The sequence below is a fragment of the Micromonospora sp. NPDC050980 genome (genome assembly GCF_040653835.1).
GTDB lineage: Bacteria > Actinomycetota > Actinomycetes > Mycobacteriales > Micromonosporaceae > Micromonospora.
The window spans coordinates 1-56,109 of record NZ_JBFAGS010000008.1 but is presented as its reverse complement, the minus strand read 5'-3'; the positions used below and the strand labels follow the sequence as shown (position 1 = coordinate 56,109).

The window sequence follows — 56,109 nt, the reverse complement described above, 5'->3', positions numbered from 1 at the left end:
TGAACAACGTGCAGGGCAGCACCGAGGTGCACCGCTACCACCTCAAGCGCCCGCTGCGCTGAGGTCCCGCGCCCCTGCCGATCGACCCGGTGGGCAGGGGCGCGGGCCGTCTCAGCCCAGCTCGACCTCGGGATAGAGCGGGAACGGGGTGAGCAGGTCGGCGGCCTGCTTGCCGACCGACTCGGCGACCGCCGGGTCGAGCACGTACTTCGCCTTCGACGGGGCGCCGTCGCCGCCGGTGCCGGCGGTGGTCTGGGTGAGCACGGTGTGCATCAGCTCGGCGGTGGCGTCCATCTCCGCCGCGCCCAGCCCCCGGGTGGTCAGCGCCGGCGTGCCGATCCGGATGCCCGAGGTGTACCACGCCCCGTTGGGGTCCTGCGGCACCGCGTTGCGGTTCGTCACGATGCCGGAGTCGAGCAGCGCCTGCTCGGCCTGCCGGCCGGTCAGGCCGTAGCCGGAGACGTCGATCAGCACCAGGTGGTTGTCGGTGCCGCCGGTGACCAGCTTCGCGCCCCGGCGCAGCAGCCCGTCGGCGAGGGCCTGCGCGTTGTCGACGATCCGCCGGGCGTAGTCGGCGAAGTCGGGCCGGCGGGCCTCGGCGAGCGCGACGGCCTTGGCGGCCATCACGTGCGGCAGCGGGCCACCGAGCACCATCGGGCAGCCCCGGTCCACCTGGTCGGCCAGCTCCGGGCCGCAGAGCACCATGCCGCCGCGCGGCCCGCGCAGCGACTTGTGCGTGGTGGTGGTGACGATGTGCGCGTGCGGCACCGGGTCGAAGTCGCCGGTGAAGACCTTCCCGGCGACCAGGCCGGCGAAGTGCGCCATGTCGACCATGAAGGTGGCGCCGACCGAGTCGGCGATCTCCCGCATGATCCGGAAGTTGACCTTCCGGGGGTACGCCGAGTAGCCGGCGACCAGGATCAGCGGCCGGAACTCGCGGGCCGCCTCGGCCACCCGGTCGTAGTCGATCAGGCCGGTGGCCGGGTCGGTGCCGTAGCTGCGCTGGTCGAACATCTTGCCGGAGATGTTGGGCCGGAAGCCGTGGGTGAGGTGACCGCCGGCATCCAGCGACATGCCGAGCATCCGCTGGTCGCCCAGCTCCCGGCGCAACGCGAACCAGTCCGCCTCGCTGAGGTCGTTGACCTGGCGCTTCTGCGCCTTGCGCAGCGCGGGCGCCTCGACCCGGTCGGCCAGGACCGCCCAGAAGGCGACCAGGTTGGCGTCGATGCCGGAGTGCGGCTGCACGTAGGCGTGGGTGGCCCCGAACAGCTCCCGGGCGTGCTCGGCGGCGAGCGCCTCGACGGTGTCGACGTTCTGGCAGCCGGCGTAGAAGCGGCGCCCGATCGTGCCCTCGGCGTACTTGTCGCTGAACCAGTTGCCCATGGCCAGCAGCGTGGCGGGGGAGGCGTAGTTCTCGCTGGCGATCAACTTCAGCGACTCGCGTTGGTCGGCCAGCTCCGCGGAGATGGCGTCCGCCACCCGCGGCTCGACGGCGCGGATCACGTCCAGCGCGCTGCGGAAGGCGGTGGACTCGGCGTTACGCGACATGCGACCTCCAGGTGACGTGCGGAAGGCCCAGGCGCTCGGCATGCGTCCTCATGACGAGGCCGCTCCCCGATGGTGCTCCATCTCCACGCGCCAGTCACGGCCCGCACCGATCCTACCGGTCGGCCGCGGGCCGGACCTGCGGGGATGACGGGCGGGCGCGCGGCCGTGGCCGGCTCGCCGGCGGACAAGCTCCGGACCTCAGCTGAGGATCTTCGTGAGGGCCGTCCGGAGTCGGGGGGCGAGGGTCGTCGTGTAGGTGCCGGTGAGATGGTTGTTGTCGCGGTAGACGAGCACCTTGCCGATGACCGCCGAGCAGGGGTCGGTCGGGCAGATGGCGTCGGTGAGGTCCACCAGGTGCACGTCGCGCTGCTTCGCCACCGCCAGCTTGTGCGCCGCGCCGCTGCCGACCCGCAACGCGTCCGCCCGCGGGTTGGCGCAGCGGGTCAGTTTCGTCCGGTTGGTCAGCACGCACTCGGGGGCGATCCGCTTCAACTGCGGGTTGTCGCGCAGCACGGCGACCGGCACACCCACCGCGGTGAGCTGCTGCCACGTGGCGCGCAGCGCGTCGGCCAGGACCTTGTTGGACGTTTCGGTCGGCTCCGGCGGCACATTGCCGTTCGGGTGGTAGAAGCCGTTGCCGACCAGGAGGAGGTCCGGCTTCACCACGTCGACCATCTCCTTGAGCACGCGGCGGTTCCAGTCCACGCACCGGGGCGCGGGCCACTCCCGCCAGGCCGCCACCCGCTCCATGTCGATGAGCGGGCAGCCGCCCAGGGTGTAGACCGTCAGCCGCCACCCCTCGACCTCCGCCACCGCCCGCAACGCGGGCAGCCACTGGGTGGCGTGCGAGTCCCCGGCGAGCGCGACGGTGATCGTGCCGTTCGGGTCCCCGTAGACGCACGGGATCATCCCCGCGTCCCCCTTCGGCTTGGCCCCGCACGCGTTGGGCCAGGTCTCGGGCCCGTCCAGCTTGGCCACCATCGGGTCGGGGGTGATCGAGGCGACCCGGTCGACCGCCTTGCCGGCCTCGTCGCCCCGCGGGTCGGCGGCGAGCACGGTGGCCCCCGGCGGGCCGGTGACGGTCAGGCTGCGGGCCGCCGCCGCGCTCCCGCTGGGCAGCGGCATGGTCACCGACGTCACCGGCGCCGACGGCGGCGGCCCGATCACGAGCTGGAACAACAGGCCCGCGGTGACGGCGGCGCCGGTGCAGACCGCGCCTACCCGCAGCGCCACGACCGGCTGCCACCGCAGCGTCTCGGACATCCGGACCGGGTTCTCCAGGAACCGGTAGGTCAGCGCGGCCGGCACGGCGGACAGCGCCACCACCCCGAGGGCGACCGCCGGGCTCAACTCGCCGAACCTCGCCTGCGCGGCGATCAGCAGGGGCCAGTGCCACAGGTAGAGCGAGTAGGACAGCGCTCCGACCGCGCGGATCGGCCGCAGCCCGAGCAGCCCGGCTGGCCCCCACCCGCCGGCCGCCGGCGCGCCGGCGATGACCGCCGCCGTGCCGAGCGTCGGCAGCAGTGCCTGATAGCCGGGGAAGGCCGCCTCGGGGTCGACGACGACGGCGGACGCCAGCACCGCGGCGACCCCGAGCCAGGCCAGCGGAGCCGCCAACGACCGTGGCATCCGGAGCGCGCGGGTACTTGCGACGGCGACGGCGCCGCCCAGGGCGAGTTCCCACAGCCGGGTGGTGGTGACGAAGTAGGCCGGTCCCGGGTCCGCCTGGCTCTGGTGCACCGACCAGGCGAAGGACGGCACGGCCACCAGCGCGACGCCGGCCATCAACGCGCCCCGGCGCAGCCGCCGGCGCCCGCCCAGGACGGCCAGGCCGAGCAGCAGCAGCGGCCAGAACAGGTAGAATTGCTCCTCGACGCCGAGCGACCAGAAGTGCTGGACGATGCTGGGGGCGTCCTCCCGGGCCCAGTAGTCGGTGGACTGGACGGCGAGCCGCCAGTTCAGGCCGTAACAGGCGCTGGCGACGATGTCCCAGGCGGTGGCGCGCCACCGGGTGGCGGGCAGCACCAGCCAGGTGAGCAGCAGGCTGGCCAGCAGCACGAGGACGGCGGCGGGCAGCAGCCGCTTCGCCCGGCGGGCATAGAACCCGGTCAGCGAGAGGCGTCCGGTGCGCTCCAACTCGCCGACGAGCAGCCCGGTGATGAGGAAACCGGAGATGACGAAGAAGACGTCCACCCCGACGAACCCGCCCGGCACCAGGTCCCGGGCCGCGTGACCGACGAGCACCATGAGCACGGCGAGGGCGCGCAGGCCCTCGATGTCCCCGCGGTACGTCGAGCGGGGGGCGCCCTCCGCCCCCAGGAGCGGCTGCCGGAGTTCCACCTGTGGTCGACCAACTGACACGTGTGCCCCATCTCGTCCCTGACCTGCGGTGCAACCTGCCCAACGGCCAGCGGCGGCGGAGGTTACCCGGCCGACGGGGGCGACCGGGACGCGGCGCGGGGCCCGGCCGTGGCCGGCCGGACCCCGCGCGGGTGACGCAACCGCTCAGGCGGCCACCGCGTCGACGGACTTCTTGACCGCCTTCGGCGCGGTGGGCGTGCGGGGCGCGTCGGCCCGCAGGTCGAGCATGCGTCGGCCGATCTCCTGGAGCTGGTTACGGCCGAGCGCGTCGCGCACCTTCGGGAACCACTCCTGCTCCTCCTCCTCGACGTGGTGCAGCACGTTCTCGATCAGCACCGTGGTCTTGGCGACGAAGCGCTCGTCGTCGGCGTCCATGGCGGACAGCTCGACGCAGAGCACGTCCGCGACGTGGTGCTCCTCGTACGATTCGAGGATGTCGTCCTCGACGTCGGGGACCAGCTTGCGGACCTCGGGGTACATCACCTCGTTCTCCAGGTAGGTGTGCACGGTGAGCGCCTCGAGGATCTGCGTGACGATCTTCCCGCGCCGACTCGCCGGGCCGTCCTCGGCATCCTGGAAGGCCTTGCACAGACGGCGGATCTCCTTGTGGTCCTCCTTGAGCAGGACGATCGCGTCGGTGGACACCGGTTACCTCCTAGGTCGGCTGTTGAGGGCCCCCTACCCTCGCCCGGTTCGGCACAAACCGCCCGGATCAGGGTAACCGCGCCGGGCCCACCGGCCATGTCCACGCCGGACCGGTGCGGCGGCCGGCGCCGGCCGCCGCACCGGTCCGCCGTCGACGGGGCGGCGGGGGCTTGCCCCGGTCCGGCAGAATGGCCGGCGGACCGGGGTGGTCCGTGGCGTGGAGGTGGGCATGTCGACGGTGGTCCGAGGGTTGCGCGAGGCGCTGGTGCTCTTCGTGATCGCGGTGGTGGTGATCGCGGCGGCGGTCGGCGTCTGGGTGACGGTGGGCGGGGGCGACTTCGTGCACCGGGTGGGGGTGGCGTTCATGCTGGTCGGCGGCCTGATCGGGATGACCGGCGACCTGACGTTGAGCCGGATCGGCATGCTGCCGGCCCGGTCCACGTTCGGCCTGGCGCCGGAGCGCGAGGACGGCGGCGGCGGCCGGGTGCTCACCGGCGTGGGCATCTTCCTCTTCGTCTCGATCCCGCTGATCGCGGTCGGGATCCTGCTGGTCGCCTGAGAGATGCCGGCGCGACGCCGGCCGGTGCCCTACCGTGTGGGACGTGGCGAGCGCGGCGGCCGAGGAGATCCGGGTGGGGGAGCGGCTGGTCCGCGTCTCCAGCCCCGACAAGCCCTACTTCCCGCAGCGGGGGCTGACCAAGCTGGACGTGGTGCGCTACTTCCTCGCCGTCGGCGACGGGATCCTGCGCGCCTTGCGGGACCGACCGACCATGCTGGAACGCTGGCCGCGCGGCGTGTTCGAGGGCGCGAAGGTGGCCACCCGGCAGACCAACAAGGGTGACGCGTTCTACCAGAAGCGCCTGCCGGCGGGTGCGCCCGACTGGGTGCGCACCGCACACATCACGTTCCCCAGCGGCCGGACCGCCGACGAGGTGGCCCCGAGCGAACTGGCGGTGGTGATCTGGGCGGCCAACCTGGGCACGCTGCGGTTCCACCCGTGGCCGGTGTCGAAGACCGACGTGGAGCGCCCCGATCAGCTTCGCATCGACCTCGACCCGATGCCGGGGGTGGAGTTCGCGCAGGTGGTGCCGGTGGCCCACGAGGTGCGGGCGTACCTGGCCGAGTTGGGCCTGGAGGGCTTCCCGAAGACCACCGGCGGGCGGGGCATCCACGTCTATCTTTCCATCGAGCCGCGGTGGAGCTTCGGCGAGTGCCGCCGGGCGGTGCTGGCGCTCGGCCTGGAGATGCAACGGCGCCTGCCGGACCTCGTCACCACCACCTGGTGGCGCGACAAGCGTGACCGGCCGGTCTTCGTCGACTACAACCAGATGGCCCGCGACCACACCATGACCTCGGCATACTCCATCCGGCCCACGCCGGCGGCGCTGGTCTCCGCGCCGCTGCACTGGGCCGAGCTGGACGACGCCCGGCCGGAGGACTTCGACGTGCGCAGCATGCCCGCCCGGTTCGCCGAGCGCGGCGATCCGCACGCCGGGCTGGACGGACGCCGGTATTCCCTGGAGCCGCTGCTCGCGCTGGCCGACTCCGAAGGGCTGGAGCCGCCGCCGGAGCGCTGAGGCTCAGGCCCAGGGGCTCTGCGTGCCGTCGAACTCCTCGAAGACCAGCCAGGTGCGGGTGGAGAGCACCCCGGCGATGCTCTGCACCCGGTCGAGCACCACGTCCCGCAGGGTGGCGTTGTCCGGCGCGCGGACCAGCGCCAGCACGTCGTGCTCGCCGCTGAGCAGCGCCGCGTGCTCGATGTAGCGCACCTGGGCCAGCTCGGCGGAGACCTCCCGCCAGGTGTTCTGCTCGATGGTCAGCGCGATGTACGCCGAGGTGCCCAGCCCGGCCGGCTCGGGGGCGACCCGCGCGGTGAAGCCGGTGAGCACCCCGTCGCGCAGCAGGCGCTCCACCCGGGCGTACGCGTTGGTGCGCGAGACGTGCACCCGGTCGGCGAGCGTGCGGATGGAGAGCCGGGCGTCGGCCACCAGCTCACCCAGGATCCGCCGGTCGACGTCGTCGAGCGGTCCGGCCGAACGTCCCGTTCCGCCCGCCGCGCCCGGTGTGGCGCCGGTCACCTGGCTCACTGCGGTCGCCTCCCTGTGCCAGTCGTCCCGCGTTACCTGCGGAAGTTGAGTCAATCATCCCCGAGCAGGAGCATAGGGCCACCACAAGTCCAGGAGGTCCCCGCCGTGACGACCACACCCCGGGCGGTCCGCAGGGCATCCCCGCGCACCCGCCGGGCGGCCACCCCGGCCGCCGTCGAACCCGGCCTGCTGCCGCAGCCCGAGCCGGTCCGGCTGCTCGACCCGGACGGCACCGCGCTGCCCCCGCGCGACGACTACCCCGAGCCGCCGATCGAGACGCTGCGCGAGATGTACCGCCGGATGGTCGTCGGCCGCCGGTTCGACACGCAGGCCACCGCGCTGACCAAGCAGGGCCGGCTCGCCGTCTACCCGTCCGCGCGCGGCCAGGAGGCCTGCCAGGTCGGCGGCGTGCTCGCGCTGCGCGACTCGGACTGGGTCTTCCCCACCTACCGGGAGTCGATGGCGCTGACCGCCCGCGGCCTCGACCCGGTCGAGGTGCTCACCCTCCTGCGCGGCGACTGGCACTGCGGGTACGACCCGGCGGTCACCCGCACCGCGCCGCAGTGCACCCCGCTCGCCACCCAGTGCGTGCACGCCGCCGGCCTGGCCTACGGCGAGTCCTACCAGGGGCGGGACACGGTCGCGCTCGCCTTCGTCGGCGACGGCGCGACCAGCGAGGGCGACTTCCACGAGGGCGTCAACTTCGCCGCCGTGTTCAAGGCGCCGGTCGTGTTCCTGGTGCAGAACAACAAGTACGCGATCAGCGTGCCGCTGTCCCGGCAGACCGCCGCGCCGAGCCTGGCCTACAAGGGCGTCGGCTACGGGGTGCCCAGTGAGCAGGTCGACGGCAACGACCCGGTGGCCGTGCTCGCGGTGCTGAACCGCGCGGTCGCGCACGCCCGCTCCGGCCGGGGCCCGTACCTGATCGAGGCGCACACCTACCGGATGGAGCCGCACACCAACGCCGACGACCAGACCCGCTACCGCGACGCCGGCGAGGTCGAGGCGTGGCGCGACCGCGATCCGATCGCCCGGCTGGAGGCGTACCTGCGGTCCCAAGGCGTGCTGGACGACGCCGCGGTCGCCGCGGTCGCCGAGGAGGCCGAGGCGTACGCCGCGACGCTGCGCCGCCGGATGGACACCCAGCCGACCGTCGACCCGATGAGCCTGTTCGACCACGTGTACGCCGAGCCGACGCCGCAACTGGTGGAGCAGCGCGAGATGGTCCGGGCCGAGCTGGCCGGCGACGAGGAGGGGGACGCCTGATGGCCACCGTGACCATGGCGAAGGCGCTCAACGCGGCGCTCGCCGACGCGATGCTCGACGACGAGCGGGTGGTCGTCTTCGGTGAGGACGTCGGCCAGCTCGGCGGCGTCTTCCGGATCACCGACGGGTTGCAGGCCCGCTTCGGCGACAAGCGCTGCTTCGACACCCCGCTCGCCGAGGCGGGCATCGTCGGCTTCGCGGTCGGCCTGGCCATGTCCGGCCTGCGGCCGGTGGTCGAGATGCAGTTCGACGCGTTCGCCTACCCGGCGTTCGAGCAGATCGCGTCGCACGTGGCGAAGCTGCGCAACCGCACCCGCGGCGCGCTCAGCGTGCCGATCGTCATCCGGGTGCCGTACGCCGGCGGCATCGGCGGCGTCGAGCACCACTGCGACTCGTCCGAGGCGTACTACGCGCACACCCCCGGGCTGAAGGTGGTCACGCCGGCCACCGTCGACGACGCGTACTCGCTGCTGCGGGCCGCGATCGACGACCCGGATCCGGTGGTGTTCCTGGAGCCGAAGAAGCTCTACTTCGCCAGCGGCGAGGCGGAGCTGCCGACGCGCACCGGCCCGATCGGCACGGCCGTGGTACGCCGGGCGGGCACCGACGCGACGCTCGTCGCGTACGGCCCGGCGGTGCCGGTGGCGCTCGCCGCGGCCGAGGCGGCCCGCGAGGAGGGCTGGGACCTGGAGGTGGTCGACGTGCGCAGCATCGTGCCGTTCGACGACGCCACGGTCACCGCGTCGGTCCGGCGCACCGGCCGGTGCGTGGTGATCCAGGAGGCGCAGGGCTTCGCCGGCGTCGGCGCCGAGATCGCCGCCCGGGTGCAGGAACGCTGCTTCCACGCGCTGCACGCCCCGGTGCTGCGGGTGTCCGGCCTGGACATCCCGTATCCGGCGCCGATGCTGGAGCACACCCACCTGCCCTCGGTGGACCGGGTGTTGGACACCGTGGCCCGGCTGCAGTGGGACGACCGGCCCGACACCAGGTGGGTAGCGGCATGAGCGAACGCACCGAGCGCAGCGCGACCGCCGCCGGGGGAGCGCGTGACTTCCTCCTGCCCGACCTGGGCGAGGGGCTGAGCGAGGCGGAGATCGTCGAGTGGCGGGTCGCCGTCGGCGACGTGGTCACCGTGGATCAGACCGTGGTCGAGGTGGAGACCGCGAAGGCCGTGGTCGACGTGCCCTGCCCGTACCCGGGCCGGGTCGTCGCGCTGCACGGGGCGGTGGGTGAGGTGCGCCCGGTCGGCCGGCCGCTGATCACCGTCGCCCCGCTCGACGTCGACGACGCCGCGGACCCGCACGCCACCTACCGCGAGGAGGAGCGGGCCGGCTCCGGCAACGTCCTGATCGGGTACGGCACCGGGCACGGCGGCCCGGGGCGGCGGCGCCGCCGCCCCCGCCTGTCGGTCGCCGCCGAGTCCGGCGCGCCGGCGCCGTCGGAACCGCCTGCTCCGCCGACGGCCGGTGCGCCGACGGCCGGTGCGACGGCGGACGGTGCGGCGGCGGACGGCGCGGCGGGGGCCACCGACCGGTCCGGGGCCACGGCGCCGCTGGTGATCTCGCCGATCGTGCGGCGGCTGGCCAGGGAACGCGGCGTCGACCTGGCGTCGCTGCGCGGCACCGGGCCCGGTGGCGTGATCCGCCGCGCCGACGTGGAGGCGGTGGCCGACGCGCCAGCGGCCCGGCTCGCCGCGGTGCCGGACGCGCCCGCCGGGCCGACCCCGCAGGCACACCACGGGACCGCACCTGACGCGCACGTCGGGCTCGCCGCGGCCGGCGACGGTGACGTGGTCGTGCCGCTGACCGGCATCCGCAAGGTGATCGCCGACAAGCTCTCGCGCAGCCGGCGGGAGATCCCCGAGGTGACCATCTGGGTCGACGTGGACGCCACCGGGCTGCTGGAGACCCGGGCCGCGATCAACGCCGCCACGCCGGACGCGCCGGTGAGCATCCTGGCCCTGCTGGCCCGGATCTGTCTCAGCGGGCTGCGGAGGTACCCGCAGCTCAACGCGCGGGTCGACACCGAGGGGCAGCGGATCGTCCAGTCCGCCGGGGTGCACCTGGGCATCGCGGCGCAGACCGACCGGGGGCTGGTGGTGCCGGTGCTGCGTGATGCCCAGCGGCTGACCACCGGCGAGTTGGCCGCCGCGCTGGCCGAGACCACCGCGTCGGCCCGGGCCGGCACGCTGCAACCGGCGCGGCTCAGCGGCGGCACGTTCACCCTCAACAACTACGGCGTCTTCGGGGTGGACGGCTCCACCCCGATCATCAACCATCCGGAGGCGGCGCTGCTCGGCGTCGGGCGGATCGTGGACAAGCCCTGGGTGGTCGACGGGCAACTCGCGGTCCGCAAGGTGACCCAGCTCAGCCTCACCTTCGACCACCGGGTGTGCGACGGCGGCGTGGCGGGTGGCTTCCTGCGCCACGTGGCCGACTGCGTCGAACGCCCCGCCCTGCTGATCGCGAACGTCTGACCCCGACGGCCGCAGCCCTCGTCAGCACGGGGCTGCGGCCCTCGAGGTGGCCGGACGGGGGCGAACCGGTCGTCGGGTGCGGGGCCGCGCAGCCCGGGACGAGTGGGTGAGCCGATTCCGCTCCGGGAGGCGGCGCCCCATTTCGCCGCAGGCGTTTTCCAGCAATTCCGCCGAAGGTGCCACCCCGTGCCGCCGGGCCTACAGAATGTGGGCGAGGGGGTTTCAAAAATGGGGGGCGAAATATGTTCTTGAGGCGGCGACTGACGCTTTTCGCGATGACCGTCGCGGCTGCGCCGCTCGCGGTCGGCGCATGCACCGCCGGCCCGAAGCCGGTGGCGAAGCAGGCCGAGGCGGCGCCGCCGTCGGTCACTGTGACCCCGGCCGACCGGGCCCGCGACGTGCCGATCAGCGCGGAGGTGGGCACGAAGGTCAGCAACGGCAGGGTGACCGGCGTGAAACTGACCGACGACAAGGGCCGCCCGGTGCCGGCGCGGGCCCGCGAGGACGGGTCCGGCTGGGTGCCGGACGCCCCGCTGGCCAATTCCCGGACGTACACCGCCGAGGTGACCGCGACCGGCGATTCCGGGAAGACCGCGACGCGACGGACGACGTTCACCACGATGGCCAAATCCACCAAACCGGCCGTCACCAGCGAATTGTATTTCCGGGACAACCAGACGTACGGGACGGCGATGCCGGTCGTGCTCGGGTTCGACCCGCCGATTCCGGAACAGGCCCGGTCGGACGTGCAGCGTCGACTGTTCGTCACCACGGATCCGCCCCAGCCGGGCACCTGGTCCTGGATGTCCGACGGCAAGCAGGCCGAGTACCGGGCGCCCGACCGCTGGAAGCCCGGCACCACGATCAGCGTGCGCAGCGCGCTGGAGGGGCTGCCCATCGGCACGGAGGCGATCGGCGACGTCGACCGGGTGGCGACCGCCAAGGTGGGCCGGCAGGTGTCGCTCGACATCGACAACGCCACCAAGCAGATGACCGTCTACCAGGACGGCAGGGTGCTCCGGAAGCTCCCGGTCAGCCTCGGCAAGCCCAGCACGCCGAGTTCCAGCGGCACCATGGTGATCATGGAGAAGCACGAGCACACCACCTTCGACACCCGGGGCGAGCCGGACGGCGGCTACGTGGTCGACGTGGACGACGCCCAGCGGCTGACCTGGGGCGGCGAGTTCATCCACTCCGCGCCGTGGTCGGAGGGGGAACAGGGCTTCAACAACACCTCGCACGGCTGCACGAACGTCTCCGCCAGCGGCGCCGACTGGCTGATGGGCGTCACCCAGGTCGGTGACCTGGTGACGGTCAAGGGCACCGAGGTGCAGCTCCAGCCGGGCAACGGCTTCACCGCCTGGAACGTCAGTTGGGACGAGTTCGCCAAGGGCAGCGCGCTGCCCGTACCGGCGGGGCTGAAGCCCACGCAGAGCCCGACGCCGCATCCGGGCGCGGTGGCCGGCGGGTCCGCGCCCGCCCCCACCCCGACCAGGAGCAACAGCGGCGGCTGATCCAGGGGAGGAACGGCCACGGGCCGGCCCGCGTCACGCGCGGGCCGGCCCGGCGCCGGTCTCAGTCCAGGTCGACCCGCGCCACGCCGGACGCGGTCAGGCTGCCCAACCAGAGCTGCCGGCCGTGCTGCCGCACGCCGGTCACCATCGGGTACGCGCCGCTCGGCCCGTGCAGCGTCCGCAGCACCCGCCCCGCGCCGTCGACCAGCGCGACCAGCCCGTATCGACGCGGCTGCGGCTGCACCGCGCCGGGCAGCAACGCGACGAGCTGGCGGACCCGGGGATGGGGCAGCAGCCGCTCCACCACCGGCAGCCGGGGGCTGGGCAGCGCGATCCAGTACGTCCCGTCGCCGACCGCGGAGACGTTGTCCGGGTACGCCGGCAGATCGGCAAGCACCGTGGCCCGCCCACCCGGCAGGTCCACCCGCAGCAGCCGGTGGGTGGCGGTCTCGACCAGCATGAGCGCCGACTCGTCCGGGGTGAGCGCCAGGCCGTTGGGGAAGTAGAGCCCGTCCGCCACCACGTCGGTGCGCCCGGTCCGCCGGTGGTACGCCAGCACCCGCCCGTTGGGCCGGTGCTCCAGCAGGTCCCGTTTCCAGTGCGACAGCGGGAACCGGTCGGACGAGTCGGTGAAGAAGACGGTGCCGTCGCCGGCGACCGCCGCGTTGTCGGCCAGGTGCACCGGCGGCGCGGTGCCGGTCAACTCGTGCACCACGCCGGCCGGGTCGATCCGCAGCAGCCCCCGGTAGGCGTCGCAGACCAGCAACCCGCCGTCGACCGGATCCAGCTCGATGCCGAGCGGCCGGCCACCGGTCTCGGCAAGGAGCGTGGGCCGGGTGCCGGGCGGGGCGTCCGCCGGCCACCACCACAGCCGGCCGTCCTCGTCACCGCTGATCGCCCGACCGTCGGCGTCGACGACCACGTCCTCCGGCCCGCGCCCGCCGTCGGGCAGCGGCAGCAGGTCCGCCCGGTCCAGCCGGGTGTCGTCGGGGGCCCAGGCCCCGGCCAGCGGGGGCGGCACCGTCGCCGGCTCGCGGACCGGACGGATCAGCAGGGGCACGCGCGGGCGGGGGACGGCCATCCGGTCATTGTGGGCCCGCCGGCGCTCCGGCGGGGAGTCCGTGCGGCGTGTCCCTGCCTCCGCCGCCGCCCGGTCGCGGACACGCCGGTGCGCGACGACCCTGAGGCGGCTCGGGGTCGACCCCGGGCACTACCCGGAACCCCTTGCCGAGCAGCCGGAACTGTCGGTGACCGGGAGTAGGTTTACCGGCATGACGGACAGCGGCGACCGCTTCGCGGTGGTGACGGAGGTGCTCGACCACGCGGTCGAGCTGCGCCCGGTCGGCGAGATCGACATCGCCACCGTGTCGGCGTTCCGGGCCGCGCTCTGGGCGGCGCCGGCGCGGCCGGTGGTGCGCGTCGACCTGTCCGGGGTGGCGCTGCTCTCCGCCGCCGGGGTGCGCGCGCTGGCCGCCGCCCACCTGCGGGTCCGGGCCCGCGGCGGCGAGCTGGTGCTGGTCGACCCGGCACCGGTGGTGGCCCGGGTGCTGCGGGTCACCGGCCTGCACCGGGTCGTTGCGGTGCGCGAGTCGGGCCGCGCGCGCGAGCTGGTGACCTGCCTCGCCGCGTGAGCCGGGCCGCACCGGGTCGCCGGCGTGCCGCCGGCGACCCGGTGACCGGCGGCGGGCTCAGCGCACGCCGAGCAGATCCACCACGAACACCAGCGTCTCGTTCGGCTTGATGACGCCACCGGCGCCCCGGGCGCCGTAGCCCAGGTGCGGCGGGATGGTGAGCCGGCGCCGGCCGCCCACCTTCATGCCGATCACGCCCTGGTCCCAACCGGCGATGACCTGACCGCCGCCGAGCGGGAACTCGAACGTCTCGCCCCGGTTCCACGAGGCGTCGAACTCGCGGCCGGTGGAGTGGGCCACGCCCACGTAGTGCACGCTGGCCAACTGGCCGGCGTGGGCCTCCGGGCCGTCGCCGACCGTGATGTCCTCGACGACGAGATCGGCGGGCGGCGCGCCCTCGATCGGGCCAACCTCGGGCTTGTCCATGAGCGGGTCTCCTCGGTGCTGACGGTGCGGTCACCGTCGATCCTGCCGGATCGCGACCGGCCGATACGCGCCGGTCCCCACCGGCGGGGCGCACGCCTGGGGCGGACGTCGCCTGCCGGCGACGCCCGCCCCAGGGGGAACTGCGCTCACTTCAGCCAGGGGAGGCGCTGAACCAGGGGGATCTTCGCCCAGGCCCGGCCGAGGCCGAGGGTGTTGCCGGCGCCGACCAGGGCCAGGCCGGCGAGCAGGCCCGCGTAGATGAGGTGGTCGTCCATGAAGGGGTTGTTCGCCGGGGGCAGCACCGCCGTCCACATCAGGACCAGCAGCAGCCCGCCGGCGACGGCGGCGATCCGGATGCCGACGCCGAGCAGCAGCGCCACGCCGATGCCGAGCAGGCCGAGCATGAACAGCCAGTCCGCCCAGGCCGCACCGGCGATGTCGTGGTAGACGTCCGCGAACGGGCCGGCCACGGCGTTGCCCAGGAAGCCCTTGGTCGGGCTGCCCCCGTTGATCCAGGCGTTCTTCGCCGGGGTCTCGTGCCCCAGGCCGAACATCTTGTCGAGGAAGGCCCAGAGGAAGACCCAGCCCAGGGCGATCCGCAGCCCGGCCCAGACGTAGCGGGTGGCCTTCTGGCGGGGGTTCTCGGCCGCCGGAGCGTTGGTGGCGGCGGGGGTCCGCTCGATTGTCGCGGTCATGGTCTCCACGTCCTTCCTGTGCCTGGCACCGCGCTTCGGTGGCAGCTCCATTCCACCGCCCGGCGCCGGCCCGGAGCAGGGCCGAGGGTGCCCTCCGACCGGGTCCTTGGTCCCGTCCGGACCCGGTCCGGTCGGCCCGTCCGGGAGCGGCCCGGAGCCCCTGCCCCGGGCGCCCGGCGACGGCCTAGCGTCGTGGGTGCAGGCACGTGGCGAGGAGGTCGTGATGAGGACATGGCAGGTGGCCGACGTGATGACCAGGGACGTCGCGGCCGTGAGCGCGGAGACGCCCTACCGGGACATCGTCGACGTGCTGGTCCGGGAGCGGGTCAGTGGGGTGCCGGTGGTGGACTCGTTCCGCCGGGTCCTCGGCGTGGTCTCCGAGGCGGACCTGCTGCACAAGGTGGAGCGGTCCGGCCGGCCCGAGGAACGCCGGGTGTTCTCCGGGCGGCGGCGGCGGACCGCCCGGGAGAAGGCGGGCGCGTTGGTGGCCGGGGACCTGATGACCGCACCGGCGGTCACCACGCACGGGCGGGCCACGCTCGCCGCGACGGCCCGGCTGATGGACCGGGAGGCGGTCAAACGGCTGCCGGTCCTCGACGACCTGGGCCGGCTGGTCGGCATCGTGACCCGCGGTGACCTGCTGCGGGTGCACCTGCGCACCGACGCGGAGATCCGCGAGGACGTGGTCCAGGAGGTGCTGCGCCGGGTGCTCGCGATCCGGGACGGACTGGTCACGGTGCAGGTCCGCGGCGGCGAGGTCACCCTGGACGGTCGGCTGGACCGCCGCAGCGCCGTCGACCTCGCCGCCCGGCTGGCCGGCCAGGTGGCCGGCGTGGTCGCGGTGCACGCCGCCATCTCCTACGACGTGGACGACACCACAGTGATGGAGTTGGACCCGGTGCACGCCACCCCGATCGCCTGACCCGGCTCGCTCGCGGCTCAGACCGGCGTGGCGAGCTGGGCGGCGAGCAACGCCGGCGCCTCGGCCAGCGACGGGCCGTACCAGGTGAGGTGCCGGCCGGAGACCAGCGCCGAGGGCACCGGGCCGAACGCCTCGGGCCCGTCGCCGGCGGTGAACCGGTACGGCTCGTCCGGCAACACCACCAGATCCGGCGCGCGTGCGCGCAGGTGGTCGAGCGTCGGGCGGGGGTAGCGTTCCGGGTCGGTGGCGTAAGCGTTGACCACGCCGAGCCGGCGCAGCACGTCCCCGGCGAAGGTGTCCCGGCCCAGCACCACCCAGGGCCGCCGCCACACCGGCACCACAGCGGTGCGCACGCGCGCCGGCGCGGGCGGCGCGGCCCAGGCCCGGCGGGCCGCCCGCAACCAGGGCGGCTCGACCGGCACGCCGAGCGCGGCGACGAGCCCGCCGAGCTGGTCGAGCGCCTCCGGCACGGTACGCGGGAAGGTGACCCGGACCCCGATCCCGGCCGCGCGCAGCGCCTGGGCGTCGGCCAGCCGGTTCTCCTCCTCGTTGAGCAGCACGAGGTCGGGCGCCAGCGCGAGGACGCGGTCCAGGTCGGGATACTTCGTCCCACCGACCCGGGGGACGTCCAACCCGGCCGGGTGGGTGCACCAGTCGGTCGCGCCGACCAGGACCTCCGGCCGGGTCGCCGCGACCGCCTCGGTCAGCGACGGCACCAACGACACCACCCGCACGGCCGTCCTCCCCTCGTACCGACCCATCCTCGCGCATCGACGGCGCTGTCCGGTGGCCGGTGGCGGCGTCCCGGCCGAGAATGAGCGGATGCCTCACCACCCGACCGGCCGGCCGGTCCCCGACTACGGCGTCCCGCCCGCCGAGGCGCTGCCCCGGGCCTGCGAGTTCGCCGACCAGATGGTCCGCCGCCGGACCGTACGCGACTTCAGCGACCGGCCGATCCCGCCGGGTGTGCTGGCTGAGGCGTTGCGGGCGGCGGCGTCGGCGCCCAGCGGGGCCAACCGGCAGCCCTGGCGGTTCGTCGTGCTGACCGATCCGGCGTTGAAGCGGCGGCTGCGGGTGGCGGCGGAGGCCGAGGAGCGGGTCTTCTACGAGCGCCGGGCGCCCGAGGAGTGGTTGGCCGCGCTGGCCCCGCTCGGCACCGATGCGAGCAAGCCGTTCCTGGAGACCGCGCCGGCGGTGATCGTGGTGTTCGAGGTGCACCGGGGCCCGCGTTCGCCCCGGCCCTACTACGTCAAGGAGTCGGTGGGGATAGCGGTCGGCTTCCTGCTCGCCGCGCTGCACCGGGCCGGGCTGGCCACGTTGACCCACACCCCGAGCCCGATGCGCTTCCTCAACGAGCTGCTCGACCGGCCGGCCGAGGAGCGGGGATACCTGATCATCCCGGTCGGCTACCCCGCGCCCGACGCCACCGTGCCGGACATCGACCGCAAGCCGTCGACCGAGGTGGTCGTCTGGCGTTGACCGGTCAGTGGACCCCCGCCGTGTCGACGGCCGGCTCCGGCGGCAGGCCCGCCACGGGCACCCCCTCGCGTACCGCCCACTGCACGGCCGCCCGCAGGTCCGCCGTCGGCAGCGGACGGCGGGCGGTCACCGCGACCGCCGCGTGCACCGAGTAGGCGACGAACGGGAACGAGCGGGCCAGCGCGCCGATCGCCTCGTGCAGCCGGCCCACCACGGCCAGCGCCTCCGGTTCGCCGAGCGCCGGCAGAATGAGCTGGAACTCGTTGTCGGCGACCCGGACCGCCCGATCGACCGGGCGCAGCACGCCGGTGACCGCGGCGAGCAGGGCCTGGCCCTCGCGGGCCGTGCTGCGCCGGCCGAAGCGTTCCGGCGAGCCGGCCGGTTCGTCCACCCGCAGACCGACCAGTGCCACCGGCAGGGTGCCGGAGGCGGTCACCCCGTCGACCCCGCTCCACCGGCGCAGGCCGGCGTCGTCGAGCATCCCGTCCGTCGTCTCGACCGTCGGAGCGCTGCGGTCACCGCGGCGGGCGAGCAGCCGCAGCGCCGACTCGGCGCGGGCCTCGCCCGGCCCGGCCGGAATGTCCCGCACCCGGGCGACCGCGTCGTCCAGCACCGTGCGGGCCCGGCCGGGCAGTCGCTCGGCCAGCCGCTCCCGCAGCCGGATCACCTCGTGCAGCGCGGCGTCCCGGCGGAAGCCCCAGCGGCCCTCGAAGAGCCGGCCGGCCTCCAGCGTCGGTGCCGGCGTGACCTCACCCCGGTCGTACGCCACGAGCGTGGCGCCGAAGCGGGGGGTCAGCGCGACCAGGCTCCACTCCCGGGCCAGCTCCTCCGTCTCGTCCAGTGCCACGCCGTGGATCCCGTCGGGCAGGTCCGGCGGGGGCCCACCGACCATGGCGACCACGGTGGCGGTCGCCCGGTCGGCGATGCGTCGGTAGACCGCGCGCTCCCGCTCGAAGTACGGCAGCCGCTGGAAGAGCGCGAACACGACCAGTGGGCCGTCCTCGGCCTCCGCCAGCGCGGCCCGCTCGATGGCATGGGACACGGCGACGAGACTGCGTTTGGTGAACCGTTCCGGGGTCAGTCCGCTGTGCACCCGCCGAGCCTAGATCGCCGGGCCCGGCGGCGCACCGCCCGTCGGGCGTCCGGATTCCACCGCACCGCCGAGGCGACCCCATGATCGACGCCCTACACTCGGACGTCGACGCATGCGACGGACGGACAGTGGCGAGATGACGAGCACCGGCAGCGTGGCCGCCTCCTGGCTGCGGCCGATCCCGTCCGGCGCCGCGCCGCGCCTGGTCCGTGGCGGCCACGTGGGATACGCCGACCGGCGGCTCGGCGAGCTGACGCAGGGGCGCCCGCCGGGGGTGACCGGCAGCCAGTGGAGCACCGCCGGTCGGGCTCGCCTCGACGTGGTGGTCTGCGCCGCGGACACGGGCGTGCCCCGGTTCGCCGCGTGCTTCGGCCCGCCCGCGCCCGACGGTTCGCCCGCCCGCCGGGCCGAACGGCTGACCGCCGCGGTGTGCGCCGCGGTGGGTCTGCCCCTGCTGCGGGTCGAGTCGTCCGTGCTCGGGGGCGTCGAGCACGTCCGCCGGTTCGTCGAGTACCTGCTCGACGCCCGCGCGTACGCCGGGGGCATCGACCTCGACGGCGGGGACACGGTGGGGTTCCGCGACATCGTGGGCCGGCTGCCGGACGGCCGGCGCGGTCCGGTCAACGATCTCGGCGCGCTGGCCCGGGCCGAGGTGGTCGAGGCGTACGTGGCGGGCCGGCTGGCCGACCCGATCGTGCGCGGCCTGCACGTGCGGTGGACGGACGGGCCGGCGGAGGGCTGGAGCTGGGTCGAGGTGCGGCCCGGGCGCTGCCTGCTGGAGCGGGTGCGGCTGACGTGCCGGGGTTTCTCCTGCGGGGTGGACCCGGGCCGACTCGCCGAGGACCTGGCGGCGGTGGCGCTGGGGGAGCGGCTGCGTGACCTCGACGCCGGCGCGACGTCTCTGGTGGACCGGGACGACCTGCGCGAGCAGGTGCGACGTCTCGCCGCCCGGCGGGACTCCTTCGACGGCGGCTTCACGTTCGACCATCTCTGCGCCGACTGATCCGTCCGTTCCGGCCGGGCTCTCGATTTTTCCGATCCCCGGTTGAACCTTCGCCGACGGCACCCCGTACCTAAGCGGGAATGGACGCAGATCCTCCGCCGCGCCCGGACGGCGCGGAGACGGTGCGGAGAGGGCATCGTCGGCCATTGACGCGCGACCACGGCGTCGCGGTGATCCCACCCCGAGGAATTTCCGCCGGGATCGCCAGTCAACTACCGGATCGAGAAGGAGAGCAATTCGATGCGCAGGTCCACACGGGCGCGCCGGTCATCCGGTAACGCGCGGAGCAAGCGGGTGCTGGCCGTGGTCGGCACGCTCGCCGTCTTCGGCGGCATCGTCGCCGTCACCCAGATCTCGTCCGCGCAGGACCAGCGGAGGACCACCCGTGCCGCCTCGGCGTCCTGTGTGGCGTCGAGCCCGGGCGCGACCGCTCCGGGTGGCCAGGGCAGCACCACCCGGACCTGGCAGAACGGCCGCTGGGTGCGCAACCACTGGGGTGACGGCCAAATGTCCGCAGCCGAGTGCCAGCAGACGAACGCGGGCGGCGCGGGCGCCGGCGCCCCGACCGTGGCCTGCCCGGACGTCAAGAGCAAGCTGCCGCAGGTGCCCGACCGGGCCCGCGCCGAGGTGGACCGGAACCTGGCGCTGCTGGAGAGCCAGATCGCCGAGGCGAACCGGCGGCTCGCGGCGGAGGGCCGCAACGGCGGCAACTTCATCGACAACGCCATCCTGCGTCCGCTCGCGGACAAGCGGACCGCCATCCTGAACCGGATCGCCACCGCCATCGGCCGCGGCGGCCAGCGCCCGCAGGGCCTGGACGAACTCGCCCAGTGCGCCCTCGCCGACAACGCGCAGAACGGCGGTGACAACGGTGGTGGTCAGAACGGTGGCAACAACAACGGTGGCAACAACAATGGCGGTGGCGGCAACGACAACGGTGGCAACAACGGGCTCGAGGTGTTGGCCAAGGACTGCACGGACAGCCGCCTGGCGGCGCACGACGGCTTCCAGAACGGCAACCGCTGCGTGAGCACCGCCTTCGGTGAGGTCGCCGCCGCGGCGAACAACCCGTCGCTGTTGATCACCCAGTTCCCGAACCGGGTGCGGCGCAACCAGCCGTTCACCCTGGGGGTCACCACCAAGAACCTGGTGCGGGACCGCTTCCTCGCCGCCGGGCAGGGCGGCTACTACCTGGAGAGTTCGCTGCTCAACGACCAGGGCCTGGTCCGCGGTCACTTCCACACCGCGTGCCGGATGCTCGGCAGCACCCGGCAGCCCCCGAATCCGCAGGACGTGCCCGCCTTCTTCGTCGCCACCGAGGACGGTAAGGGCGGGGGCCAGCCGGACGACGTGCTGATCCAGGTCCCGGGCCTGCCGGATTCGGGCCTGGCCCAGTGCTCGGTCTGGGCCGGTGACGGTTCGCACCGGATCCCGATGATGGAGCGGGCCAACCAGACCCCGGCCATCGACGTGGTGCGCATTCAGGTCAACTGAGGAGGACGACGACGGCGGGAGCCGCCCGGGACGACCCGGGCGGCTCCCGCCGGTCGGGCGTCAGGAAAGTTGGTGCCACCCTGACGCCGTGGCGCGAAAATTGTCGACCGGACAAACTCGACCGGGGCCACACCGATTTCTCGGCGTGGCCCCGGCGCCCGACGGTGAGCCGGAGGCTCAGCGGTTCTTGTACGCCTCCACCACGGAGACCGGGATGCGGCCCCGCTCGGAAATCTCGTAGCCGTTCTTGGTGGCCCATTCGCGGATGGCGCGGTTCTGCTCGCGGTCCATTCCCGAGGTGCTCGGCCGGGTCGGGCGCCGAGTCGTGCGACCGGCGTCGACCGGTCCGCGGCCGATGCGCCGGCCAGCACTGATGTAGGGGTCCAGGGCCTTGCGGAGGACGCCGGCGTTCTCGTCGGAGACGTCGATCGTGTACGCCACGCCGTCCAGGCTGAACTCGACGGTCCGATCGGCCTTTCCGCCGTCGAGGTCGTCGGTCAGAACGGTGATTACTTTCCTTGCCATCGCCATTACTCCCTGTGTCGGGCGGGGTGTGGCTAAGAGTTTGGCCTACCAGGTGGTAATTCCGCAACAATACCCGACCCGTTCCATTCGGCGGGTCGCGGGGAATCGGTGCCGGCGAAAAGGCCGGGGGAGCGTGGCGACGGACCGCGCTGCGGGTGTGTGCTGGGTCACAAGCTGGAACAAGGGGCATGGTTTGTTACTTGAGCCAGACACGCTCAACCAACGTGATGGCAGGTGTTCGATGGCAACTCTTCCGGTACTTCCCCTGACCGACGCCGTCCTGCTGCCCGGGATGGTCGTCCCGGTGACCCTCGACCCGACCACCCAGGCCGCGGTCGACGCGGCCCGCGCGACCGGCGACAGGAAGCTGCTGGCCGTACCCCGCATCGACGGCGAGTACGGCTCGGTCGGCGTGGTCGCCACCATCGAGAAGGTGGGCCGGCTGCCCAGCGGTGAGCCGGCGGCCGTGGTCCGCGGTCTCGCCCGGGCCCGCATCGGCTCCGGCGTGCCCGGCCCCGGCGCCGCCCTCTGGGTCGAGGCGACCGCCCTCGACGAGCCGGCCCCGGCCGGCCGTGCCCGGGAACTGGCCCGCGAGTACCGGGCGCTGATGACCTCGGTGCTCCAGCAGCGCGGCGCCTGGCAGGTCATCGACGCGATGGAGCGGATGACCGACCTCTCCGAGCTGGCCGACTCGGCCGGCTACGCGCCCTGGCTCAGCCTGACGCAGAAGACCGAGCTGCTCGCCGCGCCCGACGTCACCGCCCGGCTGGAGCTGCTGGTCGGCTGGGTGAAGGAGCACCTGGCCGAGCAGGAGGTCACCGAGCAGATCAACAGCGATGTCCGCGACGGACTGGAGAAGTCCCAACGCGAGTTCCTGCTCCGCCAGCAGCTCGCCGCGATCCGCAAGGAACTCGGCGAGGACGAGCCGGACGGCTCCGCCGACTACCGGGCCCGGGTCGAGGCCGCCGACCTGCCGGACAACGTCCGCGAGGCCGCGCTGCGCGAGGTCGGCAAGCTGGAACGGGCCAGCGACGCCTCACCCGAGGCGGGCTGGATCCGGACCTGGCTCGACACGGTCCTCGAAATGCCGTGGAACAGGCGTACCCAGGACCACACCGACCTGGCCGCGGCCCGGGCGGTGCTCGACGCCGACCACGCCGGCCTGGCCGACGTGAAGGACCGCATCCTGGAGTACCTCGCGGTCCGCAACCGCCGCGCGCAGCGCAACCTGGGGGTGGTCGGCGGGCGCGGCTCCGGCGCGGTGCTCGCCCTGGCCGGCCCGCCCGGCGTCGGCAAGACCAGCCTCGGCGAGTCGGTCGCCCGGGCGCTCGGGCGCGAGTTCGTCCGGGTCTCCCTCGGCGGCGTGCGCGACGAGGCGGAGATCCGGGGCCACCGGCGCACCTACGTGGGCGCGCTGCCCGGCCGGATCGTGCGGGCGCTGCGCGAGGCCGGCTCGATGAACCCGGTGGTGCTCCTCGACGAGGTCGACAAGCTGGCCGTCGGCTACGCCGGTGACCCGGCGGCGGCCCTGCTGGAGGTGCTCGACCCGGCGCAGAACCACACCTTCCGCGACCACTACCTCGAAGTCGACCTCGACCTGTCCGACGTGCTCTTCCTGGCCACCGCAAACGTGGTGGAGAACGTGCCCGGCCCGCTGCTGGACCGGATGGAGCTGGTCACGCTGGACGGCTACACCGAGGACGAGAAGGTGGCCATCGCCCGTGACCACCTGCTGCCCCGGCAGCGGGAACGGGCTGGGCTGACCACCGACGAGGTGACCGTCGCCGACGAGGCGCTCGCGCTGATCGCCGGCGAGTACACCCGGGAGGCCGGTGTCCGGCAGCTCGAACGGGCGCTCGCCAAGATTTTGCGCAAGGTGACCGTCGCGCTGGCCACCGAGCCCGCGCCGGTGCGGGTCGACGCCGGCAACCTGGCCCGTTACCTCGGCCGGCCGAAGTTCACCCCGGAGTCGGCCGAGCGCACCGCGGTGCCCGGCGTGGCGACCGGCCTGGCCGTCACCGGCGCCGGCGGTGACGTGCTCTTCATCGAGGCGACCTCGATGGAGGGCGAGCCGGGGCTGACCCTCACCGGCCAGCTCGGCGACGTCATGAAGGAGTCGGCACACATCGCCTGGTCGTACCTGCGCTCCAACGGGCGCCGGTACGGGTTGGACCCGAATGCCCTCGCCGGGCGGCGGATCCACCTGCACGTGCCCGCGGGGGCGGTGCCGAAGGACGGCCCGAGCGCCGGCATCACCATGGTGACCGCGTTGGCGTCCCTGGTCACCGGCCGGCCGGTCCGGCCCGAGTTCGGGATGACCGGCGAGGTGACCCTCTCCGGCCGGGTGCTGCCCATCGGCGGCGTGAAGCAGAAGCTGCTCGCCGCGCACCGGGCCGGCCTGACCGAGGTCATCATCCCGAAGCGCAACGAGCCGGACCTGGACGACCTGCCCGCCGAGGTGCGGCAGGCGCTGACCGTGCACACCCTCGCCGACGTCGCCGACGTGCTCGCGCTGGCGCTGCGCCCGGCCGAGGTCGACGCGCAGAGCCTCGGCGGCCAGCCGCTCACCACCGCCTGAGGCGCAAGGAGGGGCCCCCTGTTAACGCTTTCTGCATAACAGGGGGCCCCGCTTAACAACCGGGCCGCCGGGCCGGCAGCGCGCCCACCCTGGGCCTGCTGCCGGCCCGGTGGCCTTGGGCCGGGCGTTAACAGGGGGCCCGTGCTCTACCGCTGGCGTTAAGAGGGGGCCCCTCCTTACCGGCGGTCGCGGCGGTCGGCGTCGTCGCGGTCGCGGCGGACGGTTGCCTTGCGACCCTTGATGGTGCTGCCCCGCAGCCCGTGGATCACCTCGTCGGCCACCTCCTGCGGCACCTCCACCAGGGAGAACCGGTCGGCGATCTCGATCGAGCCGATGTCCCGCCCGCTGACCCGGGTCTCCCCGGTGATCGCGCCGACCAGGTCCTGCGGTCGCACCCCGGCCCGGCGGCCCAGCCCGATGAAGACCTGCGTGGTGCCCGCGCCGCGGGGGCGTGCGCCGCCTCGTCGGTCGCGGCTGTCGTACCCCGGCCTGGCCTCCCGGTTGGAGCGGACGGCGACCTGCGGGATCTCCTCCTCGTCGGCGGTGCCGGGCAGCGTGGCCTCGTGCGCCAGCCGGACCGCGGCGAGCGCGACCTCCATCAGGTCGAACTCGTCGGTAAGCGACTCGACGACCGCCCGGAACGGCTCCAGGTCGTCTTCGAGCAGGGCCTCCCGCACCGCGGCCTGGGTCAGCTCGAACCGTCGGGTCCGCAGGTCGGCGACCGTCGGGATCTTGTCGATCGCGATCCGCTGACCGGTGACCCGTTCGATCGTCTTGAGCATCCGGTGCTCGCGCGGCTCGGCGAGGGTGATCGCCACCCCCTCCCGCCCGGCCCGGCCCACCCGCCCGATCCGGTGCACGTACGCCTCCGGCGCGGACGGGACGTCGTAGTTCACCACGTGGGTGAGCTGCTCGACGTCCAGCCCGCGCGCCGCCACGTCGGTGGCGACCAGCAGGTCCGCGGTCCCGCTCCGCAGCCGGCCCATCACCCGGTCCCGCTGCTCCTGGCTCATCCCGCCGTGCAACGCCTCGGCCCGGTAGCCCCGGCCGTTCATCGTCTCGGTGAGCCGGTCCACCTCTTCCCGGCTGCGGCAGAACACGATCGCCGCGGTGGGTGACTCGACGTCCAGCACCCGGCCCAGCGCCGCCGGCTTGTGTGCCCGGGCCACCAGGTAGGCGCTCTGGCGCACCCGCGGCGCCGCTCCGGCCACCGGGCGTTCGCGCTCGATCCGGATCCGGACCGGGTCGTTCAGGTGCTGTCGCGCCAGGCCGTCGATCCGGCTAGGCATGGTGGCCGAGAAGAGCACCGTCTGCCGGCCGTCGGGGGCGTGCTCCAGGATCGCCTCGATGTCCTCGGCGAAGCCCATGTCGAGCATCTCGTCCGCCTCGTCCAGCACCACGGTGGCCAGCGATCCGAGTCGCAGCGTGCCCCGGGCGATGTGGTCGAGCGCACGCCCGGGGGTCGCCACCACCACGTCCACCCCGTGGTCGAGGGCGCGAAGCTGCCGGCCGATCGGCTGGCCCCCGTAGATCGGCAGGACCCGGGCCCCCAGATCCTTGCCGTAACGGTGGAACGCCTCGGAGACCTGCACGGCCAGTTCCCGCGTCGGCACCAGCACCAGTGACACCGGATCGCCGTCCGGGCGCGCGACCGGCATCCGCTGCAGCAGCGGCAGGGCGAACGCGGCGGTCTTGCCGGTGCCGGTCGCCGCCTGGCCCAGCAGGTCCCGGCCGGCCAGCAGCGGCGGGATGGCCTCGCTCTGGATCGGCGTCGGCTCCTCGTAGCCGAGGGTGGCCAGCGCCTTCAGCAGCTCGGCGCGCAGCCCGAGATCCGCGAAGGCGGTGGCGTCCTCGGCGTCGGCGGGAGTGGTGGGGTCGGTCGGGGTCGGTGCGGCGCTCATGCGGCAAGCCTTTCATCACCGCCGGACGCCGGTCGCGGCGACCGGCGCAAACGTTCGCCACGCCACCCGCGCCGTCGGACCGGACGGCCCCGGCTGTGCTCCGCGCCACGGCCCGGGGCCACGGGCCGGCCGGCCCGCAGCGTGGTGGTGCCGGACCACCGGTCGGCGCCCGGTGGCGGGTGCGCCGCTCCCGCCACCGGGCGTCCACCTGGCGGATCAGTAGTTGAGACTGCAGAACTCCGGGTGGCCGACCGCGGTGCCGGTGCACTCGACCCGGGCGTCGGTCGGGTAGACCTTGACCGTCATGGTCGAGGTGAAGTTGGCCGGCGTGAAGGTGAGCGATCCGCCGACGCCGAACGGCTGGCCGCTGACCGTGCCGGAGAAGTTCCGGCCCCAGGTGGCCGCCGTGCCCAGCGTGTACGGTCCACCGACGGCGGTCGGCGGGGTGCCGGACTTGGTGTAGCTCTTCCGTTCCAGGTTGGTGCTGACGCCGCCGCTGGTGCGGTCCGCATTGCTGGACACGATCTTGGCGTAGGTGACCGCGCTGCCGTTGGAGCACCACTCGACGTTCATGGTCATGAAGGCGGTGGTGGCGCTGATCGTGCCGGTGCTGCCGTTGCTGTAGACGACCGGCACGTTGAGCTCGTTGACCGGGATCTTCATCTGGAGCCGGTAGGCGCTTCCGGGCGCCTGCGCGCAGGTGCCCTGGAGATATCCGGTGTACGTCGCGGCGCTGGCGGGCGACCCATTGGCCGCGACCAGGCCGGCGGCACAACCGGCGGCCAGCAGTGCGCGCAGTGCTTTTCGGGTGACTCTCGACATGGCTATCCCTCTTTTCGATCGGCGTCGCGGGTTCCGATTCCGTCGCGTCCCGGCAATCTCGGTGCAGCGCATTGTCAACTCGCTCTTCGAGCCTTTGCGGCTGCTCGAAGCGCTTGTGGCGAGGTGCTGCCGGCGGGGCGAGGCGACGTGAGCAGCGGTCAGCGTCAATGCCGTACTCTCGTTTCCTATTCGTATCACGGGACGGCTCGACGCGCGAATCCGGAAAGGTGAATTGATTGTGGCGGGTGACGAAAGTTGATGCGGAAACTGTCTTAGCATTTTTCGGTCGGTGGTCGCCCGGCAGCCTGAGCAGCGGTGTCGCCCACGGCCCGCCCTCGGCGGCTAGCCTGAATCCGTGCGGACGGTCGAGCTGCTCTGTTCGCCGGAGCTGGATGCGGCGGTGCGGGCGGCCTGGCGCCGGCTCGCCGACGCCGGGTTGCCCAGCCTGGCCGGCAACACGCACCCCACGAACCGGCCACACCTGACACTCGCCGCGGTCGACGGGTTCCCGCCCGGCGCCGAACAGCGCCTGGCCGACCTCTGCGACGCCGCGCTGCCGCTGCCCGTCCGGCTGGACCGGATCGCGGTCCTCGACGGCAGCGCCCCGCTGGTCTGGCTGCTCCGCCCGACGCCGCAACTGGTCGCGCTGCACGGGGCGGTCTGGGACGTGCTCGCCGGCGCGCCCGGCCCGCACCCGTGGCATCTGCCGGGTCGCTGGGTGCCGCACCTGAGCCTGGCGCTGCGCATGCGGGGCGCGGACCGGCGCCGGGCGCGGGCGCTGGCCGGGGCGGACCGCCCGACCGGGGAGTTCGTGGCGGCCCGCAGCTACGACGGCGGCACCCGCACGGTGTGCGAGCTGACCACCGCCCGCATGCGCCCGGGCGCCTGATCCGGTCCCGGCGGCGGGCCGTCGATGCCGCCACCTCGCCGAACCGGCACGGGCCTCGACGTGGCCACCTGATCGGGCACGTTCGGGAGGATTGTTCCCGGTGACCCCCGCCCGTCCTATTACCTTTTGTGCAGGTTCGACTACGCCGTGTCCTGCCGAGAGGGGGCGGAGACCATGCGAGTGCCCAACCGCAGCCCAGGTCGCCAGCCCGGTCCCGCCGTCGCGTCCACCACTCCCACCCGCCGGCTGCCGTCGGGCGACCGGCCCGCCGAAGGCGCGCGGCCGGACCTGGCCGCCTACCGGTCCGCGGTGGCGGAGTTGCTGGTCGAGGTGGGGGCGCTGGCGGACACCCCGTCGACCACCGCCCGCCAGGTGCTGCTCGACCAGCGGCTGCGTGAGCCGGCCATCGCGGCCGTGCTCGACGCGACCCCGCAGGGGCTGGTCGGCGCCCGGGAGACGCTGCTGCTGGAGCTGGCCCGTCACCAGCCCGCCGCCGGCGCCTCGACGCCGGATCTGACCGCGCTGGTCCGGGTCCATCTGCTGTCCCGCGTCGACGCCCTGTGGTGGCGGGACACCCCGACCCTGCTCACCGACGAGCAGGTACGCACCAGCATCGACCTGGTCGACCTGGAATGGCTGCGCCGGCGGGGCCTGCTCGGCTTCCGCTACCGGGAGCAGCCCGCCACCACGCTCGGCCGTGGGTGGCGGACGGTCCGGCGTCTCGTGCGTCCGGGCGCCGCCCCGCCCACCGAGGGGCTGCTGATTCCCCGGGCCCGCCGCGAGATGATCGCCCTCCTCAACGACCTGGCCCGGGAGTTCGCCGCGGTCAGCCGCCCCGGCACGCCGCCGCTCTGGGTGACCAGCCTGACCCGCAGCGCGGAGCACCAGCACCGGCTGCGTCGGCGGGGCCACGCGGCCGTGGTGCCCAGCGGGCACAGTCAGGGCTGGGCGGCCGATGTGGAACTGGACTGGTACGGGCGGTTCGGCGCCCGCGCGGCTCTCGCCGGGCTGCTGTTGGCCCGGCAGGACACCGGCGAGATCAACCTGGTCGACGAGGGCCACGCCTGGCACCTCTGCCTCGCGCCCGGCGCCCGGCGCCGGTTCCGGCGGGCGTACGAGGCCGAGATGGGGGTGTGACGACGAGACGGCGCACCCCGCGGCTCGGCCGATTCCTCGATGGACACCGCACGCGGTCTCTTCTAGCGTCACGGGCATGCGGAGGACCCTCGTCGCCACCGGGCTCGCCCTGCTCCTGCTCGGCACCGCCTGCGGGGAGGGACGCACGCCGTCCGGCCCGCCCACGGCCGGCCCGCCCACCGCCTCCCGGCAGGACCCCGGCCAGGTCGAGCGGACGCTGGCCAGCCTGCGCAAGGTCGACGACCTGCCGCTGTACGAGATGACCTACGTCGGCGACTACGACCCGACCGCCGGCCTGGCCGGTGGCACCCCGCCGAGCCCGTTCGGCTGCTCCCTCTTCGCCGCTGTCGCCGACCGCGACCGTCCGCTGTTCGCCCGCAACTTCGACTGGGACCGGAACCCGGCGCTGGTGCTGCGCACCGACCCGCCGGACGGGCACGCGTCGATCTCCCTGGTCGACATCTCCTACCTGGGGGTCACCGCCGACCCGACCGGTGACCGGCGGTTGCTCGACGCGCCCCTGCTGCCGTTCGACGGCATGAACGAGCGGGGTCTCGCCGTGGGCCTGGCCGCCGACGACGGCGCCCGGGCCGAGCCGGTGCCCGGGCGGCCGACCGTCGGCTCGGTGCGTATCCTGCGCCTGGTGCTCGACTCGGCGGCCACCGTGGACGAGGCGGTCGCCGTGTTCGGCCGCTACAACCTGGACTTCGACGGCGGCCCGCCGCTGCACTACCTGCTGGCGGACGCCACCGGCACCTCTGCGGTCGTCGAGTTCGTCGACGGGACGCTGCGGGTGGACCGCCGGCGCGGGCCGTGGCAGGCGTTGACGAACGTGCCCGCGGTCGGGGTGGCCGAGAAGGACCTGCGCCGGGACCACCGGTACGGGGTGCTGGCGAAGGAACTGGACCGCGCCGGCGGGAAGGTCGACGCCGCCGGCGCGCTGCGGCTGCTCGACGCGGTGCGCCAGCCGCACACCCGCTGGTCGGTGACGTACGGGCTGCGCAGCGGCGAGGTGCGGGTGGTGACCGCCGGCGGCGGCGCGCGCGGCTACCGGCTGCCGGTGAGCTAGCCGATCGGGTGCCCGTGCCGGCGGGCGACTCGGGCAGGCCGGCGTCACGCAGCAGCGCGTGCCCCAGGATCCCGTGCCGGACATAGTTCGCCTCGTCGAACCGCCCGTCGGCGCCGTACAGGCGGTAGACGCCGATGTCGTGCAGCAGGCTGCCGGCCCGCACCAGGGCGCGGTCGAGCCCGCCGCCGTGCCGGTCGAGCAGCTCCTCCGCCATCTCGCAGACGATCCGGCAGTGCGTCCGGACGAGCCGGAACGCCTCCTCGGTGGGCGCGTACCGCTGGTGCGACGAGCGGATCCGCTCGTCCGTCGGCATTGCCGTCCGGTGGTCGATGGTCACCCGGGTGTCCGTTCGCTGTGCCGGGCCCGGCATGCCGTGGTGCGCCGGCCCCGGCCGGGCCGCGGGCGGGTCACCAGCTCAGGTAACCCGCCCGGGTTACGTCGAGCCCCTTCTGGATGTCGCTGGAGTAGATGTGACCGTTGTACCAGTAGGCCGACCAGGAGCCGCCGAGGGTGAGCTGGGCGTCGTTCCGCGGGCCGGCTCCGACCCGCGGCCCACCCCGTACGCTGGGTGACCGTGGACCGCCTGATCCTCGGCCGCCCGTTACGCGGCGTCGCGTTCGACGCCGCCGTGTCCGGGTTGGTCGCCCTCTTCGCCGTGCTGGGCCTCGTGGCCGAGCAGGGCGGCCTGCCGGCGTTCGCGGTCGGCGCGGCGATGGCGGCGGTGCTGTTCTTCCGGCGCACCCACCCCTCCGCGGTCGCCGTCGCGGTGGCCGCGCTGGCGCTGCTCCAGGTGATCGTCGGCTGGGGCCCGCTCGGCTACGACATCGGCGTGCTGATCGCGCTCTACAGCGTGGTCAAGTACGCCGACCGGTCGCGCGACGGCATCCTGGCCGGCATCGGCGCCGGCATCGGCGTGCTGCTCTCCGCGCTCTCCTGGCCCGGTCCGGCGCCCTGGTGGGCGGGCGCGCTCTACTACGGCCTGGTCACCGGCGCGGTGTGGCTGGTCGGCCTGAACGTGCGGACCCGCCGCCTCTACGTGCTCAGCCTGGAGGAGCGCGCCGCGACGGCGGACCGGGAGCGGGAGGCGGAGTCCCGTGCGGCGGTCGCCGAGGAACGCACCCGCATCGCCCGCGAACTGCACGACGTGGTCGCGCACAGCCTGGCCGTGATGATCGTGCAGGCGGACGGTGTGCGGTTCACGCTCGACCGGGATCCGGCGACCGCGCGGGAGGCGGCAAAGGTGGTGGCGGACACCGGCCGACAGGCGCTGGAGGAGATGCGGCGGCTGGTCGGCGTACTCCGGGAAACCAGCCGCCCGGAGCCGGCCGCGGTGGCGGACGAGCCCGCCGGCGAGCCGGCGCACCGGCGGCCCGCGCTGGTGGAACTGCCCGCGTTGCTCGACCGGTTCCGCGCGGCCGGGTTGCGCATCGACTGCGGCGGCGTCGGTACCCCGGTGGCGCTGCCGCCCGGCCTGGAACTGACCGTCTACCGGGTGGTGCAGGAGAGCCTGACCAACGCGCTCAAGCACGCCGGGGTCGGCGCGTCGGTCGAGGTGACGCTCGACTGGGGCGCGGACGCCGTCGCGGTCCGGGCCGTCGACGACGGCCGTGGCCGGCCGGTGGTCCGGCCGGCGCCGTCCGGCGGGCACGGTCTGGTCGGCATGCGGGAACGGGTCGGGGTGTACGACGGCAGCCTCGCCGCCGGTCCCACGCTGGCCGGCGGCTGGTGGGTCGAGGCGCGGCTGCCGCTGCCCGTGGCGGTCGGCCGGGAGGAAGGGAGCGCGGCGGCGTGACCGTACGAGTGATGATCGTCGACGACCAGGCGCTGGTGCGCGCCGGCTTCCGGATGGTGCTCGACTCGCAACCGGACCTGGTGGTGGTCGGCGAGGCGATCGACGGCGCGGACGCGCTGCGGGTGCTGGACCGGGTCGAGGTCGACGTGGTGGTGATGGACCTGCGGATGCCCACCATGGACGGGGTGGAGGCGACCCGGCGGATCTGCGCCCGGTCGACCGGCAGGGTCCCGCGGGTGCTGGTGCTGACCACGTTCGACACCGAGGCCGACGCGTTCGCCGCGCTGCGCGCCGGGGCGAGCGGCTTCCTGCTCAAGAACGTGCCGCCGGAGGAACTGCTCACCGCGATCCAGGTGGTCGCCGAGGGCGACTCCGTGGTGGCCCCGTCGATCACCCGACGGCTGCTCGACCGGTTCGCCGGGCAACTCGGCCCGGCGCCGACCGAGGACCCGCGGCTGGCTCAGCTCACCGAGCGGGAGCGGGAGGTGCTGCTGCTGGTGGCGCAGGGGCTGTCCAACGCCGAGATCGCCGCCCGGGCGCACGTCGCGGAGGCGACCGTGAAGACGCACGTCGGGCGGATCCTGGCCAAGCTCCGGCTCCGCGATCGCGTCCAGGCGGTCGTGCTGGCCTATGAGAGCGGGCTGGTCACCCCCGGCGGTTGATCAGGTGCCGGGGCGGCGGGGCCGGACCGGGTCCGATCGGTCAGGGGCGCAGGATCGGCTGACCGCCGGCGTCGCCGCCCGGATCACCGCCCCCGTCCCCTCCGCCGGCCGGGTCCGTCGTGGCGGTGGAGGTGGTCTCGGTCGGCGCGGTGGTCTGGGCCGGGGGCGGGCTGGTGGTCGGCGCGGTGCTCGGCGCGGTCGGGGCCGTCGACGGGATGTCCGACGGGCTCGGCTGCGCCGACCCGCTGGGCGAGGCGCTGGGCGACACCGACACCGAGGCCGAGGGCCGCCCACTCGAACCGGTCGGGCGCCAGGTGTCGGTGCTGCCGGTCGGCGGCTCACCGGTGACCGCGGTGTCGGCTACCGAGTTGCTCGGCGCCACCGCGGGCGCACTGGGATCGAGCTGGGTGGCCGGCGCCTCCGCGTCCCCGGCCGCGGCCAGCATCGCGCCCAGCGCGGTCACCGCCACCAGCACCGCGCCCGCCGCGCCGACCAGCGCACCGCGCCGGCCCGGGCGGCGGGGCGGCGCGGCGGCCACCGGCCGCACCACCGGCTGGTCGCCACGGGTCGGCGCCGGACCCGCCGCGCCGCGCAGCGCGGCCGGCACCGTCGCGGTGGGCGACACGCTCCGCGCGGCCCGGGCGGCCTCGGCCATCGCCGCGGCGCTGGGAAAGCGGTCGGCCGGGTCCTTCGCCAGCGCCCGGGCGACCAGCTCACGGACCGGCGCCGGGATCTCCGCCGGCAGCTCCGGCGGTTCGTCGTCGAGGTGACGCACCGCCACCTGGAGCGGGTTGTCGCCGGTGAACGGCGGGCTGCCGGTCAGGCAGCAGTAGGCGACCGCGCCGAGCGCGTACACGTCCGTGGCGCCCGAGACCGGTCGGCCGGCGGCCTGCTCGGGCGCCATGTAGAGGGCGGTGCCGGGCACCGCGTTCGTGCTGGTGATGCTGGTGACGTTCGTCGAGCGGGCCACCCCGAAGTCGACGAGCACCACGGTGCCGTCGTCCTGCACGAGCAGGTTGCTCGGCTTCACGTCGCGGTGGACGATGCCCCGGCCGTGCGCCCCGTGCAGCGCCTGCGCCACCTGGGCCACGATCGACATGGTCTCGGCGACCTCGAGCTGCCCGGCGTCCTCGATCCGGCGGGACAGCGGTTCGCCGGCGACGAACTCCATGACCAGGTAGTCGGCGCGGCTGCCGTCGGGCAGCTCGTCCTCGCCGCAGTCGAAGACCTGGACCACGCCGGGGTGGCGCAGCGACGCCATGATCCGGGCCTCGGAGCGGAACCGGGCGATGAAGTCGGGGTCGTTGACCAGTGCCGGAAGGAGCACCTTCACCGCCACCTGACGGCCGAGCACCAGGTCCTGGGCGCGCCAGACGTCGCCCATGCCGCCGGTGGCGACACGGTCATCAAGGCGGTACCGACCGCTGAGTACGACGTCGGAGGTGAGCATCCCCATACCGTACCCATAGCGGTCCCGGAGTATTTCCGGCGATCTCTCCGGTCGCGACCGGCGAGCGGCCGTGGGCCGGTCGGCCGAACGGCCGGGGGCGCGGCGGCGGGTGCGCTGACCGTGACCGGCCGGGTACGATCGGCCAGAAAACGCTGGACGTCCCCCTCTTCCGGCCGGATCCGCCCCATCCATCACCATGCGCAGCGTCGACGGGGTGATCTTCGTTACCCCGACACGCCGACGACGGCCTTAGACATTTCTCTCCCTTTTTCGCCGGTCCGTGCCTTGCCGGCCGCCCGTTCGCCCGTCGCGGGGCGGCCGGGCTCCCGGTCGCCCCGCGTCGCCGGTACGGTATGTCCCGCCCCGGCCGTGCCGGCGGCGTTGTCCAGCGCGCACCGGCGTCGAGTCGGGTGCCGATCAGCTCAACCGGGGGGCCGAGGTGCGGATGACGGTGTGGGCGCCCGCATCCGCGTACGCCCGCCCCGAGGCGCCCGCCCGGGCCGGGCGGCGACCGTGACCGGGAAGCTGACCGAGGCGGTCGCCGCGGCGCAGGCCGGTGACGAGGAGGCGTTCCGCTTCCTCTACCGCAGCCTCCAACCGGCCCTGCTGCGATACCTGACCACCCTGGTCGGCGGCGACGCCGAGGACGTGGCCTCGGAAGCCTGGTTGCAGATCTCCCGGGACCTGCCCTCGTTCGCCGGCGGCGAGTTCCGGGCCTGGGCGGTCACCATCGCCCGCAACCGGGCCATGGACCACCTGCGCCGGTTGCGGCGGCGACCCGTGGTCCCGGTGCCGGTGCAGGCCCTCAACGATCTGGCGGCGGACGCCGACACCGCCGACCGCGCCGGTGAGGCCATCGGCACCGCGAGCGCGCTGGCGCTGATCCGCACCCTGCCGCCGGCCGAGGCGGAAGCGGTGATGCTCCGGGCGGTCGTCGGCCTCGACGCGGAGACCGCCGGGCGGGTGCTCGGCCGGCGGGCCGGCGCGGTGCGCACGGCGGCGCACCGGGGGCTGCGCCGGTTGGCGGCGATGCTGGAACGCGCCGGGGAGGGTGCGCCGGACAACGCGGGCGCCACGGTCCCGCACGGCGCGGGGGAGGCACTGCTGCCCCGTCCCCGCACCGACCGCCCGGCGCCGCACGCGCCCGAGGCCGAGCCGGCGGAGGGCTGACGTGAGGGGAAACGGCATGAACTCTCCCGGGCCCGCCGACCGGGCGGAGTCCGACCGGCGTCTCGACGCCGCGCGCGCCGCGCCGCCACCCGGGGACGCCGACCCGCTGGCCCGACTGCTCGCCGCCGCGGCCGCTCCGACCGGCGGCAACGAGATGGACGGTGAGGAGCAGGCGCTCGCCGCCTTCCGGGCGGCCCGCGCGGCGCCCACGGCCCGGGCGCCCCGCCCGCGTCGCCGGCTCCGGATCGCCGCCGCCCTGTCCGGCCTCGCCGCCACCGCGGTCGCCGGGGTGGCCTTCGCCGCCGTGCGGCTGGACCGGAGCCCGGCGCCGGTGATCCCGCCGACGTCGACCACGGCCGGCACCGGGCCGGGCGGCGCCGGGCCGTCGCGCCCGGCGCCCAGCGGCCCCGCCGGTGAGGCGTCCGGGGCGTCGCCGTCGCCGACGTCGCCCACGTCGCCGGCCCCCGTCACGCCGCCGCCCGGGGGCCGCCCGGCCCCGCCGCCGCCGGACGGCGACCTGGCCGGTCAGTGCCGCGCCTACCTGGCCAAGTCGGAACGGCAACGGGCCAAGGCGCTGACCACACCGGGCTTCGCCGGCCTGGTGGCCGCCGCCGGTGGCGCCGACCGGGTGGAGAGCTACTGCCGGGCGACGGACCCGACCTCGGCGGTGCCGAAGCCGAAGCCGAAGCCGAAGCCGAAGCCGAAGAAATCGTCGGACGGCGGGGACGACGGCTGAGCCGTCCGGCCCGATCAGATTCGGTACAAAAATTCATCTTTCCGGGCGCGCGGGTTTCGTCTGCTAGACAGAAGATGGTGGGACGCGCGAACCGGCCCGTCCCGGCCGGGTCCAGGGCGACGTCGTGGTCGCCCCTCCCCGCGAGAGGAGCCGTCACGTGGTGATGTCGCCGGAACTGGACCGGGCCACCGTCCTGGCCGACGAGACCGCCGCCCGCGGGCACCTGGCCCGGATCTGCTTCAAGACCGGTCCACCCACCCTCACCGGCGTCGAACTGGAATGGACCGTGCACGACGCCGCGGACCCGACCCGTCCGGTCGGCCGCGAGCGACTGCGCGAGGCGCTGGGACGGCACAGCCCCGTCACCCTCGACCCCACCGCTCCCGCCGACGAGCTCCGGCACGGCGCCGCCGTGACCGTGGAGCCCGGCGGGCAGGTGGAGATATCCGCCCCGCCGCAACCGTCGATCGCCGCGCTCGTCCTCGCCACCGAGGCCGACGTCGCCGAGCTGCGGGCCCTGCTGGACGCCGCCGGCCTCGTGCTGGGCGGCACCGGGATGGACCCGTGGCGGTCACCGCGTCCGGTCGTCGACACCCCCCGCTATCGCGCCATGCGCGGCGTCTTCGACAGGCGCGGTCCGGCCGGCCGGACGATGATGTACAGCACCGCCGGGCTGCAGGTCTGCCTGGACGCGGGCGAGCCGGAGCAACTGGCGCGGCGGTGGGCCGCCGCGCACGCGGTCGGCCCGCCGCTGCTGGCCGCCTTCGCCACCGCCGACCGGCACGCGGGCCGCCCTACCGGGTGGGCGTCCGCTCGGATGGCCGCCTGGCTGGCGATCGACCCGGCGCGCACCCGCCCGGTCTGGTCACCGGCGGACGCCGAGCACGACCCGGTGGCCGCCTGGACCGAATACGTGCTCGCCGCGCCGCTGCTCTGCGTCCGCGGCGACCGCCCCGACTGGAGCCCGCCGGCGGGCGTGACCTTCGCCGACTGGGTGGCCGGGGCGCTGCCCCGCCCGCCCACCACCGACGACCTGGAATACCACGTCAGCACACTCTTCCCACCTGTGCGCCCCCGTGGCTACCTGGAACTGCGCTATCTGGACGCCCAGCCCGCCCGGGAGTGGACCGTGCCGTTGGTGGTGCTGGCCGCGCTCTTCGCCGACCCGTCGACCACCCGCGACGCGCTCGCGGCGGCCGGCCCGGTCGCCGACCGCTGGCACGCGGCGGCCCGGCGCGGGCTGGCCGAGCGTCCGCTGGCGGTCGCCGCGGCGACGCTGTTCGACCTCGCGCTGACCGCCCTGCCCGGGCTGGACCTGCCGGCCGGGCTCCACGACGAGACCCGACGAGCGATCCGGCGGCGTCGTGCCGCCGCGGAGAGGGGACACCGGTGACCACCACCGAGCGGCCGGGAACGGACACCGAGCAACTGCGCGCCCGCATCGCCGCGGAGCTGGAGCGCACCCGAGCCCGCACCGCGTCGCTGACCGACGCGGTGGACGACGACGAGCTGGTCCGGCAGCACTCCACCCTGATGTCGCCGCTGGTCTGGGACCTGGCGCACGTCGGCAACCAGGAGGAACTGTGGCTGGTGCGCGACGTCGGCGGGCGCGAGCCGGTGCGCCGCGACATCGACGATCTCTACGACGCGTTCAAGCAGCCCCGCAAGGATCGGCCGTCGCTGCCGCTGCTGCCGCCGGCCGAGGCGCGGGCGTACGTGCGCACGGTGCGGGACAAGGTGCACGACCTGCTGGACGGCATCCGGTTCACCGACCGGCGGCTGGTCGAGGACGGCTTCGCGTTCGGCATGATCGTGCAGCACGAGCAGCAGCACGACGAGACGATGCTCGCCACCCACCAGCTGCGCGCCGGCGTCCCGGTGCTGGACGCCGCACCTCCGCCCGAGCCCCGGGCGTCCGTCGCCGGTGAGGTGCTGGTGCCGGCCGGACCGTTCACCATGGGCACCTCCACCGACCCGTGGGCACTGGACAACGAACGCCCGGCGCACACCGTGGACCTGCCCGCCTACCTGATCGACGCCGCGCCGGTGACGAACGGCGACTACCGCGCGTTCATCGCCGACGGCGGCTACCAGGAGTCGCGCTGGTGGAGCGAGGCCGGCTGGCGGCACCGGGTCGAGGCCGACCTGAGCGCGCCGCTGCACTGGCGGCGCGACGGCGACGGGTGGGCGTACCGCCGGTTCGGCCGCTGGTCGGCGGTGCGCGACGACGAGCCGGTGGTGCACGTCTGCTGGTACGAGGCGCAGGCGTACGCGGCCTGGGCTGGCAAGCGGCTGCCCACCGAGGCGGAGTGGGAGAAGGCGGCGCGGTGGGACCCGGCGACCGGGCGCTCCCGCCGCTACCCCTGGGGCGACGAGGACCCGGACGCCGCGCACGCCAACCTGGGGCAGCGTCACCTGTGGCCGGCGCCGGTGGGCGCGTACCCGGAGGGCGTCTCGCCGCTGGGCGTGCACCAGTTGATCGGCGACGTGTGGGAGTGGACCGCCGACACGTTCCACGGGCATCCGGGCTTCACCGCGTTCCCCTACCGCGAATACTCGGAGGTCTTCTTCGGCGACGAGCACCGGGTGCTGCGCGGCGGCTCGTTCGGCACCGACCGGTCGGCCTGCCGGGGCACGTTCCGCAACTGGGACTACCCGATCCGGCGGCAGATCTTCAGCGGTTTCCGCTGCGCCCGCGAGGCCGGGGAGTGAACCGGGCCGATGTGCCGTCACCTCGCCTATCTCGGTCCACCGGTCACCCTGCGGAGCCTGCTGCACGACCCGCCGTACGGGCTGCTGCGGCAGTCCTGGGCGCCGCGCGACATGCGTGGCGGCGGCACCATAAACGCTGACGGATTCGGGGTCGGCTGGTATCCCGACGGCGCCGATCCGGTCCGCTACCGGCGGGCCCAGCCGATGTGGAGCGACACGACGCTGCCCGAGTTGGCCGCCGTGACGTCCGCCGGAGCGGTGCTGGCCGCGGTCCGCTCCGCGACGGTGGGCATGCCGCTGCACGAGACCGCCGCCGCGCCGTTCGCCGAGGGGCGTTGGCTGTTCAGCCACAACGGCGTGGTGCGGGGCTGGCCGGACACCCTGGTCCCGCTCGCCGCCGGGTTGCCGGTGCGGGACCTGCTCACCCTGGAGGTGCCGACCGACTCGGCGGTGCTCTGGGCGCTGGTCCGGCACCGGCTGCGCGCCGGCGCGGGGCTCGGCGAGGCGGTGGCCGACACGGTCGCGCAGGTCGCCGCCGCCGCCCCCGGCTCGCGGCTGAACCTGCTGCTCACCGACGGCTCGACGGTGGCGGCGAGCGTGTCCGGGCACGCGCTGTCGGTGCGGCGCGGCCCCGGCTCGGTGGTGCTGGCCTCCGAGCCGTTCGACGACGACCCCGGTTGGCAGGCGGTGCCGGACGACCGGCTGGTGCTGGCCCGCGCCGACGGGCTGGACGTCCGTGAGCTGACCACCGCCTGACCATGGCCATCCACCTGTAGCAGAGAGGACAGTCGATGAGCGCGGAGCCGCTGGAGATCCACCTGGAGGAGCGGGACCTCGACCGTGCGCTGCGGGAGGACGTGCGGGTCGGGTTGACCGCGTCGCCGAAGTGGCTGCCGCCGAAGTGGTTCTACGACGCCCGGGGCAGCGAGCTGTTCGAGGAGATCACCAGACTGCCGGAGTACTACCCGACCCGGGCCGAGCGGGCGGTGCTGGCCGCGCACGCGGACGACGTGGCGGCGATGACCGGCGCGAAGACGCTGATCGAGCTGGGCTCGGGCTCGTCGGAGAAGACCCGGCTGCTCCTGGACGCGTTCACCCGCCACGGCGACCTGGGCACGTTCGTGCCGCTGGACGTCTCGGTCAGCGCGTTGCGCTCCTCCACCGAGCAGATCGCCGCCGCGTACCCGGGGTTGCGAGTGCGGGGCATCGTGGGCGACTTCACCCGCCACCTGGACCGGCTGCCTACCGGCGGCCGGCGGCTGGTGGCGTTCCTCGGCGGCACGATCGGCAACCTGCTGCCGGCGGAGCGGACCGGGTTCCTGGCCGCCACCCGCGCGGCGTTGGAGGCCGGCGACTGGCTGTTGATCGGCACCGACCTGGTGAAGGACCCGGGCGTGGTCGTCCCCGCCTACGACGACGCGGCCGGCGTGACCGCCGAGTTCAACCGTAACGTGCTGCGGGTGGTCAACCGGGAGTTGGGCGCGGACTTCGACGTCGAGGCGTTCCGCCACGTGGCGGTCTGGGACCCGGCCCGGGAGTGGATCGAGATGCGGCTGCGTGCCGAGCGTCCGGCCCGGGTGCGGGTGGCGGCGTTGGACCTGGACGTGGCGTTCGCGGCCGGGGAGGAGCTGCGGACCGAGGTCTCGGCGAAGTTCCGGCCGGCCGGGATCGCCGACGAGCTGGCCGCGGCCGGGTTCGCCCGCCGGGCGTTCTGGACCGACCCGGACGGGCTGTTCGGGGTGAGCCTGGCCCGGGCCGACTGAGGCCCGTGGCGCCGGCCACACCCGCCGGGCGGGCCCGACGGTGATCGGCTAGGCTGGTCGGCGCGAAGGGGAGTAGCCCGCAATGTCGTGGTCGACACACTGGTGCGTTCCGCATCCGGCCACGCGGCCCCGGTCTCCGGGGCGGGCGAGACCTTCGACTCAGGCTGTCGCAGCCGGGTCGAGGGCGTCCCCGTCTCTCCTCCCGGCTTGATCGGGAAGGTTCACATGGAGGGTTTCCTCGTCGCGCTGGTGATCAGCTTCGGCGTCATCTTCGTCGCCGAGCTGGGCGACAAGTCCCAGCTCATGGCGCTGACGTTCGCCACCCGTTTCCGGCCGGTGCCGGTGCTCATCGGCATCACGGTCGCCACCGCGCTCGTCCACCTGGCCTCGGTGGCCATCGGTGTCGGCCTCAACGCCGCCCTGCCCACGGGCTGGATCTCGCTGATCGCCGGTCTGGCGTTCCTCGGCTTCGGCGCCTGGACGTTGCGGGGCGACAAGCTGACCGAGGAGGAGAAGCGCAAGGCGGAGAAGACCGGCAAGTCGGCGATCGTCGCGGTCGGTGTCGCGTTCTTCCTGGCCGAGCTGGGCGACAAGACCATGCTCGCGACCATCACGCTGGCCACCAAGTACGGCTGGTTCGGCACCTGGCTCGGCTCGACGTTGGGCATGGTCGCCGCCGACGCGCTGGCGATCCTGGTGGGCCGGATGCTGGGCCGGCACCTGCCGGAGCGGACCATCCGCTACGGCGCGGCCGTGCTGTTCGCCATCTGTGGCCTGTGGCTGATCTTCGAGGCGGTGCGGGAGCTGAGCTGAGCCGGCCTGCGGGTGATCAGGAAACGGCGGGCTGGGTAAGTAGCGGAGGTGACGCCGTGGCGGTGGTCGAACGCCGCCCGGCACACCACCGAATCGGACGACCGGGAGGTTCCGCGCATGAGCAGGCACGACGAGCCCAACGAGTACGGCTTCGCCGGGGGCGCCACGGCGCCGGAGCCGCCGGCCGGCGGTCGCGCCGACGAGCAGGATCGCGACGAGCGCGTCGCGGTGCCGGGTGACGACCTCACCGCCCCGTTCGCCGACGCGCTGCAGGAGACGGAGGACGAGGGCGCCGACCGGCGTGCCGAGGAAACCCGCTGATCGCCGTGCGCCCGTCGCCGCCCGACCGGGCGGCGACGGGCGCGTCCGGTTCAGGCGTGCCGTTCCTGGTAGACGTCCGGGATGCCGTCACCGTCGTCGTCCCGGCTCTCCCGCTCGCTGATGCGTCGGTAGACCTTGTTGCGGCGCATCAGCACGGCGGCGGCCAGGCCGGCGGAGATCAGCGAGCCGGCCAGCACGGCGGCCTTGACCCGGGCGTCCTCCGGGCTGCCCGGCGCGAACGCCAGCTCGCCGATGAGCAGCGACACCGTGAAGCCGATGCCGGCCAGCAGCGCGAGACCGGCCAGGTCCGCCCAGGTGATCTCCTCGTCGAGTTCGGCGCGGGTGAACCGGGCGAGCAGGAACGCCGAGCCGAGCACCCCGATCACCTTGCCGATCACCAGGCCGCCGGCCACCCCGAGCACCACCGGGTCGCGCACGATCTCACCCAGGTCGACGTCGACGAGCGACACCCCGGCGGCGAAGAACGCGAAGACCGGCACGGCGAGGCCGGCGGAGATCGGCCGCCAGCGGTGCTCCAGCCGTTCGGCCAGCCCGGGCTCGCCGTTGCGGCCGGTCAGCACCGGCACGGTGAAGCCGAGCAGCACCCCGGCCACCGTGGCGTGCACCCCGGACGCGTGCACCAGCACCCAGGCGGTCGCGGCGAGCGGGAGCAACGCCCACCACCAGGTGCGCCGCCGCTGCACCAGCAGCGCGAAGCCGGCGATCGGCAGCAGCGCGCCGAGCAGCGGCAGCGGGTGGAAGTCGGAGGTGTAGAACACCGCGATGACGGTGATCGCCAGCAGGTCGTCGACCACCGCGAGGGTGAGCAGGAACGCCCGCAGCCCCGACGGCAGGTGGGAGCCGATCACCGCGAGCACGGCGAGCGCGAAGGCGATGTCGGTGGCGGTGGGGATCGCCCAGCCGCGCAGCCCGGTGCCACCGGCGCTCGCCGTCACCGCCAGGTAGAACAGCGCCGGCACCACCATGCCGCCGACGGCGGCGACCACCGGCAACGCGGCCCGCCGGGGGTCGCGCAGGTCACCGGCGACGAACTCGCGCTTGAGTTCCAGCCCGACCACGAAGAAGAAGATCGCCAGCAGCCCGTCGGCGGCCCAGGTGTTGAGGCTCAGATCGAGGTGCAGGTCGGCGCCGCCGGGCCACGGCACCCACCGGCCCAGCGCGGTGTACGCCGCGCGCCACGGGGAGTTGGCCCAGACCAGGGCGAGGGCGGCGCCGAGCAGCAGCAGCCCGCCGCCGACCGTCTCGGTGCGCAGCACGTCGGCCAGGAAGCGGGCCTCCGGCCAGGAACGACGGGCCAGCAGGCGGGTGGAGTGGGTAGGGCGTTCAGGCACAGAGTGTCCGTTCGGGAAAGAGGGGTCGGCTGATCACGTCGCCGACCAGGCTTCCCGGCACACCGTGGTCAACCCTAGCGCCGCCGGCGGCCGGGCGGCGAGTCGAACCGGTGCGGGCGCCGCCGAGACGGCGCCCGCACCGGCGGGTGGCTCAGCGCTGCCCGGGCAACGCCGGCAGGGCCGAGCCGACCGTCTCGCAGAAGGCTGCCATCCGCTTGATCAGCTCGTCCGGGTCGGCGTACGGGTCCAGCCCGCGCACCTCGTCCGGGTCGAGCGGGGGCACCGGCACGTGGGAGATCAACGGGTGCAGCGGACGGGCGTCCGACTCGTCGGCGCCGAAGAGGTGCTCGTGCAGCTTCTCGCCGGTGCGCAGCCCGGTGTAGACGATGTCCACCGGGTGGTCCGCCTCGGCGGCCAGCCGGCGTGCCACGTCGGCGATCCGCACCGGCTCGCCCATGTCGAGCACCAGCGCCTCGCCGCCGCGGCCGATCGTGGCGGCCTGCAGGACCAGGTGCACGGCCTCCTGCACGGTCATGAAGTAGCGGGTCACGTCGGGGTGGGTGACCGTGATCGGGACGCCGGCCCGGATCTGCGACTGGAACGCGGTCAGCACCGAGCCCCGGCTGCTGAGCACGTTGCCGAACCGGACGCTCAGGTAGGCGCCGCCCCGTTGCTGGGCCTGGTGGGCGGTGAGTCGTTCGGTGATCCGCTTGGAGTAGCCGAGGACGCTCGTCGGGTTGGCCGCCTTGTCGGTGGAGATGTTGACGAACTGGGCGACGTCCCGGCACGCCTCCAGCACGTTGAGGGTGCCCCAGATGTTGGTCATGATCGCCTCGCCGGGGTGCCGCTGGAGCATGGTCAGGTGCTTCAGCGCGGCCGCGTGGAAGACCACGTCGGGTTGCCGGTCGGCGATCACCCGGGCGATGCCCTCCGCGTCGCGGATGTCGGCCAGGATCAGTTCGGGGCCGTCCAGCAGCGCCCGGCCGTGCAGGGACATCTGGAGCGCGTGCAACGCCGACTCGTCGCGGTCGAGCATCATCAGCTCGTCCGGCTCGCACCGGGCGATCTGCCGGCACAGCTCGGAGCCGATCGAGCCGCCGGCGCCGGTGACCAGCACCCGGCGGCCGGCGAGCCCGCCGCGTTCGACGGTCAGCTCGGCCACCCGCTGCGCGCGACCGAGCAGGTCGGTGAGCTGGAGGTCGCGGACGTCGGTGGCGGCGACCGGCCGGTCGAGCAGGTCCCGTACCGGGGGCAGGACCTTGAACGCGGCGCCGGCCTCCAGCGTGCGGGCGCGCACGTCACGCAGCAGTTCCGCGTCGGCGCAGCTCATCGAGAAGATGACGGTGCGGGCCTGGGTGCCGCGGATGACGGCGCCGACCTGCTCCCGTCCGCCGAGCACGCGCAGTCCCTCCAGCCGGAGCCCGCGGCTGTCCGGGGCGTCGTCGAGCAGGCCGACCGGCCGGTAGTTGCTGTCCGGGTCGTCCAGGAGCACCCGCACCAGCCGTTCGCTGGCCGCGTCCACCCCGTACACCAGGCAGCGTTCGGCGTGTCCGGCGCTGCGGGGCCGGTGGCGGTCGGCGTGGGCGCGCCACAGCCCGCGCCCGGCCGCCATCAGCACCAGCGCGACGGTGCCGCCGACCAGCGGGGTGGCCGCCGGGACCGGACGGTCGGCCCAGGACAGCACGCCGCCGAGCGTGACGACGGCGGCGATCCCGACGGTGACCGCGAGACCGCGGGCGTCCCCGGCGCTGCCGATCGGGTAGCGGCCGTAGAGCCGGGACCGGGCGAACGTGAGGAGCGCGTAGAGCGCGGCGCAGGCGAGCGCCACGCCGAGCGCCCGGGCGCCTCTGGCCGCGGTCAGCTCGAACTCGTACCGGGTCCAGGCGGCGCCGAGAAACCCTGCGCACCACGCGGCCGTGTCCAGCGTTAACAGGGAGACGGTGGCGGCGCGGTGGGTGATGCGGCTGGGGGATCGCACGGCGTCCTCGGCGGTGATGGCTTCACGATCCATGGGCTGTCATGTCCTATCCAGAATAAGAAGATTCAGGTCATGCGGGGCTGTTGAGTCGTTTAGATTCGTCTACGCGCCTAACGTGTTGAATGGGCGTTTCGATCCTGGCATGACGACTGGCGGTTTTAGGGGGCTTTTGTGCAGTTTCATCGGCAGACCGGCGTGTCGCGAGGGGGAGCCTGATGGACGTTCTGGGCTATCTGCGCCTGGTCCGACGGCACTGGTGGATCGTGCTGATCACGGTGATGCTCGCCGTGGGTGCCGCCGCGCTGGTGACGGTCCGGACCCCGCCGCGTTACCAGGCCACGGTGACCTTCTTCGTCACCACGCCCAGCCAGGGCGTCACCGACGCCTTCCAGGGCAGCCTCTTCCTGCAGCAGCGGGTGAAGTCCTACGCCGACCTGCTCACCAGTGACCGGCTGGCGCAGAGCGTGGTCGCCGACGCCCCGCTCGGGCTCACCGCCGACCAGGTGCGCGGCCGGATCACCACCGCCACCCGGCCCGAGACGGTGCTGCTCAGCGTCACGTTCACCGACACCGACCAGACGCGGGCGTTGAAGACCACCGAGGCGCTCGCGGTCAAGTTCACCGAGCTGGTCCGCAAGGTGGAGACACCGGCCGACGGTCAGGCGTCGCCGATCAAGGTCGAGGTGGTGAGCGGCCCGCGGGTGACCCCCAGCCCGGTCTCACCGCGGCCGGTACGCAACCTGATCGTGGGCGCGCTGCTCGGCCTGCTGGCCGGCGTCGGCCTGGCCGTGCTGCGGGGCCTGGCCGACGTGCGGATGCGTGACGCCGCCGCGCTGCAACGGGTGACCGGCAGCCCGCTGCTGGGGGAGATCCCGTTCGAGCCGGCAGCGAAGATGGCCCCGCTGATCGTCGGCGACGCGGCCACCTCGGCCCGCGCCGAGGCGGTGCGCAAGCTCCGCACCAACCTGCGTTTCGTGGACGTGCACGAGCCGGCCCGGGTCATCGCGGTCACCAGCGCCCTGCAGGGCGAGGGGAAGACGACGATGGCCTGCAACACCGCCATCGCGCTGGCCGAGGCGGGCTGGCGGGTGCTGCTCATCGACGCCGACCTGCGCCGCCCGAAGGCGGCCGACTACCTCGGCCTCGACGGCGGGGTCGGGCTCACCGACGTGCTCGTGGGCGATGTCCAGGTCGGCGACGTGGTGCAGCGCTGGGGCGAGAAGTCGTTGCTGGTGCTGCCCAGTGGCGCCGCCCCGCCGAACCCGAGCGAGCTGCTCGGGTCCAAGGCGATGGCGGATCTGCTGGTGGCGCTGCGCGAGTCCGCCGACATCGTGATCATCGACACCGCGCCGCTGCTGGCGGTCACCGACGGCGTGGTGGTGGCCGTGCAGGCCGACGGCGCGCTCCTGGTCACCCAGCAGGGGCGGACCTCGCGCAGCCAGGTGGCCGCGGCGGCCCGCGCGCTCAGCTCGGTCTCGGTGCGCCTGCTCGGTTGTGTGCTCAACATGGCGAAGGTGGACCGGGCGGACTCCTACCAGTACGAGACGTACAAGGTGGTCGTGCCGCCGGTCGCGACGTCGGTGCCCGCGGACCGGGCCGAGGCGGCCCGGCGTGGCGCACCGGCCCCCGACGGGAACCGCACGCAGGAACTCACCCGGCTGTCGCGATGAGCGCACACACGGACCGGATCGACCGCTCGATCTCCTCGGCACAACGGCGGAAGTCGGCCGGGGAACCCCCGATCGGGTCCCACAGGTCGTCCGCGCCGGGGGCGGCGGGTTGCATCCGCCCCCGGGCGCGGACGACCGCGGCCACCGCGGCCCGGACCGGGGTGTCCCCCTTCGCCTCCGCGGGCGCCGCCGCGCCGGCGAGCCGGGCGAACTGGTGCAGCGTGAAGGTGCGGCCCAGCGCGCTCGGCGCCAGCGCGGTGCAGGTGGAGCGTTGCCGCCGGGTCGCGGTCAGCACCAGGTCGGCCGCGGTCAGGTGCTCCGGCCGCAACCGGCGGGTGCGGAAGGTCGTGACGTCCGCGTCGGTCGCGGCGACCACCTCGACGGCGTACGGGTGCATGACGGCGCCGTCGACCGCCTCGGTTCCGGCGCTGGTCGCCGCGACCGGCAGGTCGGCGAACAACCGGCGGGCGATGAACTCGGCCATCGGAGACCGGCACATGTTGGCCTGGCAGACGAAGAGCACCCCGTCGAGCATCCGCACCCCTCCGGTCGGCGCGGCGACGCCGGGCGGCACCGCGACGGTGTACGTCGGCCGGGCTCGGCCGGTCGTGGAGGGGTTGCCCGCATCGTACGCGGCGTCGGCGCCGGTGGGCCGGCCGGCCGCGCCGGGAGCGTGAGCATGAGAATCGGCATCCTCTCCTACCACTTCCCGCCGGAACCGGCGTTCATCCCGGGCAGCCTGGCCGAGGAGTTGACCGCCCGCGGCCACGAGGTGCGGGTGCTCACCGGCTTCCCGGACTACCCCGGCGGTCAGGTCTATCCGGGCTGGCGGCAGCGGTGGCGGCACCAGACGCACAGCGAGCGGTTGACCGTGCGCCGGGTGCCCCGGTATGCCGGCGGCGACGGTTCGGCCCGGGCCCGCACCGCCAACTGGCTCTCCTTCGCCGGCAGCGCCGCGCTGGCGAGCCGCCGCTACTTCCGGGACCTGGACGCGCTCTACGTCTTCCAGCTCCCGGCGGCGACCTTCGCCGCCGCCGGCGTGCTCCGGCTGCTCGGCCGGGTGCCGACGGTGCTGCACGTGCAGGACCTGTGGACGCCGGAGGACCCGGCGCGGCCGGGGGAGTCGCGCCGGTGGGCGGCGCGGTCGGACGCCGGCCTGCGCCGGTTGTACCGGCAGGCGGACGTGGTCGTGGTCGGCGCGCCGTCCATGCGCGAGCTGGTGCTCGCCGGCGGGGCCGCGCCGCAGCGGGTGCGTACGGTGCTCAACTGGACCGACGAGCGCCTGTTCCGGCCGGCTGAGCCCGGCCCCGCGGCGCGCGGGCTGGTGCGTCGGGGCGACCGCTGTGTGGTGATGCACGCCGGCACGATCGGCGTACGGCAGGGCCTGGAGACGGCGGTGCGGGCGGCGGCCGCGTTGGGTGACCGGATGGACCTGGTCCTGGTCGGCTCGGGGAGCGAGGAACGGCGGGTGCGCGGGCTCGCGGCCGAGCTGCGCGCGGACAACGTCCGGTTCGTCGAGCGACGCTCGCCGGCGGACATGCCGCAGCTGTACGCCGCCGCCGACTACCAGCTGATCATGCAGCGCGACCTGCCGGAGCTGCGCGCGAGCGTCCCCGGCAAGGTGCCGGCGGTGCTCTCCTGCGGCGCGCCGGTGGTGGCCTCGGCCGGCGGTGACACCGCGGAGCTGGTGGAGCGGGCCCGGGCCGGGCTGTCGTGTCCGCCCGAGGACTGGGCCGCGCTGGCCGACCGGTTCTGGCTGGCCGCGGCGATCCCTCCGGACGCCCGGGCCGACATGGGCCGCCGGGGCCGGGACGCCTACCTGAGGCAGATGTCGCTGCGGGCCGGCGTCGACCGGATCGAGGACCTGCTGCGGACAGTGACGGCCGACCGGGCGAAAAGCCCAGCGACGGCGTGACGCCCCCGATCCGCGCAAAGAAGCCGGAGCCCGAAAATTCGACGGCGAATTGTGATACAAACTGGCATTAAGTCCCATTATCAACCGAGGAGAGTGGTGTGACGCAACGCGATGCTCCGCATCGTCGGCGCCGACGCTCGCGGCGGCGCACCCGCGCCCGCGTGCGCCGGGTCCTGCTCGTCGGGCTGGTCGTCGTCTCGATGCTGCTGACCGCCGGTGGCTGGGTGACGTTGCGGGGCTGGCAGGCCCGCTCGCACCTGGTGAACGCCGCCGGACTCGCCAAGGACCTCAGTGCCCAGGTGCTCGACGGGGACGTCGCCCGGGCGCAGCGGACCCTGGCCGCGTTGCAGGAGCAGGCCAGCGCGGCCCGAGGGGCCACCGGAGACCCGGTCTGGTGGCTCGGCCAGCGGAGCCCGTACGTCGGGGACGACCTGTCCGCGGTCCGGCAGATCTCGGTGGCGGTGGACGACCTGGCCCGGCTCGCCTTTCCCACCCTGCTCCGGGTCGACCTCGCCTCGCTGGTGCCGACCCAGGGGCGGCTGGACGTGAACCGCCTCCGTGCGGTCTCGGCGGAGGTGTCGCGCGCCGACCAGGCGGTGCGGCGCACCTCCGAGCGGCTGCGGGCGGTGCCGACCGGTGGCCTGGTGACGCAGGTGCGCGACGCGGTCACCGCCCTGACCGCGGAACTGGACCAGTTGGGCGAGCTCACCTCGGCCGCCGACCGGGGCGCCCGCCTGCTGCCACCCCTGCTCGGGGCCGATGGACCCCGCACCTTTCTGATCGTCTCGCAGAACCCGGCCGAGCTGCGCGCGACCGGCGGCATGTTCGGCGCCTACGCCGTGCTGCGGGCGGACGGCGGCCGGCTCCGGCTGGCCGGGCAGGGCGACGCCAGCCAACTGCGGCACTTCGATCCGCCGCTCAAGGTCGATCCGGAGTCGCGCCGGCTCTGGTCCGACCTGCCCGGCAGGTATCCGGCGGACGTGAACCTCAGCCCGGATTTCCCGGCCGCCGCCGGGCTCTACCGCGAGATGGTGCGCCGACGCACCGGAACCACCGTCGACGGTGTCCTCGCGGTGGACCCGGTGGTGCTGTCGTACCTCCTCGGCGTCATCGGCCCGGTCGCCGTGCCGGACGGGCCCCCGCTCACCGGCAGCACCGTGGTACGGACGCTGCTCAGCGACTCGTACCGGGACCTGGACACGGAGGCGCAGGACACCTACTTCGCCCGGGCCGCCGCGAAGGTGTTCGAGGCACTGTTCACCAAGACGGTGGACGCAAAGGCGCTTTTGACGGTTATGAGGCGCTCAATAGAGGAACGTCGGATATTGTTCTGGAGTGTCCGATCTGAGGAGCAGCGCGCGCTGGCCGGCACCCGGCTGTCCGGGCAGCTCCCGGAGAAGGACACGGTGCCGACGGTCGGCGTGTTCCTCAACGACGGCAGCGGCGCGAAGCTCGGCTACTACCTCAGGTTCTCGGCCACCCTGACGGTCGGCGCGTGCCAGCCGGACGGGCGCCGGGAACTGCGGCTGCGGGTCACGGTGCGCTCCACCGCCCCGCGGTCGGGCCTCACCGAGTCGGTCACCGGCCTGGCCCTGTCCGGCGACAAGTACACCGCCCGCACCTTCGTCTCGGTGCACACACCGAGCGGCGGCGCCGTCCTCACCGGCCGGCTCGACGGGCGCGGCACCGCGCTGGGCGGCGGGACCGACGGTCGCCGCCAGGTGGCGGTGGCGAACGTGGAGGTCGGACCGGGTCGGACCCGGACGCTCGACGTCACGCTGCTCACCGGCCAGAACGGCGCAGGCACGGCCGACCTGGTGCTCACCCCCACCGTCACCCCGTGGACCACCCAGATAGTCACCGCACCCAGATGTGAACAGTAGGAGGGAATCCATCATGCGGCTATCCCGCATCATCATGGCGCTCACGGTGGGCCTGGCCGTCGCGGCCGCGCCGACCGCGGCCGGCGCGGCGCAGCCGCAGCCACCGGTCTACCCGCCGCCCGTCGTCTCGCTGACCCTGGACGACCCGACCATCTTCCTCGGGGAGACCTTCACCCTGCGGGGCACGGGCTTCGGGCCGAACGAGACGGTGTCGATCGACGTCGCCATCTCCGCGCTCCCGGTCGCCGCTCCGGCGGAGGGGAGCGCACGGCGCAGCGACGGCAGCACGGTGGCGATGACCGCGGTGGCGTACACGCCCGGCCGGGCCGCACCGCAGCCCGCGCCGACGCACTTCACCGTGCAGGCGGACGCCAACGGCAACTTCACCGTCACCTACCGCCCGACCCGCACCGGTCGCTACACGTTCACCGCGACCGGTCAGACGACCGGCCGGACCGCCAGCACGACCGGCACGGTGCTGCCCAAGCGGCCGCCCCACCCGCCGCGCCCGACGCACCACGGTCACCTGCCCGTCACCGGTGGCAGCATCGGCACACCGCTGAAGCTCGGTGGCGGCCTGGCCGGCGCCGGCGCGGTGCTGCTGCTGGCCTCCCTGGCCTGGCGCCGCCGTCGCCTCGGCTGAGCCGAGGCACGCCGGGGGCGACCCGGCACACCGTGAGTGCCCGCCGGACGGAGTCCGGCGGGCACCCGCGCGTCCACGACCCGCCGCAGAATGGCGGGATGCGACCGACGACGCCGTGGACGGATCCGGCTGGCCTGCTCACCCTGCCCGGCGGCGCCACCGTGCGCGGCCGGCGCATCGGCGCACCGGCCCCGCCCGCCGACTTCGCGCTGGTGCTCGCGCCCGGCCCCGACCCGAGCTGGCCGGCCCGCCGCATCCGCTGGCCCGACTTCTGGCTCCCGACGGACCGCGCCGACGCGGTCGACGCGCTGCGCGAGGCGTGGCGGCGGGCCTACGCGGGCCAGCGGGTCGAGGCCGCCTGCCGCGGCGGCGTCGGCCGGACCGGCACCGCGCTGGCCGCCCTCGCCGTCCTCGACGGGCTGGCCCCCGGACCGGCGGTGGCCTGGGTGCGTGCGCACTACCACCCGCGGGCGGTGGAGACGCCGTGGCAGCGGTGGTGGCTGCGCGGCGTGCGGTGACGGCGCTCGCGTCGACCACGGGGCGGGACGGCCGGATCGGCGCAGCGTCACCGACCCGGTGAGCCCCGCCGGCCCGGACCCCGCGCTCGGTAGGGTGCCTCCCCATGAGAGCCCGGGTCCTGGCCGCCGCCACCGTCGTCGCGCTGCTCGCCGCCGGGGCGCCCGTCCCGGCCGCCGGCACGCCGCCGGCTCCCGGCGCCGCCGTGCCCTGCCCGCGCCTGCCGGCCCCGAAGGTCACCCGACCGCCGCGCCCCACCCCACCGGCGCCGGTGCCCGAACAGCAGGTGGTGGGCGGTGCGGCGCTGGCCGCCGCGGGCCTCGTCACCCCACCCGGCAGCGCCCCGCCGCCGGCGGTCACCGCCACCACCTGGCTGGTCGCCGACCTGGACAGCGGCGCAGTGCTGGGCGCCTGCGGGCCACACCGGTACGGCACGCCGGCGAGCACCCAGAAGCTGCTGCTGGCCGCCACCTTGCTGAACCGCCTCGACCCGAAGCAGGTGGCCGTCGCCACCCGGGACGACCTGGACATCGAACCGGGCAGCTCGGCCGTGGGCCTGCTGGTCGGCGGTCGCTACCAGGTCGAGACGCTCTGGCTGGGGCTGCTGCTCCAGTCCGGCAACGACGCGGCGAACATGCTGGCACGACTGGGCGCCGGCAGCGCCCGGGCCGGGGTCGCCGAGATGAACGCCGAGGCGCGCCGGCTCGGCGCGTTGCAGACCCACGCCGTCACGCCGTCCGGCCTGGACGGCCCGGGACAGTTCACCAGCGCGTACGACCTGGCGCTGATCGCCCGGGCCTGCTTCGCCGACCCCCGCTTCGGCCGCTACGCGCTGACCGAGCGGGCCCAGATCCCGGCCCAGCCCGCGCTGAAGAAGAGCGGGTTCCAGATCCAGAACGAGAACCAGCTGATCTACCGGTACCCGGGGGCGCTCGGCGGCAAGACCGGCTTCACCGAACTGGCCCGGCACAGCTACGTCGGCGCCGCCCAGCGTGGCGGGCGCCGGCTGGTGGTCACGCTGCTCGGCGCCGAGGCCCGGCCGGTACGCGGCTGGCAGCAGGGCGCGCAGTTGCTCGACTGGGGCTTCGCGCTGCCCCGGGACGCCTCGGTCGGCAACCTCGTCACACCGGGCGAGTTGGACGCCGTCGAGGACGAGCCGGCGCGCGAGGCCCCGGTGGCCACGCCGACCGCCCGCACCGAGCCGGCCCCGTGGCGGGGGCCGGGCGGCACCGCGCTGCGCCGGATGGCCGACGGGGACTGGCAGATCATCGTGCCCGCCGCCGGGCTCCTGGCGCTCGCCGTCGGCGCGGCGGCGGTGCTGGCCGCCCGCCGGGGCCGGTCCCGCCGCAACGGCCGTCGCCGCGCCTGACCGCCGGCCGCCGCGCGCGTGCCCGGCCGCGCGCGCGGGGCGTCGCCGCCCCTGAGCGCGGGCCCGGCGCTGCCACCGCTCGTGCCCGTCGTGCGCGCGACCACACCGCCGGGCCGGCCGCGGGACGCCGCCGGTGCGGGTGTGCGCGGCGCGGCACCTTACGCCGCGGCACCGGTTGCGGGGCGCGAATCCCGGAGCCGGCTACCCGTTCGGGTCGGCGTGGCTAGCCTCCGGTCATGAGGACCTGGGGACCGTCCGTGGTGCTGGCCGCTGCCCTGCTCCTGCCCCTGTCCACGCCCGCCGTGGCGGGGACGCGGATTGGTGTGGTGCCGGCCCGCCGGCTACCGGGCGGCGCGCCGCCCTGCCCGAACGTGCCGGCCCCGGCGACCCGTCCACCGCAGCCCCCACCGCCGCCCGAGCCCGCCGACCGGTCGGTGGGCGGCGCCGCACTGGACACCACGGGCCTCGTCGTCCCACCCACGGCGACCGCGCCGCCACCGGTGACCGCGACCTCGTGGCTGGTCGCGGACCTGGACACCGGCGCGGTCCTCGGCGGCTGCGGCCCGCACGAGTACGGCGTCCCGGCAAGCGTGCAGAAGCTGCTGCTGACCACGACCATGTTGCCCCGGCTGAACCCGAACCGCGAGGTCACGGTGACCGCGGGGGACGTGGCGATCGAGCCGGGCAGCTCGGCGGTGGGGCTGGCCGAGGGCGGGCGCTACCGGATCGAGACGATCTGGCTGGGTCTGCTGCTCAAGTCGGGCAACGAGGCGGCGAACGCCCTGGCCCGCCTCGGGGGTGGTCCGGACGGGCCGGCCGGTGGCGTGCGGGCGATGAACGCGCGGGCCCGGCACCTCGGCGCCCGGCAGACGCACGCGGTCACACCGTCCGGTCTGGACGGTCCGGGGCAGTTCACCAGCGCGTACGACCTGGCGCTGATCGCCCGGGCGTGCTTCCACGAACCGGCCTTCCGCCGGTACACGGCCACCCGGACCGCGCAGGTGCCCGCCCAGCCGGCGCTGCACGAGAAGGCGTTCCAGATCCAGAACGACAACATGCTGCTGGACCACTACCCGGGCGCGATCGGCGGCAAGACCGGCTTCACCGACCTGGCCCGGCACACCTACGTCGGCGCGGCCGAACGCGGCGGGCGGCGGCTGGTGGTGACCCTGCTCGGCGCGGAGATCCCCACGCAGCGGGGCTGGCAGCAGGGCGCGGCGCTGCTGGACTGGGGGTTCGGGCTGCCCCGCGGCGCGGCGGTCGGCCGGCTGGTGGAGCCGGGCGAACTGGACCGCCCGGCGTCCGCCCCGGCGGGGGTGACGTCGCCGCTGGCCGGGCACGCCGACCTGGGCGCCGCGGCGGCGGCCCCGGGGACGCCGCCGGGCGCCGGGCTGTCGGTCGCGGTGGGCGTGGCGCTGGTGGCCGGCGGAACGGTGCTGCTGGCCCGGCGACGTCGGCACGCCGCGGCGGCGGCCATGGCGACCGGTCCCGTCCTGCGGGCGGAAATTCCGGAAAACGACCGGTCCGGCTAGCGGCCGGCGGGGGCCGCGGTGCTGTCCCGCAACACCAGCTCGGTGGCCAGTTCGATCCGCGGCGACTCGATCTCCTCGCCCTGCGCCAGCCGCAGCACGGTGCGGGCGGCGAGCCGCCCCATCTCCACCAGCGGCTGGCGCACGGTGGTCAGCGGCGGGGAGGCCCACCGGGCCTCGGGCAGGTCGTCGAAGCCCACCACCGAGACGTCGTCGGCCACCCGCAACCCGCGCCGGCGCACCGCCTCGTAGACCCCGAAGGCCATCTGGTCACTGGCCGCGAAGATCGCCGTGGGCGGGTCGTCGAGGTCGAGCAGCGCGCCGCCGGCGGTGTAGCCGGAGGCGTGGTAGAAGTCGCCGGGGTGGACCAGCCGGTCGTCGGCCGGCACGCCGGCCGCCGCCAGCGCGGCCCGGTAGCCGTCCAGCCGGGCCCGGCTGCACAGCAGGTGCGGCGGCCCGGCGACGAAGCCGATCCGCTGGTGGCCGAGCTTCAGCAGGTGCTCGGTCGCGGACAAGCCCCCGGTCCAGTTCGTGGCGCCGATCGCCGGCACGTCCGTCCCGGCCACCCCCGCGTCCGGGTCGACCACGACGACCGGCACGTTGAGCCGGCGCAACTGCGCCTGCACCGCCGGGCTCAGGTGCGAGGTCACCACGATCACCCCGTCGGAGGCGCGGGCGCGCAGGTTGTGCAGCCACTGCCGGGTGGAGCTGGACTCCCGGTGCACGGCGGAGATCACCACACCCACCCCGGCGGCGTGGCCGACGTCCTCCACACCGCGGATGATCTCCACGGCCCAGGGGCTGTCCAGGTCGTTGAAGACGAGGTCGACCAGGTCGGCCCGGCGCACCGTGCGACTGCCGCGACGCCGGTAACCGTGGTGGCGCAACAGCTTCTCGACCCGCTCCCGGGTGTCCGGGGCGACGTCGGAGCGCCCGTTGAGCACCCGCGACACGGTCGGCACGGAGACGCCGGCCTCCCGTGCGATCGCGGTGATGGTCACCCTGCGCTCGTCGTCCCCGCTCACCCGTGTTCCCTTCGCCGGCTGCCGGAACCGACCGGAAGACCGCTCCGCCCCACGGACATCTTGCCGTACGCCGAGGGCTTGACGACAGATCGGTCCGGTCCTAGCGTTCGGGCAAGTTACGGAAACCTTCCGGAAATGCGCCGGATGCCGGGCGCGCAGACGCGCCGCGGCCGGCCCACGGACCGACCAGGAAGCCGAGGCGTGTTCACCGACCTGACCGAGGCGGAACTCCGCCGGCACCGCAGCGACCTGTGCGAACCGTCCGACTTCGACGCCTTCTGGGCCGACACGCTGGCCGAGGCACGCTCCTGCGGCGACCCGGTGACGGTGACCCCGGTGCCCACCCGGCTGACGGCGGTGGACGTCTTCGACGTGACGTTCCCCGGGTTCGCCGGGCAGCCGGTGCGCGCCTGGCTGCGGGTGCCGCGCGGCGCGGCCGGGCCGCTGCCCACGGTCGTGCAGTACGTCGGCTACGGCGGCGGGCGCGGCCACCCGGTGGAGAACCTGCTCTGGTCCGCCGCCGGCTTCGCCCACCTCCAGATGGACACCCGGGGCCAGGGCTCGGGGTGGAGCCGTGGCGACACGCCGGACGTGGCGGCGGCCGGGCCGCAGGCGCCCGGGATGGCCACCCGGGGCGTGGAGGAACCCCGCCGCTACTACTACCGGCGTTTCCTCACCGACGCGGTGCGGGCGGTCGACGCGGCCCGCGACCTGCCGGCCGTCGACCCGGGCCGGATCGCCGTGCTCGGGCACAGCCAGGGCGGGGCCGCGGCGCTGGCCGCCGCCGCGCTGGCGTCCGAGGTCCGGGCGGCGGCGGTGCACGTGCCGTTCCTCTGCGACGTGGCGCGCGCCGTGACGCTCACCGACTCGACGCCCTACCGGGAGATCCGGGACTACCTGGCCGTGCACCGGGACGCCGAGGAGCGGGTGCTGCGCACGCTCTCCTACGTCGACGGCGTCGCCTTCGCCCGGCGCGCCGCCGTGCCCGCCCGCTTCTCCGTCGCGTTGATGGACGAGATCGTCCCGCCGTCGAGCGTCTACGCCGCCTACCACGACTACCGCGGCGACAAGGAGCTGACGGTGTGGCGCTACAACGGCCACGAGGCCGGTGGCATCGACGACGACGCCGCCGCGGTCGACTTTCCCGGCGTTGCTGGCGGTGCCGGTCGCCGCCCTGCAACTGATCTTCGTGGTGCTGCTGTCCCGGGGCGATCGGCCACACCGCAGGATCGGGAAAGGGCCGCTTCGG

General features: G+C 74.5%; 51 protein-coding genes, 1 pseudogene and 1 riboswitch (1 of these 53 only partly in view). Of the genes and pseudogenes, 34 read left to right on the top strand and 18 right to left on the bottom strand.

The window, feature by feature from the left end:
- A protein-coding gene (locus AB0H28_RS14870) for a hypothetical protein (protein ID WP_091056082.1) crosses the window boundary here: on the top strand, positions 1-62 show its 3' end. It extends 190 nt beyond the left edge of the window; 62 of the gene's 252 nt are visible here — the last part of the coding sequence; its start codon lies off the left edge, out of view; its stop codon occupies positions 60-62.
- Positions 63-111: 49 nt separating this feature from the next.
- Here AB0H28_RS14870 and AB0H28_RS14865 read toward each other — a convergent pair whose 3' ends face one another.
- From AB0H28_RS14865 to AB0H28_RS14855, 3 genes are all read right to left on the bottom strand, one after another.
- Positions 112-1,548 carry a glycine hydroxymethyltransferase gene (locus AB0H28_RS14865; protein WP_358039194.1) on the bottom strand — a complete coding sequence of 479 codons (1,437 nt, stop codon included), beginning with the start codon at positions 1,546-1,548 and terminating at the stop codon, positions 112-114.
- Between the two features lie 18 nt (positions 1,549-1,566).
- A riboswitch (ZMP/ZTP riboswitch) is annotated at positions 1,567-1,656 on the bottom strand.
- Between the two features lie 90 nt (positions 1,657-1,746).
- Positions 1,747-3,888 (bottom strand): acyltransferase family protein, encoded by a 2,142-nt coding sequence (locus AB0H28_RS14860; protein ID WP_358039191.1) that lies wholly within the window; start codon positions 3,886-3,888, stop codon positions 1,747-1,749.
- A 165-nt stretch (positions 3,889-4,053) separates the two neighbouring features.
- The gene (locus AB0H28_RS14855; RefSeq protein WP_358039189.1) at positions 4,054-4,554 is read right to left on the bottom strand and encodes a hemerythrin domain-containing protein; all 501 of its coding nucleotides are present in this window, start codon (positions 4,552-4,554) and stop codon (positions 4,054-4,056) included.
- Between the two features lie 229 nt (positions 4,555-4,783).
- On the opposite strand from AB0H28_RS14855, the gene AB0H28_RS14850 reads away from it, so the two are divergent.
- Positions 4,784-5,113, top strand: a complete 330-nt coding sequence (locus AB0H28_RS14850) for a hypothetical protein (protein WP_358039186.1) — start codon at positions 4,784-4,786, stop codon at positions 5,111-5,113.
- Positions 5,114-5,147: 34 nt separating this feature from the next.
- The gene (locus AB0H28_RS14845; RefSeq protein WP_358039184.1) at positions 5,148-6,131 is read left to right on the top strand and encodes a DNA primase small subunit domain-containing protein; all 984 of its coding nucleotides are present in this window, start codon (positions 5,148-5,150) and stop codon (positions 6,129-6,131) included.
- A gap of 3 nt (positions 6,132-6,134) precedes the next feature.
- On the opposite strand, the gene AB0H28_RS14840 is transcribed toward AB0H28_RS14845, so the two are convergent.
- Complete coding sequence (locus tag AB0H28_RS14840; RefSeq protein ID WP_358039181.1) at positions 6,135-6,641, bottom strand: Lrp/AsnC family transcriptional regulator; 507 nt, start codon at positions 6,639-6,641, stop codon at positions 6,135-6,137.
- A 72-nt stretch (positions 6,642-6,713) separates the two neighbouring features.
- On the opposite strand from AB0H28_RS14840, the gene pdhA reads away from it, so the two are divergent.
- The 4 genes from pdhA to AB0H28_RS14820 all read left to right on the top strand — a co-directional run bounded on the left by pdhA (position 6,714) and on the right by AB0H28_RS14820 (position 11,897).
- A complete protein-coding gene (gene pdhA / locus AB0H28_RS14835; RefSeq protein WP_358039686.1) occupies positions 6,714-7,907 on the top strand; it encodes a pyruvate dehydrogenase (acetyl-transferring) E1 component subunit alpha in 1,194 nt (397 codons plus the stop codon).
- Positions 7,907-8,911 carry an alpha-ketoacid dehydrogenase subunit beta gene (locus tag AB0H28_RS14830; RefSeq protein WP_358039178.1) on the top strand — a complete coding sequence of 335 codons (1,005 nt, stop codon included), beginning with the start codon at positions 7,907-7,909 and terminating at the stop codon, positions 8,909-8,911. Before pdhA ends, AB0H28_RS14830 begins: the two co-directional genes overlap by 1 nt.
- Positions 8,908-10,383, top strand: coding sequence for a dihydrolipoamide acetyltransferase family protein (locus tag AB0H28_RS14825; protein ID WP_358039175.1), 1,476 nt, complete (start codon positions 8,908-8,910; stop codon positions 10,381-10,383). Before AB0H28_RS14830 ends, AB0H28_RS14825 begins: the two co-directional genes overlap by 4 nt.
- 242 nt (positions 10,384-10,625) lie before the next feature.
- Positions 10,626-11,897 carry an Ig-like domain-containing protein gene (locus AB0H28_RS14820; protein ID WP_358039171.1) on the top strand — a complete coding sequence of 424 codons (1,272 nt, stop codon included), beginning with the start codon at positions 10,626-10,628 and terminating at the stop codon, positions 11,895-11,897.
- Between the two features lie 61 nt (positions 11,898-11,958).
- Here the strand turns inward: AB0H28_RS14820 and AB0H28_RS14815 are convergent, their stop codons facing one another.
- Positions 11,959-12,978 carry an SMP-30/gluconolactonase/LRE family protein gene (locus AB0H28_RS14815; protein WP_358039168.1) on the bottom strand — a complete coding sequence of 340 codons (1,020 nt, stop codon included), beginning with the start codon at positions 12,976-12,978 and terminating at the stop codon, positions 11,959-11,961.
- Between the two features lie 190 nt (positions 12,979-13,168).
- Here AB0H28_RS14815 and AB0H28_RS14810 point away from each other — a divergent pair, with 190 nt between their 5' ends.
- Positions 13,169-13,528 carry an anti-sigma factor antagonist gene (locus AB0H28_RS14810; protein ID WP_358039165.1) on the top strand — a complete coding sequence of 120 codons (360 nt, stop codon included), beginning with the start codon at positions 13,169-13,171 and terminating at the stop codon, positions 13,526-13,528.
- A gap of 57 nt (positions 13,529-13,585) precedes the next feature.
- On the opposite strand, the gene AB0H28_RS14805 is transcribed toward AB0H28_RS14810, so the two are convergent.
- Together AB0H28_RS14805 and AB0H28_RS14800 are read right to left on the bottom strand one after the other, a co-directional pair.
- Entirely contained in the window at positions 13,586-13,954 is a 369-nt protein-coding gene (locus AB0H28_RS14805) for an FKBP-type peptidyl-prolyl cis-trans isomerase (protein ID WP_358039162.1), read from the bottom strand.
- A 146-nt stretch (positions 13,955-14,100) separates the two neighbouring features.
- Entirely contained in the window at positions 14,101-14,658 is a 558-nt protein-coding gene (locus AB0H28_RS14800; protein WP_358039159.1) for a DoxX family membrane protein, read from the bottom strand.
- 214 nt (positions 14,659-14,872) lie between these two features.
- Here AB0H28_RS14800 and AB0H28_RS14795 point away from each other — a divergent pair, with 214 nt between their 5' ends.
- Positions 14,873-15,571, top strand: coding sequence for a CBS domain-containing protein (locus AB0H28_RS14795; protein ID WP_358039156.1), 699 nt, complete (start codon positions 14,873-14,875; stop codon positions 15,569-15,571).
- Between the two features lie 17 nt (positions 15,572-15,588).
- Here the strand turns inward: AB0H28_RS14795 and AB0H28_RS14790 are convergent, their stop codons facing one another.
- Positions 15,589-16,305, bottom strand: a complete 717-nt coding sequence (locus tag AB0H28_RS14790) for a helical backbone metal receptor (protein ID WP_358039153.1) — start codon at positions 16,303-16,305, stop codon at positions 15,589-15,591.
- 88 nt (positions 16,306-16,393) lie between these two features.
- On the opposite strand from AB0H28_RS14790, the gene AB0H28_RS14785 reads away from it, so the two are divergent.
- The gene (locus AB0H28_RS14785) at positions 16,394-17,050 is read left to right on the top strand and encodes a nitroreductase family protein (protein WP_358039150.1); all 657 of its coding nucleotides are present in this window, start codon (positions 16,394-16,396) and stop codon (positions 17,048-17,050) included.
- Between the two features lie 4 nt (positions 17,051-17,054).
- On the opposite strand, the gene AB0H28_RS14780 is transcribed toward AB0H28_RS14785, so the two are convergent.
- Positions 17,055-18,143: a DICT sensory domain-containing protein gene (locus tag AB0H28_RS14780; RefSeq protein WP_358039148.1), complete on the bottom strand. Its 1,089-nt coding sequence runs from the start codon at positions 18,141-18,143 to the stop codon at positions 17,055-17,057.
- A gap of 136 nt (positions 18,144-18,279) precedes the next feature.
- Between AB0H28_RS14780 and AB0H28_RS14775 the strand changes: the two genes are divergently transcribed.
- Both AB0H28_RS14775 and AB0H28_RS14770 read left to right on the top strand, forming a co-directional pair.
- Positions 18,280-19,146, top strand: a complete 867-nt coding sequence (locus AB0H28_RS14775; RefSeq protein WP_358039145.1) for a hypothetical protein — start codon at positions 18,280-18,282, stop codon at positions 19,144-19,146.
- A gap of 240 nt (positions 19,147-19,386) precedes the next feature.
- Positions 19,387-20,640 (top strand): hypothetical protein, encoded by a 1,254-nt coding sequence (locus AB0H28_RS14770; RefSeq protein WP_358039142.1) that lies wholly within the window; start codon positions 19,387-19,389, stop codon positions 20,638-20,640.
- A 177-nt stretch (positions 20,641-20,817) separates the two neighbouring features.
- On the opposite strand, the gene AB0H28_RS14765 is transcribed toward AB0H28_RS14770, so the two are convergent.
- Entirely contained in the window at positions 20,818-21,165 is a 348-nt protein-coding gene (locus AB0H28_RS14765) for an Lsr2 family protein (RefSeq protein ID WP_358039139.1), read from the bottom strand.
- Positions 21,166-21,406: 241 nt separating this feature from the next.
- On the opposite strand from AB0H28_RS14765, the gene lon reads away from it, so the two are divergent.
- Entirely contained in the window at positions 21,407-23,743 is a 2,337-nt protein-coding gene (lon, locus tag AB0H28_RS14760) for an endopeptidase La (protein WP_358039137.1), read from the top strand.
- A gap of 176 nt (positions 23,744-23,919) precedes the next feature.
- Here lon and AB0H28_RS14755 read toward each other — a convergent pair whose 3' ends face one another.
- Both AB0H28_RS14755 and AB0H28_RS14750 read right to left on the bottom strand, forming a co-directional pair.
- Positions 23,920-25,644 carry a DEAD/DEAH box helicase gene (locus AB0H28_RS14755; protein ID WP_358039134.1) on the bottom strand — a complete coding sequence of 575 codons (1,725 nt, stop codon included), beginning with the start codon at positions 25,642-25,644 and terminating at the stop codon, positions 23,920-23,922.
- 216 nt (positions 25,645-25,860) lie between these two features.
- Entirely contained in the window at positions 25,861-26,466 is a 606-nt protein-coding gene (locus tag AB0H28_RS14750) for a hypothetical protein (protein ID WP_358039131.1), read from the bottom strand.
- Between the two features lie 355 nt (positions 26,467-26,821).
- Here AB0H28_RS14750 and AB0H28_RS14745 point away from each other — a divergent pair, with 355 nt between their 5' ends.
- From AB0H28_RS14745 to AB0H28_RS14735, 3 genes are all read left to right on the top strand, one after another.
- Positions 26,822-27,355 carry a 2'-5' RNA ligase family protein gene (locus AB0H28_RS14745; protein ID WP_358039128.1) on the top strand — a complete coding sequence of 178 codons (534 nt, stop codon included), beginning with the start codon at positions 26,822-26,824 and terminating at the stop codon, positions 27,353-27,355.
- Positions 27,356-27,529: 174 nt separating this feature from the next.
- Complete coding sequence (locus AB0H28_RS14740; RefSeq protein ID WP_358039125.1) at positions 27,530-28,492, top strand: DUF5715 family protein; 963 nt, start codon at positions 27,530-27,532, stop codon at positions 28,490-28,492.
- Between the two features lie 76 nt (positions 28,493-28,568).
- Entirely contained in the window at positions 28,569-29,561 is a 993-nt protein-coding gene (locus tag AB0H28_RS14735) for a linear amide C-N hydrolase (protein WP_358039122.1), read from the top strand.
- A 40-nt stretch (positions 29,562-29,601) separates the two neighbouring features.
- Here the strand turns inward: AB0H28_RS14735 and AB0H28_RS14730 are convergent.
- Positions 29,602-29,874, bottom strand: a pseudogene (locus AB0H28_RS14730) (HD domain-containing protein); the annotation flags it as partial.
- 255 nt (positions 29,875-30,129) lie between these two features.
- Here AB0H28_RS14730 and AB0H28_RS14725 point away from each other — a divergent pair.
- Complete coding sequence (locus tag AB0H28_RS14725) at positions 30,130-31,353, top strand: histidine kinase (RefSeq protein ID WP_358039119.1); 1,224 nt, start codon at positions 30,130-30,132, stop codon at positions 31,351-31,353.
- Entirely contained in the window at positions 31,350-32,015 is a 666-nt protein-coding gene (locus tag AB0H28_RS14720) for a response regulator transcription factor (protein WP_358039116.1), read from the top strand. Before AB0H28_RS14725 ends, AB0H28_RS14720 begins: the two co-directional genes overlap by 4 nt.
- A 40-nt stretch (positions 32,016-32,055) precedes the next feature.
- Here the strand turns inward: AB0H28_RS14720 and AB0H28_RS14715 are convergent, their stop codons facing one another.
- Positions 32,056-33,465 (bottom strand): protein kinase, encoded by a 1,410-nt coding sequence (locus AB0H28_RS14715; RefSeq protein WP_358039112.1) that lies wholly within the window; start codon positions 33,463-33,465, stop codon positions 32,056-32,058.
- Positions 33,466-33,978: 513 nt separating this feature from the next.
- Here AB0H28_RS14715 and AB0H28_RS14710 point away from each other — a divergent pair.
- The 8 genes from AB0H28_RS14710 to AB0H28_RS14675 all read left to right on the top strand — a co-directional run bounded on the left by AB0H28_RS14710 (position 33,979) and on the right by AB0H28_RS14675 (position 40,980).
- Entirely contained in the window at positions 33,979-34,635 is a 657-nt protein-coding gene (locus AB0H28_RS14710; protein ID WP_358039684.1) for an RNA polymerase sigma factor, read from the top strand.
- Positions 34,636-34,651: 16 nt separating this feature from the next.
- Complete coding sequence (locus AB0H28_RS14705; protein WP_358039109.1) at positions 34,652-35,371, top strand: hypothetical protein; 720 nt, start codon at positions 34,652-34,654, stop codon at positions 35,369-35,371.
- Positions 35,372-35,528: 157 nt separating this feature from the next.
- Positions 35,529-36,764 (top strand): ergothioneine biosynthesis glutamate--cysteine ligase EgtA, encoded by a 1,236-nt coding sequence (gene egtA, locus AB0H28_RS14700; protein WP_358039106.1) that lies wholly within the window; start codon positions 35,529-35,531, stop codon positions 36,762-36,764.
- Positions 36,761-38,083, top strand: a complete 1,323-nt coding sequence (gene egtB / locus AB0H28_RS14695; RefSeq protein WP_358039103.1) for an ergothioneine biosynthesis protein EgtB — start codon at positions 36,761-36,763, stop codon at positions 38,081-38,083. Before egtA ends, egtB begins: the two co-directional genes overlap by 4 nt.
- Before the next feature lie 9 nt (positions 38,084-38,092).
- Entirely contained in the window at positions 38,093-38,839 is a 747-nt protein-coding gene (gene egtC / locus AB0H28_RS14690) for an ergothioneine biosynthesis protein EgtC (protein ID WP_358039100.1), read from the top strand.
- A 35-nt stretch (positions 38,840-38,874) separates the two neighbouring features.
- The gene (gene egtD / locus AB0H28_RS14685) at positions 38,875-39,846 is read left to right on the top strand and encodes an L-histidine N(alpha)-methyltransferase (protein ID WP_358039097.1); all 972 of its coding nucleotides are present in this window, start codon (positions 38,875-38,877) and stop codon (positions 39,844-39,846) included.
- Positions 39,847-40,071: 225 nt separating this feature from the next.
- Positions 40,072-40,659: a TMEM165/GDT1 family protein gene (locus AB0H28_RS14680; protein WP_358039681.1), complete on the top strand. Its 588-nt coding sequence runs from the start codon at positions 40,072-40,074 to the stop codon at positions 40,657-40,659.
- A 117-nt stretch (positions 40,660-40,776) separates the two neighbouring features.
- Positions 40,777-40,980 (top strand): hypothetical protein, encoded by a 204-nt coding sequence (locus AB0H28_RS14675; RefSeq protein WP_358039094.1) that lies wholly within the window; start codon positions 40,777-40,779, stop codon positions 40,978-40,980.
- A gap of 50 nt (positions 40,981-41,030) precedes the next feature.
- Here the strand turns inward: AB0H28_RS14675 and nhaA are convergent, their stop codons facing one another.
- Both nhaA and AB0H28_RS14665 read right to left on the bottom strand, forming a co-directional pair.
- Positions 41,031-42,332, bottom strand: a complete 1,302-nt coding sequence (gene nhaA, locus AB0H28_RS14670) for a Na+/H+ antiporter NhaA (protein WP_358039091.1) — start codon at positions 42,330-42,332, stop codon at positions 41,031-41,033.
- A 151-nt stretch (positions 42,333-42,483) separates the two neighbouring features.
- The gene (locus AB0H28_RS14665) at positions 42,484-44,343 is read right to left on the bottom strand and encodes a nucleoside-diphosphate sugar epimerase/dehydratase (RefSeq protein ID WP_358039088.1); all 1,860 of its coding nucleotides are present in this window, start codon (positions 44,341-44,343) and stop codon (positions 42,484-42,486) included.
- A gap of 182 nt (positions 44,344-44,525) precedes the next feature.
- Here AB0H28_RS14665 and AB0H28_RS14660 point away from each other — a divergent pair, with 182 nt between their 5' ends.
- Positions 44,526-45,980, top strand: coding sequence for a polysaccharide biosynthesis tyrosine autokinase (locus tag AB0H28_RS14660; protein ID WP_358039086.1), 1,455 nt, complete (start codon positions 44,526-44,528; stop codon positions 45,978-45,980).
- On the opposite strand, the gene AB0H28_RS14655 is transcribed toward AB0H28_RS14660, so the two are convergent.
- Positions 45,961-46,554: a low molecular weight phosphatase family protein gene (locus tag AB0H28_RS14655; protein ID WP_358039083.1), complete on the bottom strand. Its 594-nt coding sequence runs from the start codon at positions 46,552-46,554 to the stop codon at positions 45,961-45,963. The genes AB0H28_RS14660 and AB0H28_RS14655 overlap by 20 nt on opposite strands.
- Before the next feature lie 105 nt (positions 46,555-46,659).
- On the opposite strand from AB0H28_RS14655, the gene AB0H28_RS14650 reads away from it, so the two are divergent.
- The 6 genes from AB0H28_RS14650 to AB0H28_RS14625 all read left to right on the top strand — a co-directional run bounded on the left by AB0H28_RS14650 (position 46,660) and on the right by AB0H28_RS14625 (position 53,838).
- A complete protein-coding gene (locus AB0H28_RS14650) occupies positions 46,660-47,895 on the top strand; it encodes a glycosyltransferase family 4 protein (RefSeq protein WP_358039080.1) in 1,236 nt (411 codons plus the stop codon).
- Positions 47,896-48,056: 161 nt separating this feature from the next.
- Positions 48,057-49,778 (top strand): DUF4012 domain-containing protein, encoded by a 1,722-nt coding sequence (locus AB0H28_RS14645; protein ID WP_358039077.1) that lies wholly within the window; start codon positions 48,057-48,059, stop codon positions 49,776-49,778.
- Positions 49,779-49,791: 13 nt separating this feature from the next.
- The gene (locus tag AB0H28_RS14640) at positions 49,792-50,421 is read left to right on the top strand and encodes a hypothetical protein (protein ID WP_358039074.1); all 630 of its coding nucleotides are present in this window, start codon (positions 49,792-49,794) and stop codon (positions 50,419-50,421) included.
- 98 nt (positions 50,422-50,519) lie between these two features.
- Positions 50,520-50,939 carry a protein phosphatase gene (locus AB0H28_RS14635; RefSeq protein WP_358039071.1) on the top strand — a complete coding sequence of 140 codons (420 nt, stop codon included), beginning with the start codon at positions 50,520-50,522 and terminating at the stop codon, positions 50,937-50,939.
- A 104-nt stretch (positions 50,940-51,043) separates the two neighbouring features.
- The gene (locus AB0H28_RS14630) at positions 51,044-52,306 is read left to right on the top strand and encodes a serine hydrolase (RefSeq protein ID WP_358039068.1); all 1,263 of its coding nucleotides are present in this window, start codon (positions 51,044-51,046) and stop codon (positions 52,304-52,306) included.
- A gap of 236 nt (positions 52,307-52,542) precedes the next feature.
- Positions 52,543-53,838, top strand: a complete 1,296-nt coding sequence (locus tag AB0H28_RS14625; protein ID WP_358039065.1) for a D-alanyl-D-alanine carboxypeptidase — start codon at positions 52,543-52,545, stop codon at positions 53,836-53,838.
- On the opposite strand, the gene AB0H28_RS14620 is transcribed toward AB0H28_RS14625, so the two are convergent.
- Complete coding sequence (locus AB0H28_RS14620) at positions 53,835-54,860, bottom strand: substrate-binding domain-containing protein (RefSeq protein WP_358039062.1); 1,026 nt, start codon at positions 54,858-54,860, stop codon at positions 53,835-53,837. The genes AB0H28_RS14625 and AB0H28_RS14620 overlap by 4 nt on opposite strands.
- A gap of 201 nt (positions 54,861-55,061) precedes the next feature.
- On the opposite strand from AB0H28_RS14620, the gene AB0H28_RS14615 reads away from it, so the two are divergent.
- On the top strand, positions 55,062-56,109 hold a 1,048-nt coding region (locus AB0H28_RS14615), incomplete at its 3' end, for an acetylxylan esterase (RefSeq protein ID WP_358039059.1).

What these genes read in the sequence shown, in the direction of transcription:
- AB0H28_RS14865 (WP_358039194.1), bottom strand. Translation starts at nt 1,548, where the DNA reads ATGTCGCGTAACGCCGAGTCCACCGCCTTCCGCAGCGCGCTGGACGTG.
- AB0H28_RS14850 (WP_358039186.1), top strand. Translation starts at nt 4,784, where the DNA reads ATGTCGACGGTGGTCCGAGGGTTGCGCGAGGCGCTGGTGCTCTTCGTG.
- AB0H28_RS14830 (WP_358039178.1), top strand. Translation starts at nt 7,907, where the DNA reads ATGGCCACCGTGACCATGGCGAAGGCGCTCAACGCGGCGCTCGCCGAC.
- AB0H28_RS14825 (WP_358039175.1), top strand. Translation starts at nt 8,908, where the DNA reads ATGAGCGAACGCACCGAGCGCAGCGCGACCGCCGCCGGGGGAGCGCGT.
- AB0H28_RS14820 (WP_358039171.1), top strand. Translation starts at nt 10,626, where the DNA reads ATGTTCTTGAGGCGGCGACTGACGCTTTTCGCGATGACCGTCGCGGCT.
- AB0H28_RS14815 (WP_358039168.1), bottom strand. Translation starts at nt 12,978, where the DNA reads ATGGCCGTCCCCCGCCCGCGCGTGCCCCTGCTGATCCGTCCGGTCCGC.
- AB0H28_RS14810 (WP_358039165.1), top strand. Translation starts at nt 13,169, where the DNA reads ATGACGGACAGCGGCGACCGCTTCGCGGTGGTGACGGAGGTGCTCGAC.
- AB0H28_RS14805 (WP_358039162.1), bottom strand. Translation starts at nt 13,954, where the DNA reads ATGGACAAGCCCGAGGTTGGCCCGATCGAGGGCGCGCCGCCCGCCGAT.
- AB0H28_RS14795 (WP_358039156.1), top strand. Translation starts at nt 14,873, where the DNA reads ATGAGGACATGGCAGGTGGCCGACGTGATGACCAGGGACGTCGCGGCC.
- AB0H28_RS14785 (WP_358039150.1), top strand. Translation starts at nt 16,394, where the DNA reads ATGCCTCACCACCCGACCGGCCGGCCGGTCCCCGACTACGGCGTCCCG.
- AB0H28_RS14775 (WP_358039145.1), top strand. Translation starts at nt 18,280, where the DNA reads ATGACGAGCACCGGCAGCGTGGCCGCCTCCTGGCTGCGGCCGATCCCG.
- AB0H28_RS14770 (WP_358039142.1), top strand. Translation starts at nt 19,387, where the DNA reads ATGCGCAGGTCCACACGGGCGCGCCGGTCATCCGGTAACGCGCGGAGC.
- AB0H28_RS14765 (WP_358039139.1), bottom strand. Translation starts at nt 21,165, where the DNA reads ATGGCAAGGAAAGTAATCACCGTTCTGACCGACGACCTCGACGGCGGA.
- lon (WP_358039137.1), top strand. Translation starts at nt 21,407, where the DNA reads ATGGCAACTCTTCCGGTACTTCCCCTGACCGACGCCGTCCTGCTGCCC.
- AB0H28_RS14755 (WP_358039134.1), bottom strand. Translation starts at nt 25,644, where the DNA reads ATGAGCGCCGCACCGACCCCGACCGACCCCACCACTCCCGCCGACGCC.
- AB0H28_RS14750 (WP_358039131.1), bottom strand. Translation starts at nt 26,466, where the DNA reads ATGTCGAGAGTCACCCGAAAAGCACTGCGCGCACTGCTGGCCGCCGGT.
- AB0H28_RS14740 (WP_358039125.1), top strand. Translation starts at nt 27,530, where the DNA reads ATGCGAGTGCCCAACCGCAGCCCAGGTCGCCAGCCCGGTCCCGCCGTC.
- AB0H28_RS14735 (WP_358039122.1), top strand. Translation starts at nt 28,569, where the DNA reads ATGCGGAGGACCCTCGTCGCCACCGGGCTCGCCCTGCTCCTGCTCGGC.
- AB0H28_RS14715 (WP_358039112.1), bottom strand. Translation starts at nt 33,465, where the DNA reads ATGCTCACCTCCGACGTCGTACTCAGCGGTCGGTACCGCCTTGATGAC.
- AB0H28_RS14705 (WP_358039109.1), top strand. Translation starts at nt 34,652, where the DNA reads ATGAACTCTCCCGGGCCCGCCGACCGGGCGGAGTCCGACCGGCGTCTC.
- egtC (WP_358039100.1), top strand. Translation starts at nt 38,093, where the DNA reads ATGTGCCGTCACCTCGCCTATCTCGGTCCACCGGTCACCCTGCGGAGC.
- egtD (WP_358039097.1), top strand. Translation starts at nt 38,875, where the DNA reads ATGAGCGCGGAGCCGCTGGAGATCCACCTGGAGGAGCGGGACCTCGAC.
- AB0H28_RS14680 (WP_358039681.1), top strand. Translation starts at nt 40,072, where the DNA reads ATGGAGGGTTTCCTCGTCGCGCTGGTGATCAGCTTCGGCGTCATCTTC.
- AB0H28_RS14675 (WP_358039094.1), top strand. Translation starts at nt 40,777, where the DNA reads ATGAGCAGGCACGACGAGCCCAACGAGTACGGCTTCGCCGGGGGCGCC.
- AB0H28_RS14665 (WP_358039088.1), bottom strand. Translation starts at nt 44,343, where the DNA reads ATGGATCGTGAAGCCATCACCGCCGAGGACGCCGTGCGATCCCCCAGC.
- AB0H28_RS14660 (WP_358039086.1), top strand. Translation starts at nt 44,526, where the DNA reads ATGGACGTTCTGGGCTATCTGCGCCTGGTCCGACGGCACTGGTGGATC.
- AB0H28_RS14650 (WP_358039080.1), top strand. Translation starts at nt 46,660, where the DNA reads ATGAGAATCGGCATCCTCTCCTACCACTTCCCGCCGGAACCGGCGTTC.
- AB0H28_RS14640 (WP_358039074.1), top strand. Translation starts at nt 49,792, where the DNA reads ATGCGGCTATCCCGCATCATCATGGCGCTCACGGTGGGCCTGGCCGTC.
- AB0H28_RS14635 (WP_358039071.1), top strand. Translation starts at nt 50,520, where the DNA reads ATGCGACCGACGACGCCGTGGACGGATCCGGCTGGCCTGCTCACCCTG.
- AB0H28_RS14630 (WP_358039068.1), top strand. Translation starts at nt 51,044, where the DNA reads ATGAGAGCCCGGGTCCTGGCCGCCGCCACCGTCGTCGCGCTGCTCGCC.
- AB0H28_RS14625 (WP_358039065.1), top strand. Translation starts at nt 52,543, where the DNA reads ATGAGGACCTGGGGACCGTCCGTGGTGCTGGCCGCTGCCCTGCTCCTG.